Genomic DNA, 57,671 nt, shown 5'->3' on the forward strand with positions numbered 1-57,671 from the left:
TAGCGGGGAGACTCATGAAGCCCTGCTGGGTTTTCAAAGAGGCTGTAAAGCAGCATTTGAAGGTGTAAAGAAAAATGGAACCGTTGGGAACCTTAAGCCGGTGGAACACTTCCAGGGCATTGAACCGACAGGGAAATTGGATCAGCGTACATATGCTGCATTACAGAAAGAAAAAAGTAAAAGGGTAACTGCAAATTACAGTACCCCTCCAAAGAAAGTTGAGAATGGAAATAAGGGGAAGGGAAAAACTGATACTAAAGATTTATCTAAACTTAAACCTGAAGATGTAACAAGGGAAATTGCTGAATGGTTAATAGCAAACCCGGTCAATGTATTTGCAACTCAACATCCATACCTTACACAATTCCTTACAGGAGTGCCTGTATTAGACCTGTTTTATGCAGGAGGATTTGTCATGGATGATGATGGCGTTTACCATGCCAGACAGGAATGGTCACTCCAGAGCTTTGAGTATTCAGGGTACAATGATTTTTATGATACTGTTTTTCATTACGCTACAAGTATGGCGAAAGAAAAATTCCAATTTAGTGACGCTGATGGCAACGATTATATTTTGTGGGCATGGAAAGGGGATTATCTGAACTTAGGCGCAGGAGCAGAAATGGGTATATATAAAAGAATGGTAGTTAACGGCACTAAGACGGAACACTGGCTTGTAGACCAAAGTCTTGCTATGCCGATGACATTAACATTGTACTATAATGGAAAACAAATAATATCTTATGATCCCAAGAAAGTTGATCCCAAAATATTTGATCCACTACGCAAAAACACTGATAAATGGTGGGTGACGGGCTTTAATCCGGATTATCAAGACGTAAAAGCCAGTCAGCTAAAAGCTACTTACACAGTCGACTTTTCTGGCAAACAAGATTTGTATAAGTATTTTATTAAATCAAAAGACTACTTGGACAGTATTGACCAGTGGTCGATATCGAAAGATAATAAATATAAACTAACATTTACATTTAAGTAGGGGGGAATAAATAGCCTATGCGTAAGCTAACAATTATCTCAACACTTATACTTGGTATGTTGTTTTTGAGTTCTTGTTCCTTGGGAGGTTTAAGAACAGAAATGCTTAACAGAGATAGCGATGAGACAAAAGCAAATGCACGATTGGAGCAAGTGATTGAAGCCATTAAAAGTAAAGACAAAGATGCTTTAAAATCTCTGTTTTCAAAAAAGGCTTTGGAGGAAGCTGTTGACTTTGATAGTAGCATGAATGACTTTTTTGATTTTTTCCAAGGTAAAGTTGATTCGTGGGAAAAACCAAGTGGTCCAAAAGTGTCCGAGACAAATGATTATGGACATGTAAAGAAAGAAGTCAGTTCATACTACTATGTAAATACCGATAAGCAAAAATACTTCTTTTTATTACGAGATTATCCAGTTGATACAGATCACCCTGATAATGTTGGCCTTTATTTGCTCTTGGTGGTAAAATCAGAAGATGAAGAAAAAATATGGGATGGTGACCAAAAGATATTATATGATGGTGACCAAAAGATATCACACGTAGGAATCTATATACCAATAAAATAACAAAAAATGGGGGTATCCCCATTTTTTATATTAACCGTCCAGGATTTATATTTTCTCGAAGTAGTCAAAGTGCAATGTAAATGGCAGTTTGCTTATTTGGTGAAGAACCTTATTTCTTAATAACTGGGATCCATATTTCGCTTTTGTAATCAGACGAGCTCAGATCACCGTTTGAGTACCACTCCACTTCTGGCGCTTCTGCGTGTTCATAACCGGAGGTGGGAAACCATTCGGAAAAAATCCGTCCCCATATATCTGCCATTGCTGTAGGCATGGGGCCGGTTATTTCAAATATGGCCCAGGTAAGACTTGGTATTTCAAGCCTGCTCATGGTTTTGGGACAATCTTTTTCCGTTATGGAGGCAATATAGTAATCAGTCGTGCTGTCTTCATACATTCCGCTGTATACACCCACCAGCCCATCCCCGAGCCCGGCGATTTGCCCGATTGTTGCAGCCGGTGTCTCACTCCACATCTTCCCTATGTTTTCACCCAAGCCCTCAACATGAGAAAATCTCCGCTTAATACCTACAACGGCGAAGGCATCTTTTTGCTCAATTCTGTAGTTCATCTCAACAACTCCTTTTAGTGATAAAGAGAATGTTATACGAGGATACGCCTTTAAGGATATGCCTTTTTCTCTTGCTTTTGACGGTATGATTCCATGCATTGCTATAAATGCACGAGAAAACGAATCAGGCGAATTATAGCCATACTTCAAAGCAATATCAATTATCTTTTCATTACCATTCTGCAAGTCAAAGGCCGCAAGGGTTAATCGCCGCCGCCTTATATACTCTGATAGAGGTACGCCGATAAGGAAACCAAACATGCGCTGAAAGTGATATTGAGAGCATAAGGCGATTTGTGCAATCCTTGCATATTCAATTTCGCGGTCAAGATTGCTTTCGATATAATCAATCGCTTGTTTCATGTTTTCCAGTGTATCCATATACTTCTCCTTTCACGTTAAGTATAATATAGGTTAAGAACAAATACCCGACAATATTTGCAAGTATTTGCAGGTTGGGGTGTTGATACGCTCATAATGGATATTATATAAATCAACTAAATTAACCTCTTACACCAAATGATTATTGAGATTATATACATAATAAACTGTAAGGAATTACACGTCAACAACTTTTACATAATCTTGAAGTTGCGATTTTACGGTGTTTTCAGCTCCACTGTCAACTTCCAGGGCCCTGCCAGGCTCAAACGGCATCTTTTTTGACCCTGGTTTTAAAGACGAACATGAATTTGTCAGTCAGTTTTCATCTGAGGATTATTTGTATTTTGACTTAATTCTTTTAATGTAATCAGTCGAGAAGGGAGGATTATAAAGGTCAGATAACTTAATGATAAGAAAGCTATGGAGGGTAAGACCTCAATAGTTGGAGGTAAAAATGAAAGTTCAAAACATTAAAATTAACAATATCCCTGCCATCATTTGGGGCGAAAAATCAGACAAGTCATATATTCATGTTCATGGAAAAATGTCTTGTAAAGAACATGCAGAGAATTTCGCTGAAATAGCAGAGAAAAAAGGCTATCAAACACTTAGCTTTGATTTGCCGGAACATGGTGAAAGAAAAGGGAGTGATTATCGTTGTGACATCTGGAATGGCATGCACGACCTTACTGTGATTGGTAATTACGTTTTTTCAATGTGGAGCGGTGTTTCATTGTTTGCTTGCAGCCTTGGAGCATACTTCAGTTTAAATACTTATACAGACAGAAATTTTATGAACTGTCTTTTTCAATCGCCTGTATTAGACATGGAATACCTTATTCAACAGATGTTTTGTTGGTTTAATGTAACAGAGGAAAAGTTATGCATGGAAAAAGAAATCCCTACTCCCGTTGATCTATTGCGTTGGGACTATTATCAGTATGTTAAAAAACATCCAATTAAAAAATGGAACATTCCAACCTCAATACTGTATGGAGGAAAAGACACTCTGCAATCAGCAGAAGTTATTCAAAAATTTGTGAAAGCACATGACTGCAAGTTGACAATATCTCAAAGCAGTGAACATCCTTTTATGCAAAAACAGGATATAGAGACAGTTTGTACATGGCTTGAAGAAAACGTATGAGCATAACATGAAACTGAGACAAGCAAGAATTTGCCGGACGGGGTTTGAACTGCTGATTATTTATATAATATACTTTTGTTATGGAGGAGCAGACATGGAAAAAAACAAAAACAATCAAGTGAAACTGTCATTAGGGTTATTTGTAGTGTATTTCCTGGTTTTAATCTGGATTATTTTATTTAAGATGCAAATTTCTTTTAATACTTTACCACATTTCAGAGGATTGAATTTGATACCTTTTGCCGGTTCTGTTATTAAAAATAATCAACTGGATTATAATGAGATAATTCTGAATATGATAGTGTTTATACCCTTTGGATTGTATTTGAGCATGATAAAGCTTAACTGGTCATTTTGGAAAAAAACCGTCTCAATCGCAGGTGTCAGCCTGTTACTTGAACTGTTACAATTCCTGTTTGAAATCGGAGGTACTGATATAACGGATTTTATTAGCAATACACTTGGAGGTGTCGCAGGAATAGGATTTTATATTGTGTTTTCTGAAATATTTAAAGAGAAAACAAACAAAGTTCTCAATATATCAGCCTTGATTGGAACAATATGCATTGTAATATTAGGACTGCTAATTTCCAGGGTGGTCACTTATAAATTTTAATTACGTTAAATTATATTCTTTTCAACTACGTATTGTATCAAGGAGCATAAGCATAATTAAATTCAGCGGGTAGTATTTTCTTACGAAGATACCCCGCTTTTTTTATGCCCTTTTTCAGTGCTGAAAAGTTATGTACCGGTCAAACGGAATAAACACGGCGTTTGGAAAACCGGCAGTTTATGTGAGGAGGCAATAGCGACCAGAGTTTTAAATTCCATAAAATACCACATATCAAACAAAAGTGTGGAAGAAAACGTATCATAGGTGATTATGCAAAATAAACCAAGATTATGCAAAATAAATCAAGAACTAAAACATATTGTGACAGGAGAAAAAATATGAACAATGTAATATTAAAAACCAACCAACTATGCAAAAGCTTTAAAAGCGGAACGCAGGAGCAGCGGGTATTAAAAAATCTGGATATTGATATCTATGAACAAGATTTCACCGTCATCATGGGTTCGTCCGGAGCTGGCAAATCCACCCTGCTTTACGCTTTGTCCGGAATGGACAGGGCGACAAGCGGAACCATCAGATTTTTTGACGCAGAAATTGCAAGCCTGAACAGCGACAAGCTGGCAGTATTCCGCAGACAGAACTGCGGTTTTGTATTTCAGCAAATGTTTTTACTGGACAACATGAGCATCCTGGATAATATTTTAGCCAGCGGTCTGCTCATAGGTAAGGACAGGAAGGCGATTGTAGCTTATGCGAAAGAACTGCTCACGAAGGTCGGCTTAACGGAAACCATTTGGAGAAAGTTTCCCACACAGCTTTCGGGCGGTGAAAATCAACGTGCCGCAATCGTCCGGGCATTGATCAACCAGCCGAAGGTGGTTTTTGCCGATGAACCCACCGGTTCTCTGAATTCTGCGGCGGGAAAAGCGGTGTTGGATGTCCTGACAGATGTAAACAACAGCGGTCAAAGCATCATCATGGTAACGCATGACCTGCATTCGGCCAGGAGAGGAAATCGGATTTTGTACATAAAAGACGGTGTCATCGGCGGTGAATGCAGCCTGGGCAAATATGTGAGCGGTGATAGACAGCGCCATCAGAAGCTTCAGGATTTCCTTCTGGAAATGGGGTGGTAACGTGTATAAATTATGGATGCTGGCCAGTGCGAATATACGGAAAACAAAATCAGTTTCCGCGACGCTTGTGGGAATGTTTATTATTGCGGCCTTTCTGCTGAATGCGGGGCTCTTGGTTGTTATCAATTACGGAGGCTTTTTTAACACCCTGAAGGAAGAACTTTTGCCTGCGGATGTTTACTACATGCTGCCGGATGCTCTTTACACAGATGAAGTAAAAGCCTATCTTGACGGAAATGAACATATCCCCGAAATGCAGGAAAATGACATGCTGCTCCTGGACTCAAAAATTATTTCCAAAGGAAAGGAACAGTCCTTTAATATCTTATTTAACAACATGGATGAGCAAAGAGAAATATCCAAATGGAAATTCGTCGGAGAACATTTGCCGGCAGAGGAAATGTCTGTTTATGTCCCGGATATTTTCAAAGCTGTCAGCGGGTATCAACTGAACGATAAAATCCAGCTTAAATTTGCCGATAAAAAAACAGCCGCCGAAAAAACCCTGTCATTTACGGTAAAAGGCTATACGGAAGACATCTTTTTCAGCTCCAGCGACACCGGGTTCATGGGATTTTACCTGACATCGGATACCTATAAAAAGGTAGCGGACATTATAAATAATCCCGAGTATAACATGCATGTGGTGTTTGCGAATCTGGATGCTGTGGATAACGCAAAGACAGTGGAAAGCGGAATCCGTGAAATTCTGCATTTGAATTCCGCTTCGCTGCTGGCGGCAGATGTGTCGTCCCTGTTTGTGGTGATTGATCTGGAACTGGTGGAAATGGCCCGCTGTATGATGGCCACAATGATTTCGGTCATGATGGTTGTTTTTTCAATGATTATTGTGATTGTATGCCTGCTGGTGGTACGTTTCAGAATCGTAAACAGCATTGAAGAAGACATCATGAAAATCGGCTCGTTAAAAGCAATCGGTTATACCAGCCGGCAGATTATTCTTTCGGTTATTTTGCAGTTTTTACTGCTGGCAGGTATGGGTAGCCTTGCCGGAATCGCACTCTCGTACCCCGCTCTCCCCGCAGTGGCCGCTGTATTTGAACAACAATCCGGACTGAAATGGGAACAGGCCTTTGACGGGGCAATCAGTTCATCCGCCCTTTTTACGTTATTGCTGATTGTTGTCCTGGTTGCCTGGATGGCCGCCCGTAACCTGAGCAGGCTGAGTCCCATCAATGCGCTGCGTGGCGAAACCACTGCGCGTAAATATAAGAGAAACCACTTGCCTCTGGAAAAGGCAAAGGGCCGGTTAACCGCTGTATTGGCTTTTAAGTCTGTTTTGCAAAGCATGAAGCAAAACATAATGATTGGGATTATTCTTATTGCGGTCACATTTGCCGGGACTTTCGGCGTGATTATGTTTTATAACACCACCATCGATACCAAAGCTTTCGCAGAAGTTCCGGGTATGGAAATCTGCAATGCAATCGCCGTGCTCAACCCGGAACAAGATCAAACTCAGGCAGTGAAAACCATCGAAAGCATGGAGACGGTCCGGAAAGTGCAATATCTGGATGAAGTGAAAATAAAGGTTGAGGGAAGTGAGGCTTCCGCTTATGTGATGGAGGATTACTCAAAAAAAGAATCCATGCTGGTGTATGAGGGCCGTTATCCCAGATCCCGCAATGAAATTACCCTGGCCGGCATACTGGCGGAAAGGCTGCACAAAACAATTGATGACACCGTCACCGTAAGCTTTGGCAATCAGGAAGATGTCTTTAAGGTAGTTGGCTTGTCAAACGGCTCCTCCATGGGCGGGCTGAATACTTCTATCCTGGCGGAAGACTTTAAACGGCTAAACCCGGACTTTAAGCAGCAAGCCTTATATATTTACCTGGACAAGGGAACCGATGCCGGCGGGTTCATTAAAAAATTAGAAGGCCGGTTTGATAAGAAGCTGTTGCTGGGAGCTGTAAATTTTGATAAAGAAATGGCTGACGGTATGGCTTCCTATCAGAACATAGTTGCCGCCATGGGGCTTGCAATGCTGGTGATTACCCTGCTTGTGGTTGTATTGGTCTTATATTTTGTAATCAGTTCCTCCGTGATTCGCAAAAAGCGGGAATTGGGGATTCAGAAAGCAATCGGTTTTACCACGTTTCAATTGATGAACCAGCTTGCAATCGGGTTTACGGTTCCAATCATCCTTGGAGCGGTTATCGGCAGCCTTTTAGGCGCATTTTATACCAATACACTTATGTCTGTATCCATGAAAGGCATGGGGGTTATGAGAGCCGGATTTATTGTGAACCCCTATTGGGTGGTCGCTTTCGGCGCGGCAACCATAATATTTTCCTACCTGTTGTCTCTTCTGATTACCTGGAGGATTCGCAAGATTTCCGCCTATGCGCTTGTTACGGAATAAGCTCTGTCGGCATGGACCCATGCCAGGGCATCAAAAAACCACAAGGCCGTTTGGGCCTTGCGGTTTTTTTTATGGAGATGACAGGGGCAGCCAGAGAGGTTCCCAGGCAGGAGCCGTCCGGATTCAGCAGGCAAAGACGATAATTGACTAAAAGATTTCCAATATATATAATGTAATTGTAATAATAACAACTTTGTAATGATTACAAATGCACAGCTTTCTATTTTGTGTAACAGGATGTGATTTTAATGAAGCCTTCATTTGAAGATTTAAAGAAAGAATTAAGGATGAAAAATATTCAGTTTTCATATCAGAGATTGAAGGTCCTGGAATATCTTACCCAAAATCAATGTCACCCAACTGCAGATAAGATATTCACAGACTTGCAAAAAGATATACCGACACTATCCAAAACAACGATTTACAATACATTGAAAATACTGGTAGAAGCAGGTTTGGTAAGGGTAATTAATATCGAAGACAATGAAACCAGATATGATATTATAGTTGAAAACCATGGACATTTTAAATGTGAATCCTGCGGAACGATTTATAATTTTAGTATTGATATTGATTTGTTGACTTCAGCAGATCTGAAAAGCTTCAGAATTAATGATAAAAATGTATATTTTAAGGGTATCTGTCCAAGGTGTCTTTCAAATATAAATAAAATTAAATGAAGGGGGCTTAATTATGGAAGAAATGAAATGCCCGGTTACAGGCAAAACAAGAAAAGCCATTTCTGATAGTGGCACTTCGAACAGAGAGTGGTGGCCGAACCAGTTGAACCTCAAAGTTCTTCATCAGAACACAGACAAGAGTAATCCGACTGGCGCTGACTTCAATTACGCGGAAGAATTCAAGAAACTTGACCTGGAAGCCTTGAAGAAGGATTTATATGAGTTGATGACCGATTCTCAGGAATGGTGGCCTGCCGATTATGGCCACTACGGTCCTCTCTTCATACGGATGGCGTGGCACAGTGCAGGTACGTACCGCACCGGCGATGGCCGCGGCGGCGGGGGCTCCGGGTCCCAGCGTTTTGCTCCTCTCAACAGTTGGCCGGACAATGCCAATCTTGACAAGGCTCGCCGCTTGCTTTGGCCGATAAAGAAGAAATACGGCAAGAAGATTTCCTGGGCTGACCTTATGATTCTTGCCGGCAACTGTGCTCTCGAGTCGATGGGATTCAAGACCTTTGGTTTCGGCGGCGGCCGCGAGGACATATGGGAGCCGGAAGAAGACATTTATTGGGGAGCCGAGAAGGAGTGGCTTGGCGACAAGCGCTACTCAGGTGAGCGTGATCTCGAAAATCCTCTGGCCGCCGTACAGATGGGCCTGATTTACGTGAATCCGGAAGGCCCCAACGGACAACCAAGTGCGGTCGCTTCCGGGAGAGACATTCGAGAAACCTTCGGACGTATGGGTATGAACGACGAAGAGACTGTGGCACTTGTTGCAGGCGGACATACCTTCGGCAAATGCCATGGTGCCGGTAATGCATCCCATGTAGGGCCGGAGCCTGAGGGCGCCAGTATCGAGGAGCAGGGACTGGGCTGGAAGAACAGTTTTCGCAGCGGTAAAGGCTCTGATACGATTACCAGCGGAATCGAAGGAGCCTGGACTCCAAACCCCATAAAGTGGGATAACGGCTATTTCGATACCCTGTTTGGATACGACTGGGATCTGGTCAAGAGTCCAGCAGGGGCCTGGCAGTGGGTTCCCACGGATGCAAGTGCAGCAGGTACTGTGCCGGATGCTCAAGATCCTTCCAAAAGGCATGCGCCTATGATGACTACTGCGGATCTTGCACTGAGGATGGACTCCATCTATAAACCGATTGCAAAGCGGTTCCATGAAAATCCGGGGGAGTTCGCAGATGCCTTTGCACGTGCATGGTTCAAGCTGACCCATCGCGACATGGGCCCTCGCTCACGATATCTCGGTCCGGAGGTTCCTGAGGAGGAACTGATCTGGCAGGACCCTGTGCCTGCAATAGATTATGAATTGATAGATGAACAGGATATTGCGGATATCAAAGGCAAAATCCTGGCATCCGGCCTTTCTGTCCCACAACTGGTTTCTACAGCATGGGCTTCGGCGTCTACATTCAGAGGTTCCGACAAGCGCGGCGGGGCGAACGGAGCACGTATCCGTCTTTCACCCCAAAAGGATTGGGACGTCAATCAACCGGCTCGGCTGAATACTGTGCTTCAGGTCCTTGAAAAGCTTCGGACGGAGTTCAATAATATTCAGTCAGGCCAAAAGAGGATTTCACTCGCCGATTTAATTGTCCTGGGTGGATGTGCGGGTATAGAGCAAGCCGCAAGGAATGCCGGACACAATTTAGTGGTGCCTTTTATACCTGGACGCACGGACGCATCCCAGGAACAGACCGATGTGAAGTCCTTCTCGGTGCTGGAACCGGTTGCAGACGGATTCCGAAACTATCTGAAAACCAAACTTTCCATATCAGCAGAAGAACTATTGGTTGATCGTGCACAACTACTGACATTGACCGCTCCTGAAATGACGGTTCTGCTTGGAGGCCTGCGCGTTTTGAATATCAATTTTGGTCAGTCTAAGCATGGCGTATTCACCAATAGGCCGGAAGCGCTCACAAATGACTTCTTCGTGAATTTGCTCGACATGAGCACAACGTGGAAGGCAACTTCCGAAGACAATAACGTATACGAGGGTCGTAACCGCAATACAGGTGAACTCAAGTGGACCGGTACCCGCGTCGATCTCATCTTCGGTTCAAATTCCCAGCTCCGAGCCATCGCGGAAGTCTATGCCTGCGACGACTCCAAGGAAAAGTTCTTGCAGGACTTTGTGTCTGCCTGGAGCAAGGTGATGAACGCAGATCGTTTCGATATTACATAAAATGGACCATAGGGACAAGGAAGAGGAATAAGAAGCAGAGGGGTAATTGGTATTATCCCTCTGCTTCCAACCACTCCTTTTCCTGGTTGAAAGCTGCAGAAAGCATTTATTGCTGTCAGCTTTCCGTTTTAGTAAGGAAGGAGCAGAAATGAATTTTCAGGGATTGATAATAGGAATAGTCGCATTTTTAATTATAGGACTGTTCCATCCAATCGTTATAAAATCTGAATACTATATAGGTAAAAAAGTTTGGCCGGTTTTTTTGATTGTGGGAATAATACTGATAGCATCATCGGTGTTCATTAATAATGCTACAATTTCTTCAATAACAGGTATTACTGGATTTGCTTCACTATGGAGCATACATGAACTTTTTGAACAGGAGGAACGTGTCAAAAAGGGATGGTTTCCAAATAATCAGAATAAAAGTAAGTAAAATGATTTATAATTTGAGAACAAGCGCGTATACCTCAAAGAAATAGGCCTCAGAATATACTTTTTGGCCTGTTTTTACTTTTTTATATGTCATTTAGGCTATAGTACTTATAAAGTATTATAGCTTTTAAATATACTCTTTTTAGAGTATGGGAAGTTATAAGGTTTTATTGAAATTCCAAGCACTTTTAATGTTTACTGTTCCTTGATTACCTGTGGGCAAATGAGAGTCAGGATAAATGGATCAAGATGAAGAAATTTAATGAATCTGCAAAAGCTGAAAAGCTTTTAGGTTGGGTCTATAATCCGGAAACTGTAAAAACTGAAATTGCTACTTTGGCGACTGTTGGTAAAAACATGGGTAATCCGCTGAACGAAGGTATCGTCAAGGTTTGCGCCGATGCCCGGAAGCAGGTTGATGATTTCTTAGCCTCACAGAAATAACTCATAATGAATAAACTCCGGAGCTGCCAGACAAGTTTATTTCAATTTCAGCTTAAAAAATATTTTTTTATAATGATTGGAAAAAACGCAAATATATGTATTTATACATGGTAGATAATGCAATATAAACCAGGATTAAAGACATTAGCTTATTGAAGAATGAAAGCCCCCTTTTGTTATGAAAAATATTGGAGAAAAACTGGCCTATAAGGGCATATAAAGCTGGTGCACCAAAAACAAGCATGGTAAAAAATATAGCCATATAAAAAATTTTAATGCCGGTGATATTCAATTGAGGAAAATAAATTGTTACAGCAGGTATTACAGCAATTATAGCCTTCGGATTGAAAAACTGCATAAGGAAGCCTTCACGTAATCCTATCTTCGTAAAAGCAGCTTTGTTTAAGTCAACCTCAGACATGAATATCTTATAAGCTAAATATAGCATATATATACCGCCAATCAAGCTGATAGGCCATAAGTCATAGGAGGTCAGCAGCAGGTTGCCAAAGTAGCCAATCAATATGTAAAGGGCAAAAATAGCTAAACTGACACCTGCATAAAAGGGTAATCCATCTTTGAACTTTCGGTTTAAACCAATATTAGCAGCGGTAATAGTTACAGGACCAGGTGTATACATAATGGTGATTGAATAAATTATCATTTGCAGCATTGTCTTACCTCCTGACTGGTGATACAATTGATTATAACTTATCTGTGCCGACTAATACAATTCATATATTGTATTAGTTACAAGTTTGCGAATTGTACTAGATACAATTGTTGGAAATATAAGATAAAAGAAGGTAATACAATGAAGCTGGATCAATATGGTAACGAAATAGGCTGGATACCCGAAATAGGTACAAGTGGGGATATACCCTTATATCAAGCTCTTGTGCAAGCGATACAAGATGATATTAATAAAGGGATACTGATGCGAGGCTATAAAATGCCGCCACAACGTGTACTTGCTAACCAACTTGGCATTAATCATGGTACGGTTACAAGAGCGTATAAAATTTGTGAAGAAAAAGGTTTGGTTAAAGGTATTGTCGGCAAAGGGACATTTATAGCTGCAAGCCCGGGTCTACCCATATCATTGTTAACGGATCATAAAGATACTGATTTGATTAGTTTAGGCATGGCAATTCCTCTTTATGAATGCAATCCTTTTATTGAAACACTCATTAAACAAGTCCTGGATTCCATGGATTATGGATTAACCATGACTTATTGTCCGCCGGAAGGACATATTAAACATCGCTATGTTGCAGCTAATTGGCTGATAAAGTATAAAATGAAGGTTGAGGCCGAAAACATTATCATTACCTCGGGAACACAAAATGCATTGTCTATTATTCTTATGACACTTTTTGAAAAAGGAGATAGAATTGTTGTTGATGAATACACATATACGGGCTTGATAAGCTTAGCAGCATATATGAAGGTTATTCTGGTTCCTGTTTTTGGGGATGAAGAGGGTATGGATATTGAAGAATTAAAGTCCACCTGTAAACGGGAACAACCTAAAGGCATATATATAATGTCAGATTATCAGAATCCCACCACAGTAACTTTGAGTGTTGAAAGAAGAAAAGCACTGGCGAAAGTTATTGAAGACAATAATTTACTGCTTATGGAAGACGCTACGTTCAGCTTTAGCCTGGAAAAGAAAATAAAGCCAATAAGCGCATATGTCCCCCAACAGAGTTTGTTTATAATGGGTACGTCAAAAGCCATAAGTCCTGCTTTTCGCATATCGTATATTGCTGCTCCGTCATCTCTGGTTGAAAAGTTGTCACATGGACTTAATAACATTATCTGGATGGCATCGCCATACACTTCAGAAATTGTATCACTTCTTCAATCAACCGGGTTGTATGAACGCATAGAAGAAGTAAAAATACAAATACTTAAAGTACGCAATAAGCGTTTCGATGAGATTATGACAGGATACCATGTATTACCGGCACCAACTTCATGCTATCGATTCATTCAGCTGCCAGGCAGCTATGATGATGTTGAGTTGGAATACCTGGCATTAGAAAAAGGAGTTCAAATTTTATCTGCCAATCGATTTTATGTGGGATCTAAACCTGAAAAACCAACGATTCGTCTGGCTGTCAGTGCGCCAAATACTCTGGAAGAACTGGAAACAGCACTAAATATTATCAAAGAATTACTTGATAATTACAGAAAGCGAAAAAGTTTTTACCCGGTCTTGTAATCTCCGGGAACTGCAAGAAGTTAATTACTTGTGTTATTTGCTGCGTGTGTGGAAATTAATTTTAATACCGGGAGGGAAAGTATTGTCAAACCATAGAATCTATACAATGAGCCTTGCAAGTGTGTATCCTCTTTATATTTCAAAGGCGGAGAAAAAAGGACGGACCAAGTCGGAAGTTGATGAAATCATATGCTGGCTGACCGGATATACCCAGGAGGAGCTGGAGGAACAATTAAAAAGACAAACAGACTTTGAGACCTTCTTTAAGTATGCTCCCCTCCCAAACCCCTCAAGAACTCTGATAAAAGGAGTTATTTGCGGTGTCAGGGTAGAAGATATAAAAGAGCCCACCATGCAGGAAATTCGTTATTTGGATAAGCTGATTGATGAATTGGCTAAAGGAAAAGCTATGGATAAGATACTTCGAGAAAAATAATAGCTTAGAGTTTAAATAAGGATGGTTTCCATGGAATAAATTACTTTCCGTGCCAAACCTGCCATAGCGGGCTGCTGCAGTATTTTTAGGAGTCGATGAATATGAAAAATTTAAAAGTTGCTTTATTACAGCTTTTACCTGAAGCTGCCTTGGACAGGAATCTGAAAAAAGGCTGGGATTTTTGCACAAAGGCCAAAGAAATGGGCGCAGACCTTGCATTGTTTCCTGAAATGTGGAGCGTCGGTTACAATATACCCGAAAGCTTTGAGGAATTGCATGCAAGCGCTGTATCTGCGGACGGTGAATTCGTCAGTTCCTTCGGCAGGCTGGCGAAGACCCTTGATATGGCCATAGGCATAACTTTTCTTGAAAAGTATGAACCGTTGCCCAGAAATACCCTCTGTTTGTTTGACCGCTTCGGAAACAAGGTGCTTACATATGCAAAGGTACATACCTGCGATTTCAGTGATGAGTGCCGGCTGACAGCAGGCGAGGATTTTTATGTTGCCGATTTAAATACTGCCCGGGGAGACATAAAAATTGGCGCAATGATTTGCTATGACCGGGAATTTCCGGAAAGTGCGAGGATTCTCATGTTGAAAGGCGCCGAGCTTATTTTGGTGCCCAACGCCTGCCCTTTGGAAATAAACCGCATTTCGCAGTTGCGGGCCAGAGCCTTTGAAAATATGGTTGGTATTGCTACAGTCAATTATCCCATGGGTCAGCCTGACTGCAACGGCCATTCTGCAGCGTTTGACGGGATTGCGTACAGACCTTCGGAACCTGGCTCCAGAGACACCCTTATTATTGAAGCCGGGGAGAGAGAGGGAGTTTATATAGCCGACTTTCCTATTGATGAAATCAGAGCGTACAGAAGGCTGGAAGTGCACGGAAACGCATACCGCCATCCCCGGAAATACAGCCTGATAGTTTCAGAAACCATTGAAGAACCGTTCATCAGGAAGAATTACAGGAAGTAGTAAAGGGTATTTGCTTTTTTGCAAATCAAAGAATGTATGGAGATTAAATAAAAAAGATAAGGCAATGTAGTCAGAAAAGCCCATAGCTCCCGTAGCTATGGGCTTTTCTGACGAATATCCACGTTCTGCGGAATACTTTAGGTTTGTCCCCTGACAAAGTATTATATTTTTCATAAAAGCTTAATTCACGAGAAAATTTTTAATGGATAATTTTAAAATTAATGACAAATATAGTATAATTAAATAAGTAATTGTAAGTATATTTGCTTTGAACCAATAAAAACAAAACTTTCACACTCTCTTTTTATCGTTAAATAAAACGACAATTCATAAAGTCAATTACGGTTGAAACCTTTGCTTTCCAGACCAATATGTGCTTTTAAGCATTTTATTTCACGGTTTCAACGGTTTGGGTTTTAAAGAGCCTGTACTTCAGGAGGCTTTGGCCTCAAGCCCAAACCAGCGGTTTCCAGCCGATAGCAATTGACTTTTCATACATGCAATAAAAACGAAACCGTTAATAATCAAGCAGAAAAAATAGATTTATGAAGCTGCCGCACATAAACATAAAGCTGTAATAAATCCGGCAGCGTGACCTGTGTTTCAAAAATGAGAAGCAAAAGATTGGGATATTGCCGGTTTCCCAAGTCCTTTGCGTAATCTCAGCTTTGAATATAAAGAAAAATTAACTGGAATGGAGGTGGATGTATGAAAGGTACTTAACTTAACCGTCTTTCTATTTATAACGGAGCGCAGAGATGACCCTATCGTATTCATAGACGATAACGGACAGGCACAGCTATATTGGAAATTCCAACCTTGACAGTATAATGTGACCTTGATGGCAGCTTCAGCTAGATTTAATTGACCTATTCACTGATGAAACAATAGATGCAACTGATTTTGCAGTTATGAAGCAATATTTGCCTGGGAAGATAAGTGATTTTCCCTGCTGATGTGTAATTCAGCTACAGATGGAGAAGGGATACAGGATAAGGAATCAAGCACCTGTTAGCCGGCGCAGATACGGTATCTGCACAGCAACTATATTAAAAAAGGAGAGTTGATTTATGAGAAAGAAAAGTTTTAAAGCCTTATCGGCGGCGCTTGTTGTCTTTATGACAGCGCTTGTGATTTGCTCGGCAACGGTTAATGCCGCTACTCCAACGGGTAAAAGGTTAAAGGATATTCAAAGCAGAGTTCTGATAGGAACCGAATTCCCCAGTGGTTTTACCACAATGTCTGATTCTTCCGCATTTCTCAGCACTGCCACTCCAGAGTTTAATCTGGTAACTGCTGAAAATTGTATGAAATGGGATGCAACAGAGTCCTCCCAAAATAATTTTAACTTTGCTGAAGGAGATAAGCTTGTTAATTGGGCTCAAACCAATAATTATACGGTTCACGGACATACGCTGGTCTGGCACAATCAGACTCCAGGCTGGGTACAGAATCTCAGTGCCAGCGCTATGCAGTCTGCCATGTACAATCATATCGACAAGGTAATGGCCCACTATAAAGGCAAGATTCCAATCTGGGACGTAGTTAACGAAGCCTTTGAGGACGATGGAAACTACAGGAATTCCTTCTGGTACAGAACCCTGGGTAAAAGCTATATTGAAAATGCATTTATCCGGGCTCGTGCTGCCGACCCCAGTGTAAAGCTGATATACAACGACTACAATCTTGAGTATACCGGCAATAAGTCCAACGCTGCCTATAATATGCTCAAAGATTTTAAAAGCCGCAATATACCTGTGGACGGAATCGGCTTTCAGATGCACCTGGATATACAATACTCAATTGACTATAATGACTTTGCCAGGAATTTACAGCGTTTTGCAGATTTAGGACTTGAAATATATATAACCGAGATGGATGTACGTGTATCCAGCAATCCCACAGCGGCGGAACTGCAAACTCAAGCCGGCTACTACAAGAATATCATCGAGAAGTGTATGGCACAGCCGGCAGTGAAGGCCATCCAGGTATGGGGCTTCACCGACAAATATTCCTGGGTGCCCAATACGTTCCCCGGCAGAGGTGCGGCTTTGCTGTTTGACTCCAACTATAATCCTAAACCGTCTTATTATGCAATGCAGGCCGCTTTGGGCTCTTCAACCCCCACAATAGTATATGGTGACGTTGACGGCAGCGGCAGTGTGGATGCTGTAGATTATTCACTCATGAAGCAATACCTGCTGGGGTCAATAACCAAATTCCCGGCTGAAAACGGTATGGCAGCCGCAGATCTTAATGCCAGCGGAACAGTAGATGCTTTGGACTTTGCCATCATGAAGCAATATCTGCTTGGAATTATACCCAAGTTACCTGTCGGTGTGTGATAAAGTTAATAAAAGCTGAAACATAAAATTCCCGCTGATTTTTGTCAAAAAAGGTGGCCGGCAGTGTATTCGCTGCTGGCCACCTTTTGGGTTTACCGACATGATTTTTATAATCTAGGGTAAGACGCAGTTGTTTCTTCCTTGACAAAGTAAAAAAAACAAATTAAAATAACATATGTTATATAACGTATGTTATTTTAAGGAGAAGTTTCACTATGCCGCCCAAAATAAAAATTTTTAAAGAAAACATAATAGAGGCAGCATTTACCTTGACCAGGGAAAGAGGTTGGGAATATATAAATGCCCGCAGTCTGGCTCTTCAACTCGCCTGTTCTACCCAGCCCATATTCCGTGTTTACAAGGATATGGCAGAATTGAAAAGGGATTTATTCTCTTATGCCGAAGGCTTCTATAACGAGTATATCCAAGGCCGGATTAATCCGGACAATATTTTTTTAAGCATTGGTATGGCCTACATAAGCTTTGCCAAAGAGGAACCTAACCTGTTCAGGATGATTTTCATGAATAATCATTTTAAGGTCAATAACTTTATAGAAATGACGGATGGGGATGAGAATGCCATGATTGCTGCAGGAATTGCGGCAGCAAACAACATAGGGATAGAGGATGCCAGGCTGCTCTATGCAGAGACCTGGTTATTCACCCATGGTATCGCTTCTATGCTGGTGACAAATAGCTGCGCTTTTCAGGAAAAAGAGACGGAACAAATGCTCCGCAATGCATTTACCGGGTTCTTAAGACAAATAAGGGAGGCAAGAGGAAATGGATAATAAGAAAAATATCATCCGATTAAGTGCGGTTATTATAATATGTTTGTCCTGTCTGATCCGGGTTCCCGCCATAGCCATGATTATAGCGATTCCATTCTGGATTGTTGAAAAAAGAAAAAGCCGTAAGAAGCAGGAGAATATAGAAATTGCACCTCAAAGTATTCTGGAGGGTTTCAAAAAAGCAGGCTGGCTGATCTTATTGCCTGTGGTGAGCGGAGTGACGGCAGTGCTTCTTTCAAAGCTCATCATGCCTGATTTTTACATACATGTTTTAGAGCGCACCAAACCCATACTGGTTTTTGATAAGCTTCCTGTGTTGATTATACAACTGCTTATTTTAGCATTTGCGGAAGAAGTGGTTTTCCGTGGCTTCCTTCAAGCCCAGATGAGTACCAGGATAAAGCCGGCTTATGCCATTGCCGTCACCTCATTCTTTTTTTCCATCGCCCATTATTCTTCCGGTGCAATTAATATTGTGCTCTACGATTTGTTTTTCATTTTTGTAGACAGCATATTGTACGGTATTATATTTGAGAGGACAAAAAGTGTCTATGCCTGCTGGAGCTCACATTTTCTGGCTAATGCGGTGGGGGTGGGGATTGTCTTATTTTTAGTCTGATAAATAAGATTTTGAGCGGAGGGTTTTTATGCTGATTGATATTCACGCCCATGCAGCAGGAAATTACGGCACAGTAGATTCAATAAAAATTATGTCCCGGAAGTACAATATTGAGAAAATCGTTTTATGTACGAGCCCCAAGAATATGCAAAAGCTTAAGGCGCCGCCGGGCATGCCTTTTAAACAGAAGCCCGACAGCATTTATATGATGAACAGGATGAACCGGCTGGCTTATAACCATTTTTTCAAAGGTAACGGAGATGGCAATCAATTTGTCTGTGAATTGAAGAACCAGCTACCCGGGCTGATTATCCAGTTTCTTTGGGTAAACCCGCTGGATACCGGACACATGAATAGTCTGGAAACCAGTATTCGTACATATCGGCCAAAGGGAATAAAACTACATCAGGCATGGAATCCGTTTAAGATAGACGGCAGAGAATTTAAAAATCTGGTGGACATTGCCTCTTCAAACAAATTGCCGGTTTTCATTCACTTATATTCCAAAAAGGAGGTCCTGAAGCTGCTGCGCTTTATAAGGGAGAACCAAAGCGCCGTATTTATCATCGGGCATTTGACCGGTACGGACCTCTTCTGTGAAAGTGGCGTAAACCTGAAAAACGTCTATTTTGATACTTCAAGCTCCGGAAGAATCCAGGGCAGTGATATTAAGCACGCAATTGACGCTTTCGGCTATGAACATATTGTTTTTGGTACAGATACGCCTTATGCGGGCATTGATGAACAGCTTGACAGGCTTGAACGTCTGAAGCTGTCTGATAATGCAAAAGAGCACATTTATAGTCTGAATGCGAGAAACATTTTAAAGTTGCAGGATTAGTATGTCTGGCGGTTCCCCAGCATATATCTGGAAAAGTCAAGTGCGGCCTGTGCTTCCCTGTCCAGCTTTCCCTCATCTGCACCGTTGCTGATATCACGCCAGACCTTAATATTCGATCCGACAGTTCCGCCCATTCTGACGAAGGGTTCCATAACAACGCTGCCGGTATAAGCTATATCGGCCAGGGCCTCACCAATTTCGTTCCATGGGACTCTTCCCCTGCCGGGAACTTTCCGGTTACATTCGCCGGTGTGCAAATGTCCCAGGTAAGGGCCTGCAGTCCTGATTGCGCCTCCCATGCTATCTTCCTCGATATTCATATGGAAGGTATCAAGCATTACCCTCACATTGCCATGCCCAACCTGTTTTACAAAATCTACTCCCTCTTGTGCAGTGTTAATCAAATAATTTTCAAATCTGTTAAGAACCTCAAGGCAGAAATTCACTCCACAAGCCTCAGCCACTTTGGCTACCTCACGAACACCTTCAACACTGCGTTCCCAATCTCCTTTTTTGTCAATGGCTTTTGTATAATCCACCGGCCAATAGGAATATAAAGCCCCGCCTATCAAAGGCACATCCAGCTTGTAAAGACGCTGGAGCAAATCGGTATAAAAGGCCAGGGCATTTTTGCGAATTTCAGGATCGGCAGAAGACAGGTTTTGCCCTGCACCGGGCCCATGCCCCACTGTAAGAGTAATTCCATTGCCTCTGGCACATGCTCTCAGTTCATTAATCTGATTGTCACTATAAAAAGGTATAGGTGAAGCTGCTATTTCCAGGATATCAAAACCAAGTTTTGCAACCTTTTCGATATAGTATTTATAGTCAGCTTCCCATTCTTGCTCCCAATATGCATAATAGATACCGTATTTCATGTTGCTCCTCCTTAAAGGCAAAGGTTTTATTCGGCAGGCTCAAGTATTACGTTGGCATTGCGGAGGATGCTGCGAACTTCGCTCACATCCACCTGAGCGGGGTGGATATCCTGCCGGACTGCCAGTGCAGCACCCACACCTGCGGCCTCTCCTATGGCCATGCAGGTAGGCATAACCCTTGCGGAGCTCATGACTACTGCATCCAGAGAAGCACATCTGCCGCTGAACATGAGATTGTCAATATCCTTGCTTACTGTACAGCCGTATGGGATACCGTACGGCCTTATGCGCTTGACAATAGTGCCTGCACCGTTGCCCTCATGTATGTCAATGATGTAAGAACCCAGAGCTACCGTATCTTCCGGAACATCTCCAACCATGATTTTTTCCTCTGTCAATTCACAGAGCCCTGCAAAACGGCGCGTTTCACGGATACCCATTGAAGGATATATCCGGGTTATGTAGCAGTTTTCAAATCCGGGAACATACTTTTTGAGAGTTTCCACCAGCTTTGGAATCTGTAAATGCCCCTCAATTTCTGAACGCGTCAAATCCAGTACATCACTGCCGTTTACTCCCAGGTGCCGGGTAGAATTAATGTGTACCTCTCCGGGAATCAGGCTTTTGATGTAGATAAGGGTATCCCGGTCAACCGGCAATTCGCCTTTTGCTTTAAGTTCCAGGAAGAGTTTGCGCAAACCCACCATGACATGGTGTGGGTTTGAACGGAAAAACTCAGCGTTGTACTTGTCAAAGTCACACTCAATGGTACTGCATAACCGCATCTGTTCAGGATCACTTGCGATGAATTCTATTGTTTTGTCGGTATTAACATTGCCCAAGGTAAACATAAGGGTAGGCGGCTGTAATGCACCTGTGCCCTTTTGACCCATGTTGTAGGCAGCACCGGCCATATAACCCATGTCGCCGTCTCCGCTGGCATCTATAAAGACAGCAGCTTCTACAATAATATGATAACCCTTTCCAAATAACGTGACTGTTTTAATCCTGCCATTATCTACGTTGGTATGGATGATTTCGGTATGCAGCAGTATTTCTACGCCTGCGTTGAGACACATTTCAAATGCAACGACTTTAAAAATCTCATGATTGTAAAGAGTCACTGAATTGTGCATAGGGCAGGGATAATGAGCTGTACAGGCATTACGTTTTACCAGTTCATCAACAAGCTCCTGTGCAATACCTGCAGTCACAGGTTTACCATCTTTGTCCAGATATCCAAGCAACGGTAAACCTATGGTTAAATTGCCGCCAAGATATCCATTCTTCTCTACCAGAAGTACCTTCGCACCATTTCTGCTTGCTGCGATTGCTGCAGGGATGCCGCCCGGGCCGCCGCCAATGACAACCACATCATATTTTTTTTGGAGGGTTTTCATAGTTTTTCTCCTTCATTTATATAGTTTTTTGTTTTATTAATCCTTGATAACTGCACCTTGCTCAATCAGAGTATTCCGAAGCTTAACAATATCCACATTCTCGGGACAAACGCCGCTTTTAAGTGCTATTGCGGCGGCTGTGCCTGCCGCCTGCCCCATAGCTATGCATGCAGGCATGACCCGATAGCTTGCTGCGGCCTCCGAGGAACCACATATACTGCGTCCTGCAACAAGCATATTGTCACAGTTCTCAGGAAGCAGGCAGCGGTAGGGTATGGTGTAGTATCTGTCAACACAGGTAAATGTAACACCACCCCCCGTTGAATTGTGTATATCAATGGCATAGCCGAAGGTACATATTGCATCGTCAAAATGCTTGCGAGAGAGTATATCCTCTGCTGTAAGCTCGTATTTTCCTACAATATGTCTTGTTTCACGAACTCCCAGTGCAGTAGCCACCTGAATTAGCTGAACCTCCTCACAGCCGGGAAGGTATTTTTTCATAAATGCAACGATTTCCTGCACCTGACGTCTGCCTTCTATAAGAGCTTTAGTTATATCTGAAGTCTTTGTAGCATCAATATATGCAATACGAGTGGTATTAATCTTCCATCTTCCGGGTATATTCTGTTCATAGTTACCCAGCTCATTGCGGTCAAGCGTCCAGTCACCGTTACGTCTGGCTTCTTCTACATAATGTGCAAAGCAATTGGCAGTGTGGCTGTCCAAATTGGATTTATTGGCTTCAAGCTCACTTAAATATTTATCACGGTCAATATTGCCAACCTCAAAGAAAAGAGTGACAGGCTGCATAACGCCGGTTTCCTTTTTGCCAAGCCATGTGGGAACCCCTGCAAAATAAGCCGCATCAGCATCCCCGGTGCAATCTATGAATAGCTTTGCACGAATTGCCGCAATACCTTCCTTCATATTGACGATTACATAATCCAGCTTTCCATCCTTGGTAATACAATCAGTGACCTGTACATTGAAGAGCATTTGTGCCCCTGATTCCTGAAGCATCTCTTCCATTACCACCGCAAGCACCTCCGACTGATATGGAGTAACATGTCTATGGCTTGCCATATAGTATGAAGAATAAGAAGTCATACCTTCCACCTTGGAAGGATGAATAGCACCACCGCGGGCCTCAGTCCGAATGCAGAGTTCATCAAAAATGCCCTTTACCAACTGTTCCTCGGCATCATTATCGTAGCAAGTCATAAATGGGCCCACCAGACCTGCCGTAGCCATACCACCAAGCATGCTTAAACGCTCAATTAAAAGTGTGGCAGCTCCGTTGCGTGCTGCTGCAACTGCTGCGCCGAAGCCCGCAGTGCCGCCGCCTATCACAAGGACATCTGTTTCTATTACGGTTTTGACGGTTTTTGTGTATTGAATTTCACTCATGCTATCCTCCTGAAAACCTGATTATTTATGTTAACAAATTAAATAACAGTGCATGTTTTAACGTCGTCCTCGTGCGGCATACAGACCACTGTCACAACGAGTCAAATCAACTGATGAAAGGAGAAGTATTTATTTTTAATATAGCATGTAATACTTTCAAGTCAACAGAACAGAAAAAGGAGTGAAGAATAGTGATAGGTTTCAAACAAATAGTACATTGCTTCATATTATATATTTACATAAAATATGGAATATATTCCAGGATATATTATATTATGTGGAATTTGCACCTCCTAAAGCTAAACAAAGTTCTAGATATCGTAATTTACAATATTGTTGGGCAGTAATTTTATGTGGTATACTTGACATATAATTTCAAATCATCGCATGTATGCATTAAGCAAAGCATGGTTTCTATGATAGCTATCCCGTTTCAGGGCATAGAATTTATAAGGAATATGCAAATTAATACAAAAAACTCATTACGATATATAAATGACGGATACTTCGAATATTAGATAATATCAGACGGGGGAGAATTATGTATAAAGCTATTATTGTTGATGATGAAGATTTGGTACGCCAGGGCTTAAAAAAGCACTTTGACTGGAGTGCTCACGATATTGAGATAGTTGCCGATCATTCTGACGGTCAGAAGGCATTTCAGTTTGTGAAGGATAATCACATTGATCTGGTGCTTACTGATGTCCTTATGCCTTACATGGACGGGATAACACTGGCAAAGAATTTACGGGAGCTTTATCCCGATATAAAGATAATATTCATTAGTGGTCATGATGATGTAATCTACCTGAAAAAGGCGCTTAAAGTCGAGGCTGTGGACTATATACTCAAATCCATTGATCTGGACGAGCTTGACGAGACGGTTAGCCGGGTTGTCAATATTATGAATAGCGAGAAGCAGAGTAAAAAGAACCTGGCTGATATGGAAAATCTCTTGAATCAGAGCTTTCCACTTTTGCAGGAGCGTTTTTTTATCACAATGATTCGTGATGATTTCGAAAATCCCGTTATAATGAAGGAACGTATAGCATTTTTGAATATTCCGCTGAATGATGAAATGTACTACTGCGTACTGGTGGTGCAGATACAGCGCGTTTACAGCACTTTTCATGTCTTGTCGGAACGTGAGCGCCAGCTTCTGTCTCTCCGGATACAAAACGAATGTACAGAAGTAGGAAAACAGTATAGTGATACCATTTGCTTTGAAAATAAACAAGGTGAATATGTGATGATTCTATCTCTATCAGAAGATGAATATGAGGAGACTCTCCTGGAAGTTTCTGAAAATCTGAACAAGCGTCTCAAGGGCGGTATGGAGCTGCCGGTATCCATTGGTATCAGTGGCAGGTTTAAGGGGCTTGAAAATATAAAAACCTCCTATGAGAATGCGTCCAATGCCATAAGCAAAAGATACCTGCTGGACGATGCCCTGGCTATTTCCGTTGATAAATATGAAATGGACGAAAGTCTGAAGGAATATAAGGAAAACGCTGAAAAAAGCTTGCAGGAATGCTTGAGCAGCGGAAACACCGAACAGGTATCAAAGGTACTTGAAGAGCTTTTTACTGTAATAAGAGAAAATTTTCAGCATGATGAAGAGCAGAATTTGATGATTTTTTTACTCCTTCTTCCTACGCGAATCGTAACAGATATAAAAATAAATAAAAAAAGTGATTATTCCAACCAGCGCAGGATTTTGGACAGATTCCTGTGCTGCGGGGATTTTGAAGAACAGTGCATCCTGATTCAAAAGCTGTATTTTGAGGTGGCAGCCCTCATGAGCAGCATGAGCAAGACCTATTCCCATACTATCATCAACCAGGTACGGAAAACTATTGAAGAACGCTTTAAGGAACAGATATCAATAAGCACATTGGCAAAGGATGTCTATTTGACACCCACGTATTTGTGCGTGCTGTTTAAACAGGTCACCGGAACTACAATAAATGATTATCTGACCCTGACCCGGCTTGAGAAAGCAAAGAAGCTCCTGTCGGATCCCTACATCAAACTGTACGATGTATGCTATGAGGTGGGCTATTTATCACCCAGCTATTTTTCTCGTCTGTTCAAGAAATATACAGGAATCTCGCCCAGCGAATACAGGAATATTGCCATAGCATCTTCAGAGCAATAGCCTTTGTATAAGAAATGGGTGTATGGAAAGGAAATGTCTATGAAGCGAATTAAGTTACGCGAGAAAATTTCCAGTGGGATTTTATATGGCGGCAATATGCGCTTATCAAAAAGAGCAATAGCTCTTTTTGCTTTTAGTGTGGTTATACCGCTTACGCTCATCGTATATTTTTATTCCGTCCATTCGGCAAATATCATTGAAAATGAGCTCTCAAACAATATGCAATTAGCCATCAGTCAAATAAAAAACAATCTGGATTACCGTTTTGAGCAAATTTCCGAGAATGCCCTTTCTATTCTCAGTACGGCTTATCCTTACGTCAGAAGCGGAAGCACCGATGTTCAAACACAAATGGAAGAATATGATGAACTGAAATCTCTGGTCTCAGCTTATGAAGGAAAACATATGATCAGTAAAATACGTTTGTATGTGCCTGCCGGCAAAATTTATGCAAATCAGCAGGAAACCTTTTATTCCCTCCCGGAGCTTGCGGAGCAAACCAATGAAACTTACAAACGAGGCGTCCTTTGGCTGAAAACCTATGGGGCACGTATTTATGAGGGCAGGGGTTTAACAAATATCATTTCCTGCCGGATGACAATTTCCAGCAAGACCAATTATGATGAAATCGCAAGTGTACTGCAACTGGATATTGAAGAGACAAAGCTCAGCAGGATATTTTCGGCTGGTATCAGCATTGATGAGGAAATTTACCTGGTAGACCCGGACGGCGTTATAATATCTCATCCGGATTCGACCTTGATTGGTAAAAGGGGACTTTCTGATGCTGAACTCAGCACCGTATTGATGAATAAAACGGGACATATGAGCGGAAGTATGAGTCAGAATGCCGATCTTGTGGCATATTCCAAATTGAGTGCGACAGATTGGTACCTTGTCATGAGATTACCCGCATCTGCTGTCTATGGTTCGGATGTTTTTTCTTTTGATGTGATGCGTGCTCTGTTGATTATAGCTGTTGTGGTAGTTTTTGTAATTTCATTGATATTGATATATTCCAGTATTATTGAAAATACCGTAAAACGAATCAATACAGCTATCATGGTGCTGAATAACGACGGCATAGACCAGGTTGACAATATGGCTTCACGGGAGGTTAAAAATAATAGATCACTTGCATTGCTGGAAAACAATGCAAACCACCTGGTTGTTACTATAAAAAGACTGATGGAAGAATCTTATGAAGCCAAATTGAAGGCCCGGGATTATCAGTTAAAAGCTTTACAGGCACAGATAAATCCTCATTTCCTATACAATACTTTAGATTCCATCAAGTGGATGATACTGGAGGATCACAAGAAAGACGGCATATGGATGATCAACGCATTTTCCAAATACTTCCGCCTGAGTTTGAGCAAGGGAAGGGATGTTGTTACTCTTCATGATGAATTGGAGCTGATTGAGGCCTATATTGGGATTATGCAAAAGAGATTCAGTAATATTTCCACCATAGATTTTGATATAGATGATAATCTTATGGAGTGCCTTATTCCAAAATTATCTCTGCAGCCATTAGTTGAAAATGCCCTCAACCATGGGATCCTGCACAAGGAAGACCGGGACGGCCGGCTTGTTATTGCCGCAAAAGAGGAAAATGGCAAATTAGTAATCATCATAAAGGATAATGGTCACGGAATGAGCCGGGAGCAGATAGAAAGGATATTAAGCCAGGAAAACAGCAATACAAAGGGCTATGGGCTTGGAAATGTAGATGAAAGACTCAAGCTGTTCGGAGGGGAGGATTGTGGTCTGGTGATAAGCTCGGAGCTGAATATAGGCACCACTGTCACTCTCTCATTACCCATAAAATATATGCAGCAGGAGTAAACATATTTGAAGCTCGTTCGGGAGTGAGTAGCGTTTTCTGACTGTTACCACATTTTAAATTAGCACTACAGATTAATTTAAAAGTCAATTACTATGGGTTTCAACCGTAATTGGCTTTATGAAGGAAGCACACAGAGACTGTTGGAAAGCCTGTATTTCAGGCCTATTCTGACAGTCTCTAGTTATGTCATTAATCGACCTTTTTAGTGCTATTTCTATAAATTTCAACGCAAATCCGGCAGATTTTTATGCAAATATAACAGTTTTGGATAAGAAATCAGAAGATTGAGTCATTCAACATGGAAGGTTTGTATGCTAATATAAAAACATAGATTGAATACAAACTTATCTTGAAAGCTTTCAAAAGTCTATGTTCTGCACATTTTTTAATGTTCTGTTATGTAAAGCTTCTACTGACTTAATTTTCGTAGGAATAGCGTGAAAGATACATGCGGTAAGTCAAAGTGGATTTCACGCAGCAAAAGCCACTACGCGTCTTTCATTACTATTTGTTACGCGCTATGCGCGTAGATGGGAGATAATATGAAAATGTTTGCTTTAAAATCAAAAGCAGAAAACGAAATACAAATGCATTCTCAATTGGGAGCATATATGAGAGAGCATTACCTCATGTATATAATGCTGATTCCCGGACTGTTCTTTCTGATAGTCTATAAGTTTTTACCGCTGTATGGCATTACAATTGCGTTTAAGGATTACAGTATTTTTGCAGGCAATAATCCGCTGGATGCAATAGCAAAAAGCGAATGGGTGGGCTTGCAGCATTTTGAGCGCTTATTTGCAAGCTCGTCGTTTATCAAAGTCCTTTTAAATACTTTGATTATTAATGCATATAAGATTTTGTTCCTATTCCCGATTCCCATAATATGTGCGATTTTATTGAACGAAATCCGCAATAAGGTTTACCGTAAGCTGGCACAGACTGCAATATATGTTCCGTATTTCTTTTCCTGGGTCGTCACGTTTGGTATTTTCTATTCCTTGATGGGTACTTATGGAATCGTAAACACAGGCTTATCTGCCCTGGGTTTTGAAAGAATCAGCTTTTTTTCTGACACTAACGTATTCCGTGGACTGCTGGTCTTCACGGAGGGCTGGAAAGAAGTCGGCTGGAATACTGTCATTTATTTGGCGGCTATCACAGGCATTGACATTTCCCTTTATGAAGCTGCCCGGGTAGATGGTGCTTCCAAACTGCGTCAAATCTGGCATATAACCTTGACAGGAATGTCTTCAACCATCGTCCTGATGCTGATTTTAAAGGTAGGATATATCCTGGATACAGGCTTTGAACAGATTCTTGTATTCTACAATGCGACAGTTTACGATGTGGCGGATGTAATACAGACCTATGTTTACCGTATGGGGTTGGGTCAGTCGGATTTTGCACTGGGTACCGCACTTGGCTTATTTAATTCAGTTGTGGCATTTATCTTGATTGTAGGTGCAAATACTGTTTGCAAGAAGCTGCTTCACAGGAGTATCTGGTAATTGAAATGAAAGTAAATCTTGTAAGAGGTGAAAACTATGTTTATGAAGAAAAATGAAACGGGCATTCCGCTGGAAGCAAGCGAGAAGGTTATGATAGTAATTTCCTACATCATTATGAGTATACTTGCACTGTGTGCGATACTCCCCATTCTGCATGTGCTGTCCAAGTCCTTCAGCAGTGCGTCTGCGGTTACATCGGGTTCTGTGCTGTTCTGGCCGGTGGATATACAGTTTGAAACAATGAAATATGTTCTCAGGGAGACTACATTTTTACATGCACTGAAAAATACTTTAATTGTTACCTTTTTCGGTACAATCATCAGTATGGTGGTAACAATCACAACTGCGTATCCATTATCCAAGCCCTCCTTTAAAGGGCGCAAGGTCTTTATTATGCTATACATTATCAGCATGGTGTTCTTCGGGGGAATAGTTCCCGCATACATGGTGGTTCGTACGCTTGGGATCATGGATACCTTTGCTGCTCTGATACTTCCGTTTTTTATAGTCCACTTTAATATGTTCATCGTTAAAAATTATTTTGAGGGCTTGCCGGAAAGTATTGAGGAATCGGCAAAAATTGACGGTGCCAGTGATATAAGAATACTGGTATCCATTGTATGTCCCATGTCAACACCCGTATTGGCCACGGTGGCTATGCTGTACGCTGTAAACTACTGGAACAATTACTTCCATGCTGTTATGTATACCAATAGCACTGCAATGCAGACCTTGCAGCTATTTACCTATAATACTATCAGCAATACACAGACAATTGTCGAGCGACTTGTGGCAGGCAATTACGCAAATGTTTCCATTGATGGAATTATCGCAGCAGTAGTTGTTCTTTCCCTGATTCCTATTGTTGCATTATACCCGTTAGTTCAGAGGTACATGGTTCAGGGTATTACAATCGGCTCGGTCAAGGGTTGATAAATTTATTTCATTCCACATTGTAATTTATCGGGAAACCGGTAAAAATAAAAAAAAAGAGGATGGGAAAATATGAAGAAGATTTTTGTATTGTTTCTTGCAATTCTGATGATTGTTTCCAGTTTGGCAGGTTGTGGACAGAGCGGTACTTCGAATCCAAGCGACACTTCAACTGCATCTGGAAGCACCAAAGCTCTTGATGGTCAAAAGCCGGAGCTTAAGTATCTCGGCTATAATGTCAGCTTTGATCCCAACACTGACCCCTTGGCAGCAGTCTATCAGGAGAAAACCGGTTACAAAGTAAATTACAACGTACTTCCCGCTGAAAATGCAGATGAAAAGCTCCTTATGGAAGTTGCATCCGGTGCAGATTACGATGTTGTCCAGGTTGGTGTTTCCCAGTTCCAGACACTGCTCTCCCAAGGTGCATTGATGCCTTTGACCGATTTACTTAACCAGTATGGCCAGGACGTCCTCAAAGGTGTGACTCCGGATTCCTGGAAGGCTTGTTCCGGTTCGGACGGCAAAATCTATGGCATTCCTTACAAATATCCATACCCAACTGAAGTAGTAACCTTCATGGTAGCAAGAATGGACTTGATGAAGGCAGCCGGCATTAATGAGATACCAACTACAATAGACGAATTCTACAATACCCTTGTTACTCTTAAAAAGTTCTACGGAGATAAATATATCATATTCACCGGCCCTTTCCGTGCTGCTTCGGAAGCTTCGGTCAACTGGGATATACCACAGAACATAACTTCTGCCTTTGGCATATATAATGACTGGATGGTTGATGAAAACGGTAAAGTCTACTACATGACCGAGCATGAGAATTTCCCTAAAATGATTGAATTTATGCAGAAGCTTTCAAATGAGGGACTTATAGATCGTGATTGGGCAGTTAACAACACAACCACGGTAAATGAGAAGCTATCCGCAGGCAAAGCAATCATTGCAGCATCAAACCGTGTTGGTGTTGCCGTTACCACACCGATTATGACAGGTAAGGATGGTCTGGGCCTCAAGAATGAAGATATTGGCTACATTGGTGCACTGGCAGGCTCTGACGGCTCTTGCAAGTATATGAAGACTGAGGCCATTAATCAGGTGACCTGTATACTGAAGAGCTCCAAGAATGCTGAGCATGCCGTTAACTGGATTAACATAAAGCAGCAGAATCAGCTTTACCTCAATATCGGTGTTGAGGGTACACACTTTACTTATGATACTGATGGTTCCATCAAACCGATTAACCCCATATTTGCAGAAGAACGCGGCAATTCGTACTGGTATCTTAACAGTACTGACGAAGCAGAATTTGCAAAACAGTGGCCTTCACGTGTAAGAAAGAGTGATGCTATGTGGGCTGCCTTCGATGCAGTCACCAACAAAACCAACAAAGAAAACCCGGGAATTTTTGTAGACAATACTTTCGCATTTATGCCTTCGTTGGAGAATTACTCCAAGTACAATCAGTCTTTGTTCAAGTCAACCAGCGACTTCATACTCCAGCTTATTGGCGGCACCAAGAAAATTGACAGCCTCAAGACCTTCCAGTCAGACTGGGCAAATGGCGGAGGCGAGAAGATAAGGACAGAAATGAAAACCTGGTATGACGAGTTCTACGGTAAATAAAATTATTGAAGCATTTTTTGTAGCAGTCCCATTGGGGCTGCTACAAAACTAATAACGAAATATATCATAAGGAGAAGGACATGAGCAAAGTAAATTATAAAAAAGAACTTCCTGTTTATCGTGACATAGATATTCTTGTTGTCGGTGCAGGCCCTGCCGGTATCGGTGCGGCTGTATGTGCTGCAAGAAATAGCGCAAAAACTATGGTAATCGATGATTCCGGCTGCGTTGGCGGACAGGCCACCAACGGTCTTGTAGGTCCTTTTATGACTGTATATGATGCAAAGAGTGAAAAGCAGATAATAAAAGGTATCTTTCAGGAAATAGTAGACCGCATGGTTGAAATGGGTGGTGCCATTCAGCCCAGTGAAGTAAGATCCGAAACCTCCCGTGCAGGCTTCTATAAAATTGGTCATGACCATGTAGGCCCCTTTGATCATGAGGCTTTAAAAATGGTTGCTTCAGACATGATTCTGGAGGCTGGTGCAGAGCTCCTCCTGCATACCCGGTTTATAGATGTCTTAAAGGAAGAGGACAGGATTGTGGGAGTGGTGATTGCCAACAAGTCGGGAATGTCGGTTATACGAGCAAAAATCATAATAGATTGTTCAGGTGATGCGGATGTGGCAGCCAGGTCCGGTGTCAGATATGAGCTGGGTAACATCAATGATGGCAACATGCAGCCGGCGACTATGTTTTTCAGGGTTTGCAATGTTGATTCGGAACGGCTGAAGGCGCATATCAAGGAGCATGAGGCTGAAATCCGACCTTTCTATGGTCCGTTCAGTTGGTTGATCAGGGATAAACAGGAGGAGTGGGGAAATGTACCTCGTGCAGAGGTGTGCCTTTTTGAGAGTCCTGAGCCCGGTGAATATCGTTTAAATGTAACCCGTATCCTGGATATTGACGGAACCAATGCGGAGGATTTGACCAAGGCCGAATTAATCGGCATGAAGCAGGTTCATAAAGTGTTCGATTTCATGAAGAAATACGCTGTTGGCTTTGAGAATGCAAAGTTTATGGGTACGGCTGCCAGGGTAGGAATCCGTGAAACCCGTCATATTGAAGGGTTATACAAGCTGACTTCAGACGATGTCATAAATTGCCGCGTGCCTGAAAACTCTATTGCTGTTCTGGCAACAAATATGGATACCCACAATAAGAACGACCCGGGCGGAACATATTATACCCTGGAAAAAGGTCCTTACTTTGGCGTACCATACACCTGCCTTGTACCAAAGGCTGTGAGCAATCTACTTGTAGCGGGACGTTCTATCTCAGCAGATGCCATAGCAGGTTCAGCCACCCGTATGATACCTTGCTGTATTGTATTCGGTCAGGCGGCCGGAACAGCCGCCGCATTAGCTGTCAAGGAAGGTAAGCTCCCTGCTGCCGTGGATGTAAAAAAGCTCCGCGTAACCTTGAAAGAGCAAGGCGCATTTTTAGGAGATTAATTAGCATAGCGTATACAGCATCAGTGCAGCTTCACAAAATTAAATCTGCATTGATGCCTGCAAACATAGGAGGATACAGGCATGAGTTTTGAAGCGGTAGCATATCAGAAAGCTTTACAGGTAGAGGCACAATACGATGTGGTTGTCATAGGCTCCGGGCCTGCCGGTATTTGTGCGGCTGTTTCGGCAGCACGGATGGGAGCTGAAACTGCAATAATTGAGCGCTACGGCACCCTTGGCGGCAACTTGACGAATGGTGCAGTTGCACCAATCCTGGGAAGCGTTTCAAGAGGAACCTTGCGGGATGAGCTTATTGTACGGCTGGGCGTTCCGGACAGTGACGAAACGGGTGTCACTCAGCAAACACACGACTTTGAAAAAGCAAAGCGCGTGCTTATGGATTTTGCACATGAAGCAGGTGTTAAGATATACCTGCAAACCCCTGTCGTCGATACAATAACAGAGGGGAAAAGCCTTACAGGTATTGTCATCTCTCAAAAGACAGGTATGAAGGTAATCCGGGCAAAAGCCTTTATTGATGCTTCTGGTGACGGCGATGCCGCATATTTTGCAGGTGCCGAATTTGAAATGGGGCGTGAAGGGGATTCCCTGTTGCAGCCTGTTACTTTGATGTTCCGTTTACAGGGTGTTGAAGAGGATGCACTGACTTGTATAGGTGAACTTGACCACGTTACTTACAAGGGTGAAAGATTTCTTGACTACACCACCAGACTTTGCAGGGAAGGCCATCTGCCCCCTAATGCGGCATCGGTACGTTCCTTTCGCACTGCTGTTCCCGGTGAACGCGTCATCAACACAACGCAGTCAAACGGTATTTCTGCACTGTCAAGTGATGATTTGGAAAAAGCGGAGATAGACTTGCGTACACAAATTGATGAAGTAACTGATTTTTTGCGGAAGTATGTTGATGGTTATCAGAATTGTATTGTAAAAAGTACGGCAAATACCCTTGGAGTTCGTGAAACCCGCCGTTTTATAGGACAATATATGCTTGAAGACTCAGATCTTCGCACAGGACGCAGGTTTGAAGATGTTGTTGTTCACAAGGCAAGCTTTATAGTGGATATTCACAACCCCGCAGGCAGTGCACAGGCAGAGGGAGTGCCGGAGGAGGTAATACCTTATGATATCCCCTTGGGCAGCCTGATTCCCAAAAGCCTGGATGGTCTGGTGCTCGCCGGCAGATGTATTTCAGGTACGCACCGTGCACATGCGTCGTACAGAGTCATGTCAATCTGTATGGCCATTGGTGAGGCGGCCGGTATAACTGCTGCACTTGCGGCACAGAAGGAAACAGTACCCCGTGAGGTGGATTTCCATGAAGTACAGAAGGTTTTAATTGAACGGGGAGTGGAGCTTTTTGATTGATTTAAATACCCCCTCTGATGGGCGGGGGAACCTGGCAGGTGCATGCACGGTAAAGGCCATGCAGGTTAAATAGGAGGCAACTATGTATATTAATGAAAGAGACAATAAAGTGCCGGTCATAGCCGGCTACGATGTAATCGTATGTGGAGGCGGACCTTCGGGTATTATTGCAGCGGTTGCTGCAGCCAGGAACGGTGCAAGGACACTGTTGATTGAACGCTATGGCTTTGTAGGAGGGATGGCCTCAAGTGCCCTGGTAACTCCTATCAGTATATTCAGGAAAAAGAAAAAGCTTATTATTGATGGAATCCCTTTCGAGCTTATGAAGCGGGCCAATGCTTTGAATGGGGCTGACATTTCACTTGACAGCGGAAATGTTCCCGTTGACGATGAGGTATTCAAACTGGCAGCTCAGCAATTACTCCTTGAAAGCGGTGTTACGCTGCTGTATCATACTTATTTTTCAGATTGCGTTATGAGTGATGGAAAGGTCAGCCATGTAATCGTACAGAACAAAGCAGGGAGGGTCGCATATGAATGCAAGGCTGCCATTGACTGTACAGGTGATGCTGATCTGGTCCGGGCAGCGGGCTTTAAAACTACCAAGGAAACCAAGCTGCAGCCAGCGTCTCTGTGGTTTCAGCTTGGCGGTGTGGATACTGATGCCCTCAAGGATTTATTCGCTGATGCCGTAGATGAAAAAATGCCAATCAGTGCTGAAATACGAGGAAGATTAAGCGAGCTTAACCAAAAAGGCGAGATGCCGATATTTGGCGGACCCTGGATAAGCAGGCATTTTCGAGATGGCATAGTTACCATAAATTTGTTGCGTGAAAGCGCTGATGCAAGCTCTCCGGAGCAATTTACAAAGGCTGAATGCACTTTGCGTGAAAATCTGTTCAAGGTAATAAACATTATGCGGGAGAATTTTCCAGCCTTCAGGAATTGCTGGCTTTTAAAATCGGGAACACAGGCCGGAGTACGCGAAACATACCGTATCATCGGAATGTATGAGATGAAAGCAGACGATATACTCCGTCCAAAGCCATTCAAGGACACTATTGCCAAGGGAACTCACGTAATAGATATTCACAAGCCCGACAGCATCGAACAGGACTGCATCAGTTTAAAGCAAGAATACAATATACCTTACGGCATACTTGTCCCTGTAAACAGTGAGAACCTGATTACTGCCGGACGCTGTGTATGTTCAGATAACTCTGCCTTCGGTTCGCTTCGAGTTATGGCTACCTGTATGGCAATGGGACAGGCGGCAGGCACGGCCGCAGCCATTTATTTGCAGAATAATTGTTCTATGTGCGCAATGGACACTGACCTTCTGGTCAAAAGGTTAATCCAGCAGGGCGCCATTGTTTAAATCAACCCGTTATGCCGGTTAATTTAACAGATAAGTATGCGGGACACGAGAGGACGGCTTTAAAGAAATGTGCAGTAGGATTTAACAATTTAGTAAACGTCTTTAAACTTGAAGCGAAGGGGGATGCACTATGAAAAATGTACCAAAAACAATGAAAGCTTTAGTAGCCTACGGGAAAGGGGATTACCGTTTTGAAGCGAATTATCCTGCACCGGAATGCGGACCTGAGGATATCATCATAAAAACAGAAGGCTGCGGTGTATGCGCGGGAGATTTGAAGTGCCAGCATGGAGCATCCATGTTTTGGGGTGATGATAACCAACCGGCATGGGTAGAACCACCATTTATTCCGGGACATGAATTTTTAGGACATATCGTTGAAGTAGGCGGAAATGTAAAGGATTTTCATATAGGAGAAAGAATCATAGCAGATCAGATTGTTCCATGCGGAGAGTGTAAATTCTGCAAGACGGGCAGATATTGGATGTGCCAGCCCCATGCGATTTTTGGCTTCCAAAAAGGTAACAACGGCGGTATGGCTGAATATGTAAGATTCCCTAAAACGGCTGTGATTTCCAGAGTTCCGGAAGAAATGCCTCTGGAAGCTGCGCTGTTGATTGAACCTTATGGCTGCTCCAAACATGCGGTAGACAGAGCACAAATCCGTAATGACGATGCGGTGGTTATTTCCGGTGCAGGAACCCTTGGGCTCGGTATGATCACATATGCAAGAATGCAGAATCCTAAAAAACTGATAGTACTCGATATGGTTGATGCACGATTGGAAAAAGCAAAAGAATTTGGTGCGGATATAGTTTGGAATCCCTCAAAGGTTAATGTGGCGGATGAGATTATGAAGCTGACCGAGGGTTATGGCTGTGATATCTATATCGAAGCCACAGGACATCCGTCCAGTGTTGTCCAAGGGCTCAGCATGATAAGGAAATTAGGACGTTTTGTGGAATTCAGCGTATTTGGGGAACCAACCACCGTAGACTGGTCAATTATTGGTGACAGAAAGGAGCTGGATATACTTGGCTCCCACTTAAGCCCATACTGCTACCCATTTGTAATTGAAAATATACAGAATGGCAATTTGAAAACCAATGGTCTGGTTTCAAAAACTTTTAAGATTGAAGAATGGGAAAGGGCCTTTGAATACGCTTCTGGAAAACATGGTGATTTAAAAGTCGCTATTACCTTTGAATAAAAAATAATCCAGCTATTTCAAGTAGCACTGCAATCCTTTAAAATCCAGTTTTGCTGCTTTTTCAAAACAACTTTAAAACAGATAAAGGGAGAATTGGTATGAACTATCTATTAGGTACAGACATCGGGACGTCCGGAACCAAAACAATTATGACGGATACTGCCGGCAATCTCATATCCCAGGATTTACAGGAATATGATGTTCTGACACCCAAGCCCTTATGGGCAGAGCAATGGCCTGACGTATGGATAGAGGCTGCAAAAAAATCCATCATAAACGCAGTTAAAAAGTCAGGAGTGAACAAGGATGATGTTAAAGGCATCTGTATCAGTGGTTTATATGGGGGCTCGGGAATACCGCTGGATGAGAGCATGAAGCCCGTTAGACCGTGTTTGATCTGGATGGACCGAAGGGCATCAGAAGAAACAAAATGGGTTCTGGATAATATCGGAGAAAAAAAGCTGAAGCGCATTACCCATAATGGAGCAGACCCTTATTATGGCTTTACCAAAATTTTATGGATCAAAAACAATGAGCCTGAAAGCTGGGCAAAGATTAAGTTATTCCTGCCTCCAAAGGATTATGCAATATATAAGCTGACAGGCAAGGTGGCTATTGATTATTCTTCAGCCGGGAATATTGGTGGTATTTTTGATATGAATACTCATACCTGGTCAAAGGAGTTAATGGAAGAGGTGGGAATACCATATTCCATGATGCCTCAAAACATTGTTGAATCAACAGATATTGTGGGAGGCCTGACTAAGCCGGCCGCAGAGGAATTGGGGCTTAATGAAGGCTTGCCGGTGTGTGCGGGAGGTATTGACTGCGGAGCAGCCAATATAGGTTTAGGTGTTTTTGAACCGGGAGTATATGCCGCTGCCATAGGAACCTCCATGTGTGCTGCGTTAATTTCAGACAGGCCCGTTAAAAGTGTGGGGCTGATAGTTTGGCCTTATTTATATAATGCTAAAAAGCTGTCTTATTATTTTAGCGGCGCAGCAACAGCCGGAGCAATTATTAAATGGTTCCGCAATACATTTGCTGAGTTGGAACTTGCGGCAGAGCTATCAGGTGGCCACAATGCATATAAAATACTGGATGAGAAAGCAGAAAATCTGCCGGCGGGAAGCGAAGGACTGGTGGTATTGCCATATTTTATGGGGGAAAGGAGTCCTGTATGGGATTCTGATGCAAAAGGAACAATTGTAGGCCTTTCCCTCACTCATACAAAAGCACATATTTATAGAGCCTTTTTGGAGGCTGTTGCATATTCCCTGAGACATGCCATGGAATGTACCGGAGAAAAGCTGGGGGAATATATTCTGCTGGCAGGTGGAGTAGCAAAATCAGGATTATGGAAACAAATATTTGCAGATGTAACCGGTTATCCTGTGGTATGTCCTATTCATGATGTAGAGGCCAATATGGGAGATGTCATGCTGGCAGGAATAGGAACCGGACTGCTGACCCATGAGGATGTTAAGAGGTGGCAGGTATTAGACAAAGAAATCATGCCAAACCCTGAGAATAAAAAGAAGTATGATCAGTACTATACCCTGTATCGCTCTATTTATGAGAATTTAAAGCAGGACATGAAATCCCTTTCAGGCATGGTATGATAAAGAAAGTGGAAAATAAGAAGCGATGGCGGTAAAGGGGGGTATCATGCCAGTAATAAAATATTCAAAGAACTTAACGGCCATAAAACATTATGATGTAATTGTGGCCGGCGGCGGGCCAGCCGGTATATGTGCGGCAGTTGCCGCTGCTCGTGAGGGTGTATCGGTTGCATTGGTTGAAAGAAATGGTGTATTGGGCGGAAATATGACGGCGGGACATGCGGGACCCATTCTGGGCGAGGTTGCTCCCGGTGGTATGCGTGATGAACTGATGGGGCTTCTGGGAGTCCCCCATAACCATATGCCTGGCGTGGTTGGACTGGCTCATGATGCCGAAAGAGCAAGGCATGCGCTGACAAACTTCGTAAATGACGCAGGTGTTGAAGTTTATCTTCAATCGCCTGTATCGGATGTAATTATGGAGGACAACAGAGTACGGGGAGTTGTTATCACCGGCAAACGGGGCATGTATGCACTTGCTGCGGAAGTGACGGTTGATGCCACGGGAGATGGGGATGTGGCATTTTTCTCCGGGGCACAATCGGTTTGCTTGCATCGTACGGTAACTCCAAGAGAAAGACGTGTTAATACTACACAGGAAAGCAGGATGGCAGAAACGCTTGGAGTATGTGAAACACGCAGATTTATTGGAGAATATGTGCTTAAAGATGAGGATTTGGCTGCAGGTAAAAAGTTTGATGATGCAATTGTGCATAATGCCAATTTTATCGCAGACATTCACAATCCTGAGGGCGAAGGCCAGGCAGAAGGAGTGCCGGAAGAGGTAAAACCTTACGACATACCTTATAGATGCTTTATACCTCTTAAAACAGAAAATTTAATACTGGCAGGAAGATGCATATCCGGAACGCACAGAGCCCATGCCTCCTACAGGGTTATGACAATATGCATGGCAATGGGGCAGGGAACCGGTATAGCAGCAGCGTTGGCAGCAAAAAGCAATATTGCTCCAAGAGACTTATCCCCGGCATTGGTTCGTGACAGGCTTATTGATCTTGGGGTTAAGCTGGAGGCTTGAGAATAAAAAGGAGAAAGGTGATTTTATTATGAAAGCGTTTTTTATTGAAAAACCCCGAGAGGGTATAGTAAGAGATACAGAAATACCTGTTCCGGCTGAGGATGAGATACTTCTTGAGGTAAAGGCCGCGGGTGTTTGCGGTACAGACGTGCACATATACAAGGGTGAATATTTCGGAAGCTATCCCAGAATTCCAGGTCATGAATTTTCCGGTGTCGTAGCGGGTATTGGGGAAAAGGTCACAAAGTTCAAGGTTGGACAGCAGGTTGCTGCAGACCCGAACATATTCTGTGAAGCATGTGATTCTTGTAAGGAAAATCGTCAGAATTTTTGCCTGGACATGGATGTTGTCGGTGTCAAAAGACATGGCGCCTTTGCCCAGTATTTAACTGTACCGGAGCGCTGTGTATTTGATGTTTCGGGGCTGACCTTCACTGAGGCCTCCATGGTGGAACCTTTATCCTGTGTGGTTTATGGACAGGAAAAGGCAGGTATACCCTTAGGAGCTTCTGTGCTTATATTCGGTGCAGGACCCATAGGCCTTATGCATGTACAACTGGCAGGAATAAATGGAGCTGCAAGCGTTACTGTCGTGGACCTTTTTGAGGATAAGCTCGCCCTGGCAAAAAAACTCGGGGCAGACCATACCTACACACCGGCAGAATTTGAAAAGCTTGGACTGGTTAATTCCTTTGAGGTTGTTATTGATTGTACCGGTGTACCGAGAGTCATAGAGGGTGAAATAAAATATGTAAAGGACTCGGGTACGATACTCTTCTTTGGTGTATGCCCTGACAACAGTTCAATAACAATAAATCCATATGAAGTGTTTAAGCGTGAACTGAAGCTTTGTGGAAGCTTTGCACTTAAAAAAACCTTTGGAAAAGCAGTTGCACTTGCAAAAAGCGGTAAGATCAATTTGATAGACCTTGTTGATAAGAAGCTGTTATTGGAGGAGGCACCTGAACTTTTTGAGGACATAGTATCCGGCAACTCAGGCCTTAAAACGGTCTTCTACCCCAATGGAATTGAAGGGTATTAGTTTAACTAAAAAATATTAATTATTGAAGGGTCGGGTGAAGCATGATTGACGTTGTAGCTCTTGGCGAGCTTCTTATAGATTTTACACAGATTCGTTCCAACGATGCTTTGGTCAAGCGCTTTGAACAGAATCCCGGAGGGGCTCCGGCCAATGTGTTAGCCGTGTTGTCTAAATTTGGAATAAAGTGTGCTTTTATTGGCAAGGTGGGAAACGATGTGTTTGGAGAATTTTTAAGGAAACAGCTTTCAGACCTTTCAATTGATTGCCGAAATCTTGTTTCAGATCCAAAGCATAATACCACCCTGGCATTTGTTACCCTGGATGACAAGGGGGACAGAAGCTTTAGTTTCTATAGAAATCATGGTGCTGATACGTGTCTTTTTGAAAAGGAAATTGATTTGGAACTTATCAAGGCTTGCAGGATATTTCATTTCGGAACATTATCAATGACCCATGAGCCTTCACTTTCCGCAACAATAAAAGCTGTTGAATATGCTAAGGCATGTGGGAAAATAATATCCTTTGACCCAAATTACAGGGCACCTCTATGGGGGGATGCGGACAGTGCAATAACAGCAATGAAATCCGGGCTAAGGTATGCTGACATTGCCAAGCTTTCTCTGGAGGAAGCACAAATGGTTACAGGCAAAACACGGCCTGAGGATTGTTTGAAGGAACTCCTTAAGTATGAGCTGAGCTTTGCAGCCATAACAATGGGGCCTCAAGGCTGTGCATACGCTACGGATAAGTATATGGGTGCTTTTCCGGAGTATCCGGCTGCTGTTGTGGACACAACAGGTGCAGGAGATAATTTTTGGGGAACCCTTATATTCGGATTTTTAAGCAATGGTGCAAATTTTGACAGGATTTCAGAAGAAAGGCTTTCTGAAATTGTGCTGACGGCAAATATTGCTGCTGCAATGAGTACTGAGAAAAAAGGTGCAATACCTTCAATCCCTGATTTTGCTAAAGTCAGGGCGGCTTTTGAAGAAATCAACGGCAAGTAGGCAATGACCCTGCTCAGGCTGCTGCAAGATGAATTTATTGATTTAAGCTTTTGCAGAATTAAAATATAAAATAAAGACTGTAATTTGATGTCAGATACTATGAGGACAGCCGTAACTTTTAAATAAAGTTGGCTGTCCTTATAAATTTGAAGTTTAGACATTTATTGGAAACTGAAAAAATGTCTATAAGATATATTGAATTGATGATAAGATATTATTATATATGCCAAAGGTGTGATGAAATTGGTGTTAATCAGAAGTCACATCATTTTTTATTATGACTAAAGATACAGTTTACAGAAAATAAAAAACTAAAGAGCCGAGGAAGGTAAATATGGACAAATTATACAGTATCGGTAAGGTTACTGATTTAAAAGATCTCATGGAACAAAGCTGCAGCTTATACAGGAACAAAGCAGCATTTTTAATTAAAGGAAAAAATGATGATTATGATTCAATAAGCTACGGACAATTTGGTGAAGATATTGAAGCCTTTGGTACTGCATTGCTGAAACTCGGTCTTAACGGTTGTTCAATTGCTGTTTTGGGAGAAAACCGGTATGAGTGGTGTCTCTCATATCTATCAGTGGTTAATGGTGTAGGAACAGTTGTACCTTTAGATAAAGAACTGCCTCAAGAAGAGATTAAAAATCTTCTCCAAAGATCAGAAGCTGCTGCCATAATTTTTTCAAGTAAGCATCGGGATCAGGTGAAAATGCTAAAGAGCGGTATTCCTGCTGTAAAGTATTATATAGATATGGATTCGGAAATTAATGAGGATGGTATTCTTTCATTTCAGCAAATATTACAAACGGGAAAACAACTTGTGAAAGCCGGTGACAACAGCTTTGCTTCTGCGGAAGTTGATCCGGACGCCGGAAGGATATTGATTTTTACTTCAGGAACTACAGATATAGCAAAAGGGGTTATGCTTTCTCATGGGAATATATGCTCGAATATAATGGCGGTATGCTCTACAGTTTACGTTGACAGCCAGGACAGTTCATTATCCATATTGCCGTTGCATCACACATATGAATGTACACTGGGCTTTCTGGCTTTTATATACAGCGGAGCGGCCATTTCCTTTAATGACAGCTTAAGGAACCTAACAAAAAACTTAAAGAATGTTAAACCTACCATAATGATTACTGTACCCTTGCTGCTTGAAAATATATATAAAAAGGTACAGAGCAAACTTAAAAAGAGAAGAGCGGGTAAACTTAAGTTTTATCTTGCTGTATATCTTACCAATTTTTTAGCGCAATTGTTTGGCATAGACCTGCGCAGGAAAGTATTCAAGGAAATACATGAAGGGTTCGGAGGAGAGATGAGGCTCATTATTGTTGGTGCAGCCTCTGTGGATCCAAAAGTATCAAAATTCTTCAGAAAAATTGGAATTCATGTCCTGCAGGGCTATGGATTAACAGAATGTTCTCCATTAGTAACCGGTAATAGAGATAACAGCTTTATGGATAAATCCTGCGGAAGACCGATACCTGGGGTTGAAATCAAAATTTTGAACCCTGATAAAAAAGGAGTGGGAGAAATCCTGGTTAAAGGCAAAAATGTAATGCTGGGCTACTTCAAAAATGAAAAAGCAACACAAAAAAGCTTGAACAATGGTTGGTTTTATACAGGGGACCTGGGATACACGGATAGAAAAGGCTTTTTGTATATAACAGGCAGGCTTAAAAATGTCATTGTTACTAAAAACGGAAAAAAGATTTTCCCTGAAGAGGTTGAAAGCTATATTAATTCCAACCCTTTGGTTCAGGATTCCTTTGTCTGGGGTAAATATGAAGAAAGCTCCGGGGATACAGTTGTTTGTGCTCAAATTCTTCCTAACATAGAAGCTATTGTTCAAAAATTTAATGAAATAAGCATATCAAAAGATGAATTAACGAAGATTTTAAAGGACATTGTAATAACAGCAAATAGGAAAATGCCGTTATATAAGCATATAAAGGAATTCTCCGTAAGGGAAAGTGAGTTTATAAGAACAACTACTCATAAGATAAAGAGATATGTAGAAGAAGCACAAGGAAATCTTACTCAATAAAAGCTTATGGATGGCTGCAATCAATCAAATTTTTTCGGGCATATATAAAGCTGGAGAAATCAAAGAATGCATTATTGAGATATATCGCTTGGGGGATATTAAGTATATTACAGAAGACTAAGGTTGCTCGGCAGTATAGGAGATTGGCAGCACCACTCCCTGGCAAGAATGTATAAAGTTTCTTTTCCACGGGAAGGAGAGACCATACAATGAAGGAGAAAGTTCTGGTAATAGAGGATGAAAAAAATATAGCGGACGCAATTACATACGCCCTGAGAAGGGAAGGCTATATTGCCGAGGCTGTTTATCGCGGGGATGGCGCCATGCAAAAGCTGGCGGAATTTCTTCCCGATGCCGTTATTTTGGATGTCATGCTTCCTGGTCTGGACGGCTATGAAATTCTTAAGAAGCTTCAGGATAAAGGGCGGATAGGAGTTATCATGGTGACGGCAAAGGAGGATATTGTCAATAAGATACTGGGACTTGAGCTGGGGGCGGATGACTATATAACCAAGCCTTTTGATATGCGGGAATTGCTTGCCCGTTTGAAATCCCTGCTCCGCAGGCTGCAGAAGGAGGAAGGAAATAAGGAGTCCGCAGAGGTTATTCTGGGAGGAATTGCACTTCATACAGGCAAAAGGACAGCTTTTGCCGGAGACAGGCCTCTGGAGCTGACACCAAAGGAATATGACCTGCTGGCTCTGTTATTGTCGCATCCTGAACGGGTGTATACAAGGGAGCAGCTTCTGGATCTCATATGGGGGATGAACTATATCGGAGGTACGCGCACTGTGGATATCCATGTACAGCGGGTGAGGAAGAAGCTTGGCGGGGAATTTGACGATGTGATACAGACTGTTTACGGCATTGGCTATAAAGCACTGGGAGGCGGAAGTGAAAATTAGCATAAAAATAAAATTCAGCCTTTTCCTGGCTGTCTTGCTGCTTCTGTTCGTTTTCTTTTTAAGCCTGCTGGTATTACAGGGAATAAAAAGCAACCAGCAAAAGCAGTACGAACAGTATTTAGCCCGGCAGGCAAAGACTGCAAATACGTATTTTATTCAGAGTATCCTGTCAGAAGAAAACAAGATGCCCCAGACCTTTCTGGAGGAAAAGGGCCGGAGGTTTGCGGAGCAATTGGAATTAGTCAGCGGACTGCCTCTGGTTTTATACGACAGGCAGGGAGAGCTGGTCAGTAAAAAGGTGACTGATACTGAGTCGGACAACATAAAGGAAACCTTGGCCTACGCGCTGAACAATAAAACAGCATATCTGACGGAGGGAGATTCTCTGTACTACCTGTCCCCCCTGCTGATAGGAAATGAACAGGTGGGCGTCGTACAATTTTATTATTCCCTGTTGGAGCATCAGGCCTTTTATAACCATATCCGGCAGTTGTTGATCTATATAGGGGCGGGTTTGTTTATTCTGAGCTTCTTTCTGGGCAATTTATACTTTAATTCCTTTGCCGCCGGAATAATAAAACTGGATAGGATGGTGGACAGGATACGTGAAGGTCATTATGAAACTACCGTCTTAAAACGGAGGGATGAAATCGGTAAATTAAGTCAGGGAATTCATGCAATGAGCGGGCAGATAATGAGAACCATACAGGGGATGGAAGCCGAACAGGATAAACTGGAGCTTGCCGTGGACAAATTATCCCGGCTTGATAAACAGCAGAAACAGTTCATTGGCAACGTAACCCACGAATTTAAAACGCCATTGACCTCAATAAAAGCATATATAGACTTGCTGGAAATGTATCCGGACGATGAAAAGCTTCTGCAAACCTCTATTGTCAGTATTAAAAGCGAAACAGAGCGCTTATATGAAATGGTGGACAAGGTCTTGCAGCTAGCTGCCCTGGAAAAGTATGATTTTGAACTGAAGTTTGAAAAACTGGCGGTCAGGCAGGTATTGGAATCTGTGCTGAACAGCTTGAAGGGCAGGATGGACAAGTTTGGCATAAGCCTTGCCGCCGAACTGGAGGAAGCCCATATGGAAGGTGACAGGGACAGTTTGACAATAGTACTGATAAACCTGCTGGATAACGCCATTAAATACAATAAACCCAAGGGAACAATTTTTGTTAAATCCTATATATCATCGCATAAGGCGCATATTGAAATATCCGACACGGGTATTGGTATTCCAAAGGAAGTGATTCATAAGGTGTTTGAGCCCTTTTACACGGTGGATAAAAACAGGGCCAGAGAGAACGGCGGAGCCGGATTAGGGTTGTCAATCGCCAGAAAGCATGCAGAACTGATGGGTGGCACCGTCAGCTTGCTGAGTACCGGAGCGGAAGGCACCAGCTTCAGAATCACCTTTCCGGCCATACCGAATTAAATGTTTACATTTTAGATACAATTGTTTACCGTATAGCTATAATTGTATATCGTGCGGAAACAAACTCTTGATAAGATTTATGTCAAGGAGGTGGTGCTAAATGAAGAAGACACAAATAACAAAAGTAATATGTGCGCTGACTTTATTAATAACTATTACCGGCTGCAGTGCGGCAGGTGAAAAAGACAAGGAAACCATTAAGAAACCCGGAGGCTCCATAACTATTATTGACAACAAGGGTAATGAGGCAGGAAAGCCTGATGTCTCCATAGTCAGTATTGATAACTATGAGAAGCTGGAAATCTCCGATTGGCTGGATTCGGAAACAGTGATTGTTTCAAAGGAAAATGAGTCCTTGGGAAAAATGAGCCTGAAGGAATTGGCGGATACTTACCCAAGAAGCCTGTATCTGTATAATCTTAATACCAGGGAATACAAGCTGTTAAAAGCAGAGCAAAAACTTAATCTGGGCGGGGCAAAACTGTCACCTGACGGGAAAAACCTGTTATACTACGGTAACAGCCTGGGAGATCCATCTTACTATGTACTCAATCTTGAGAACCTGAAAAGCTTTGGTATTTCAGGTGAGCCTATTGGAAATGCCGGAAGTGCAAAGTGGGCGGATAAGGCTGCCGTGGTGGGAGCGGGCTATATGCAGGGTGCCTATATTGCCGGTATTGACGGAAGGATTACAGCTATAAAGGAACTGGAGGAAAAAAATATATTTATAGTTGAGAAGCTGAAAAACACCGTATATTACAATACCACCGAGGACGGCACCCTCATGGCTTTAAACCTGTCAACAAAGGAAACGGTAAAGCTTGGTCTGACAAATGTGCTGGGAGTATATCCCGCTCCTGATGAAAATCAGCTGCTGGTTTTGCAGCAAAACGGCTCGCAGCAGCTTCTCATACTCTGCGACAGTGCTGGGAGCAGTGTTAAAACCATAGCCGGGGGTGTGGAGCTTGGCGGAGTAGCATGGTCTCCTGACCAGCGGATGCTTGCCTATAGCATGAAGGAGGACGGAAACAGCACTTCGGTTGCCGATTTGTACGTCTATGACGTTTTAACCGGAAAGTCTACCAGAATAGCGGTGGATATTGAGAATGCAGCTACCTGCTGGAGTCCTTCAGGAAAAGACCTTGCCTATGCCCGGTGGGATGGAAAACAGTACAACAGCAGTATTGTTCATTTGGAGTATTCCTTGCAAAAATAGCTCAGCAATAAGGAGTAAACCAGGGTTTGATATCCGATTCAGCAAACACCTTTGACTTCCATGCATAAGACTATAAAAGTTGTGCATGGAAGTCTTTTATATTTAAAAAAGTTGAGTACTGCGTACGTTGAGAAGTGTTAAGCAGCATAAATCTAGTTGAAACATTATTTTATGAAGATATGGAGGAAAATGGGAATTTTTATCGAATAATATATCATATTTAAAGAAAAGTCAATAATGTTTTCCCATTATTAATATTAATCTGCCTATATTAAATTTTCCATTATGTTTACACTGGGTGGGGCATCGGACTTTAGGTAGGACTAATAATGCGTATTTCAAACAAGGTGTAATTATGGCAATAATTGGAGTTGGCTAACGAGCAGAGAGGTAGATATTTATGATAACCAATATAGATAAAGAAAAAGATTTCTTCATAAGTTACACTGGCAAAGATGAAAAATGAGCTGTGTGGATAGCAGAAACCCTGGAAAATAATGACTATTCAACCATTATCCAGGCATGGGATTTTAAAGTTGGTGGAAGCTTTGTAAATGATATGAATGAAGCAATAAAGATATGCAAAAAAGTGATATTGGTGTTGTCAGAAAAATACTTGAAATCTGATTATTGTATAGCAGAGTGGCAGAACTTTTTTGTCGATGACCCAATTGGCAAAAATACTCTGATTATTCCAATTCGGATAGATGATGTTAAACCGGAAGGCTTATTAAAGGCTAGAACATATATTGATTTATGTGGTATTACAGAGGCTGCCGAGGCTGCAAAAATACTGCTTGAAAAAGTTGTTAATGGCTCCGCTAAAAGAAAATCCAGGGGCTTTCCCGGTGCTGTGATTAGCTTTCCCGGTGGGCTTCCGTTTAATAATTTGCCCAATCGTAACATATATTTTACCGGGCGTGAAAAGCTGTTAAAATCAATAGAATCTGCTTTTAAGCAAAAAAAAGGCGCTTTTCTTACTCAAGCCATATCAGGCCTGGGCGGAATTGGGAAAACACAGATAGCCATTGAGTACGCATACAGATATGCAGGACAATATAATTGCATATGGTTTATCAATGCTGAGAGCAAGGAAACACTGTTTAGTGATCTGTTGAAATTCGCAGAGAATAGATGCGGTGCTGATTTGGAAGAAGCTACTCCGGATAGTGTCATAGAAGCAGTATGGACCTGGACAGATGGTAATAGTGGTTGGCTGTTCATATTTGACAATGCCGAAGATTATTCTATGATAGTAAAATATTTACCGAAAAATAATGCCGGGCAGGGGAATGTATTAATCACATCAAGAAATGAATTCTGGGATAAAACTGGAAGTAGAGCTTTTAAAGTAGATATATACAGCGAAGAAGAAGCCGTACAGTTTCTTCATAATCGCACCGGGATAGAAAATGACGATGAAAAGGCTAAAGCCATGAATAAGATATTAGGTGGATTGCCTCTTGCGCTGGAGCATGCAGCTGCATACATAGCTGAAAACGAAATTACTTTTGCCAAATACATTGAGATGTTCAATAAATACAAAATCAGGCTCTTAGAGCAAGGCTTGACAAAAGATGAGGCAAGTATAACCAGTACATGGCAGGCGTCCATAGATAAAATCGGCATTGAAGCTGCTCGTCAGCTGCTGTACATTTGCTCATACTATGCACCCGAAAAAATCCATCTGGACACATTAATTTTGGGTGACGAATATCTTATGCAGCCACTTAAGAATGTTGTTGCTGATGAACTGGAACTAAATGGCATTATTCATGAATTGAGGCTCTACTCTTTGATTAGCATATCGGATAGGAATCTGAATATACTCAGGCTTTTACAAGAATCAGTCAGGCATAATGCAAAGCATTGCACAGAATATATTGAATGTTGCTTTAATCATATCAATAAGTTGATGAAAGGCAATAATTATGGGGATAAAGAAGGTCGTGATGCCGCAAGGCTGCTGCTGCCTCATGCATTGTCTGTTTTTAATAACGTTGAAGGCTTGGATTTGCAACTAGATGATATTCATACCCTCTGTTATAATATAGCATACAGTTTTAGTGAGTTTGCTATGTATACAGAATCTGTACAGTTTTACAATAAGGCTTTGTCAATCCGTGAAAAGGTGTTGGGAGCAGAGCATCCATATACAGCCACCGCTTACAACAACATAGCAAGGGTGTATTATAGCCAGGGAGATTACCCCAAGGCATTGGAGTTGTACAAAAAGGCTTTGGCAATCCGTGAAAAGGTGCTGGGAGCAGAGCATCCAGATACAGCCACCACCTACAACAACATAGCAGTGGTGTATTATAGCCAGGGAGATTACCCCAAGGCATCGGAGTGGTACAATAAGGCTTTGGCAATCCGTGAAGAGGTGCTGGGAGCAGAGCATCTAGATACAGCCGCCACCTACAACAACATAGCAGGGGTGTATTACAGGCATGGAGATTACCCCAAGGCATTGGAGTGGTACAAAAAGGCTTTATCAATCCGTGAAAAGGTGCTGGGAGCAGAGCATCTAGATACAGCCGCCATCTACAACAACATAGCAGTGGTGTATGATAGCCAGGGAGATTACCCCAAGGCATTGGAGTGGTACAATAAGGCTTTGGCAATCAGTGAAAAAGTGCTGGGAGCAGAGCATCCAGCTACAGCCGACATCTACAACAACATAGCAGTGGTGTATTACAGGCAGGGAGATTACCCCAAGGCATTGGAGTGGTACAAAAAGGCTTTGGCAATCCGTGAAAAGGTGCTGGGAGCAGAGCATCCAGATACAGCCGCCACCTACAACAACATAGCAGTGGTGTATTACAGCCAGGGAGATTACCCCAAGGCATTGGAGTGGGACAAAAAGGCTTTGGCAATCCGTGAAAAGGTGCTGGGAGCAGAGCATCCCGATACAGCCACAACCTACAACAACATAGCAGGGGTGTATTCACGCCAGGGGGATTACCCCAAGGCATTGGAGTGGTACAATAAGGCTTTGACTATATATGAGTGGAAACTTGGTTCTGAGCATCCAAATACCCAAATGGTTAAAAAAAATATACAGACGTTGGGACAGTAAACTGGTCTATATTTTTAGTGCTTCGCGATCACTATGGGAAAAAGATAAACCATATGGTCAGATATAGCAGTAGATGCTAAGCATTCATAAAAAATATTTTTTGAATATTTCCATTATGTTTATAATGAAAATTTAAGAGTCATACACTTTAAAAATAATAACTGAAAGGGTAAAGCTTATGAATTTATACCAGATCAAAAGGAGAATAAATATTGCCATTGATACTTTACGGGTAAATGACAATTATCTTTTAATTAATGATGTTAATGAAAGAAGTATAGCCCACAAGCTTGCCGTATATATGGAACAGACTTTCGGGAGAGATTATGACATTGATTGTGAATATAACCGGAATAGTGGCGATATAAAAAAGATTAAAATGCTTGTAGCCAAATGGGTTGAACTATATAATCCTTCAGTGATAATTGAAGATGATATGCTTAGTGGGATATTGGTTGAAAAAACGGTTTTTCCAGATATCATTGTCCATAAAAGAGGAAACCCTGATGAGAATTTACTTGTCATAGAGGTTAAGAAGTCAACCAGTTCGGTTAATGTGGATTTTGATATCGAAAAGCTTAAATGCTATACAGAACCTGGTAATAAATTGAATTATAAATATGGAGCGTTCATTAAGTTTCATACTTCCACGGAACAATATCAATCCCCAGACATCAGATATTTTAAAAGAGGAAAAGAAATTTCAGCAAAATAAAGCATATTCCCATTATTTATCAAACAGTGCGTAAAAGTTTTTTTGACGTGAAAGCATGCTTTCACGTCTTTTCTTTTACAGTGATATTTTCATAGGATACGCAATAATAAGGTATACAGAAGTATATGACAATTTGGAGTATTGCTGGATTTCAATTATATTACAAATATGGATTTTTAATGTATAATAAATATGCAGGCAGTAACTTAACCTGTTGTGATAGTTAATAAGGTTTTTAAGAGATAAGTTTTGCAAGTCCCGGGAGGACGACTTTAAAGAAATTGTGCGGTTTTCTGCCTGTTTACCACATTTTAACCGGCACAACAGGTTAATTTACAGATAAAATAATTAAAAGCAAGGAGATTTTAATATGAACTCAAAAAAGTACATAATGTTATTGTTGTCTTGTATTCTGACGGTTTTCTTTTTGAATTTTAACATCTCGTCTGCCAATGCTTCAACAGCAATAAAGGACGTAGTTTGCACACAAATAACGGCCTATGCCTTGAAGGCAGACGGGACAGTGTGGTCCTGGGGAGTAAATTCTTATGGACAACTGGGAAATGGAACAATAAATAACAGCTTTGTTCCGGTACAGGTAAAAGGACTAAGCGGCGTAAAAGCAATAAACTGCACGCAGATAACTGCCTATGCCTTGAAGGAAGACGGAACGGTGTGGTCCTGGGGAGTAAATTCCTATGGACAATTGGGAAATGGAACAATAAATAACAGCTCTGTTCCGGTACAGGTAAAAGGACTAAGCGGAGTAAAGGCCATAAGCTGTACTCAGATAACGGTATATGCCGTAAAAGAAGACGGGACAGTGTGGTCCTGGGGAGTAAACTCCTATGGACAACTGGGAGACGGAACCATAAAGAACAGCTTTGTACCTGTGCAGGTAAAAGGGCTGAGCAAGGTAAAGACCGTTGTCAGCTCGGAGACCTCGGTCTATGCCTTAAAGGAAGACGGAACAGTATGGTCCTGGGGTGCAAATGATTATGGACAACTGGGAGACGGAACAATAAATAACAGCTTTGTTCCGGTACAGGTAAAAGGCCTGAGCGGAGTAAAAGCAATAAACTGTACGCAGATAACAGCCTATGCCCTGAAGGCAGACGGGACGGTGTGGTCCTGGGGAGTGAATTCCTATGGACAACTGGGAAACGGAACAATAAATAACAGCTTTGTTCCGGTACAGGTAAAAGGACTGAGCGGAGTAAAAGCAATAAACTGTACGCAGATAACTGCCTATGCCTTGAAGGAAGACGGAACGGTGTGGTCCTGGGGAGTAAATTCCTATGGACAACTGGGGAATGGGACAATAAATAACAGCTTTGTCCCGGTACAGGTAAAAGGACTAAGCGGAGTAAAGGCTGTAAGCTGTACTCAGATAACGGTATATGCCATAAAGGCAGACGGGACGGTGTGGTCCTGGGGAGTAAACTCCTATGGACAGTTGGGCGACGGAACCATAAAAAACAGTTTTGTACCTGTGCAGGTAAAAGGGCTGAGTATGGTAAAGACCGCAGTTTGCTCGGAGACCTCGGCATACGCCTTGAAGGAAGACGGAACAGTATGGTCCTGGGGAGTAAATTCTTATGGACAACTGGGAGACGGAACAATAAATAACAGCTTTGTTCCAGTACAGGTGAAGTTATAATTTAACCTGCAGTGCTGATTAAAATTGTGGTAACAGTCAGAAAATGCTGCATACTCCCGGACGGGCTTCAAATAAAAAATTCTAGCCCTTCAGCAGCCTTGTAAATGAGTTTAACTTCCGTTTACAATTATAATGTACAATGGTATTAAAAAAGAATTGGTGGTGTGCCCTTTGAATCAGATTTTAGTGGTTGATGATGATGAATATATAAGGGAACTTGTGTGTACACTGCTTCGGAACGAGGGCTACGGCATCATGGAAGCAGCAGACGGGCGTGAAGCACTTAAAAGGCTGGGAAAAGACAAAGTAGATTTATGTGTTCTGGACATTATGATGCCCAATATGGATGGCTTTGAATTCTGCAAAACGGCCCGGAAATATTATAAGGATTTGCCTGTTTTAATGTTAACTGCAAAGAGCGATTTGAGCCAAAAGGTAAAGGGCTTTGACCTGGGCTGCGATGATTATCTGACAAAACCCTTTGAGGGCGCGGAGCTGATTGTCCGTGTGAGAGCCTTATTAAAGCGGTATCATATGGACAGGGAAGAGGAAGTAACCATAGGCAGGGTAACGCTGAATAAAACCAGCTACATTGTATCTGTTGACGGAGCCAAATATGATATACCCATGAAAGAATTTGAGCTTTTATACAGACTGGGAAACAGCGCAGGAAAAACCCTGACTCGTGATTATCTGATTGAAGAAATCTGGGGCTATGATTTCGACGGCAACGAGCGCACGCTGGATGTCCATGTAAACCGGCTCCGAGAGCGTTTTCCGGCCGATGAATGCGGCTTCAGAATTACAACCATCCGCGGCTTGGGGTACCGGCTGGAGGTGGTGGCATGAACAAACCGAATAGATGGCACATGAGTTTCAACATTATGATTTTTGCACTCTTATACCTGGGCTGCATTACATTGGGATATGTGCTGTCTTCACTTTTGTTTCAATTGACTGGAACCCCGGGGAAGCTGCTTTCCTACCTGATAGCCGTTATCATTGGACTTCTGCTTTCCATCAGCGTTGCAAGGCTTTTTACAATAGTTTTCAGCCGGACTAAATACGGACAGGAACACAACCTGAGACGGCATCAGTTTTTAGATATGACTTTGGAAGCCCTGAACAAAATTTCACGGGGTGATTTCAACATATCCATAGCAATTAATGAGAATGACCCGTTCTCCCAGGTGGCGGAAAGCGTCAATAAAATGGCGCGGGAATTGTCAGGCATGGAAGTGCAGCGTCAGGACTTCATATCAAACGTATCCCATGAAATTCAGTCTCCGCTGACTTCAATAAGCGGCTTTGCGGCTCTGCTGAAATCAGATTTGCTGAGCAGTGAGCAGCGGCTTCATTACATTGAAATAATTGAAACTGAAAGCAAACGCTTATCCAAGCTCTCGGACAATCTGCTGAAGCTGTCTTCTCTGGAATCTGAAAATGTTCCGCTGGTACTTCGGGATTTCCGTCTGGATAAACAGCTTGAGCACGCCATTTTAATACTTGAACCCCAGTGGATAAAGAAAAATATAGATTTGAATGCGGATTTGGAAAAAATCAGCATAAGCGCAGACGAGGACCTGCTGAGCCAGGTGTGGATCAATCTGATTCACAACGCGGTAAAATTCACCCCTGAAAACGGCAGCGTAAAGATCAGGCTTTTTCAGAACGACAGTCAAATTGTGTGCCATATAACCGACAATGGGGCAGGTATTTCTCAAGAGGACCAGATACATATCTTTGAGAGGTTTTTTAAGGTGGACAAGGCCCGGGACCGCTCCCTTGGAGGCAATGGCCTCGGCCTGTCCCTCAGCAGAAAGATTGTTGAAATCCACGGCGGTCAAATCAATTTCGAGAGCGAACTAAATAAGGGGACGAAGTTTATTGTCACCCTGCCAAAATAAAGCCTTCAGTTTACATTGCGTTTAACTTCAATTTAACCTCCGTTTAATTTACAGCCATAAAATAGGTCTGTAAACAAAAATGAAGGTTATTTTTTTGGAGGTTTTATGATGAATATGATTGAAGTAAGAGAGCTTGTAAAGCAGTATGATAAAGCGAAGGAACCGGCAGTCAAGGGCATTGATTTTTGTGTAAAGGAAGGGGACTTTTTCGCCTTTCTGGGCCCAAACGGCGCAGGCAAGACCACTACCATCTCAATTTTGACCACCACTCTTTCAAAAACCGGAGGCCAGGTTAAAATTGCCGGGTTTGATGTGGAAACAGAAGCAAAGCATGTACGGGAGAAGGTGGGTATTATTTTTCAGCGGCCCAGCCTTGATCCCCAGCTTTCCGCGGAAGAAAACATCCGGTTTCACGCGTGCCTGTACGGTATGTACAGCTACCATCCATCCTTCAGGCTGATGCCTGCCGAATACAGGAAGCGTGTAATGGAGCTGGCCGAAATCGTTGGCATTCAGGATTCGCTGTTCAAACCCATTAAGAAACTTTCAGGCGGCATGCAGCGCAAGCTGGAGATTATCCGCAGCCTTATCCATACACCGTCGGTGCTCTTTTTGGATGAACCCACACAAGGGCTTGATGCTGTCAGCCGCCGCAGTCTGTGGGAATATATCGATACTGTAAGGAAACAATACGGCACTACAGTATTTTTGACCACCCATTATATTGACGAAGCGGAAAAAGTTGACAAGGTCTGCATTATCAATCACGGTAAAATTGCCATTTCAGGCTCCCCTGACGAAATGAAGGGCAACCTGCTGAAACAACAGTTGGTTTTAGATTCGGAGGACAGGAAGGGGCTTGTGACGGAGCTTTCTGACATGGGACTTTTCCATAAGACTGAGAAGCACATCATTGTGCCTTATCAGGAGATAACGGCTCAGGAAGTAATTGCAAAGCTGAAAACACGTCTTAGTGTACTCAGCATTGAGGAACCGTCACTTGAAGATGCTTATATAGAATATCTGAAATTGGGAGGTGAAGCGGCATGAGCGAACTTGTTGCAGCCGGCAGGAGAAAATCGGGGCCGGCTCGTGAAATTAACGCAGTTATGACTATTATGGCAAGGGATATCACGCTTTTTTTCAAGTCACCCATGACAATCATTATGAGCCTGGCCATGCCGGTCGTTATGCTGGGAATGCTGGGCGGGAGCCTGTCGCAAAACATGTCGGGAGGGCTGGGCTTCAATTACAATCAGTTTATGCTGGTGGGGATGATTGTGAACATGCTGTTCATGACCACAACCATGGGCATCTCCTCTCTTGTGGAAGACCGCACCACTGATTTTACACAAGAAATGATGATTTCGCCGGTTTCCCGTTACAGCATTATCATTGGCAAGATACTGGGTTCCTCCTTCGGGGCGATTATTGGCATGTTCGGAACCATAATTGTAGGGCTGTGCATGGGAATTACGCTGAATATCAGACAACTGCTGCTCTTGATATTGCTGTCGCCTCTCATGTGCCTGTCGGCAGGGTCACTGGCTATAATTATTATTGGAGTTATCAAAAACAGTAAGACAGCAAACACTGCTGTGAGTTTAATCACCATGCCGCAAATGTTTCTCAGCGGCGCTATCATTCCAATTGGAAATTCCCACGGCATATTGTACATTATCAGCAGAATGATGCCTATGACCTATTGCCTTGACCTTGCACGTTCGGTGGTATATGCCGGTACCGATCAGTATGAAAGCGTTGTACTTAATAATCCGGCTCTGAATCTGGCTGTCATACTTGTGCTAACTGTCGTTTGCCTCACTGTAGGAACCTTCTTTTTTGCCAGAAGCGAAAAAAACAGATAACTGCAAAATCAGCTCTTGCAATTCACCAATAATGTTATGATTACAGCAGGATATTTCACAAGGAACTGTTCGTAAAGGAGGCCGCACGGGTTTTGCCGGTGCGGCCTCCTTTACTGTATTTAAAATGTAAAATACGGGTTCCGTGCTTCTTAGAATTTCCTACTCAAGGATATGTCTTGAAATGAGACGACGGGGATTGAAATATCTTTTACGGCATTCCTCAGCAATGTTTGCAGCAAATTGGCCTTCTGCAATTAATTTCTTGATTACTGCCCCTTGGAACTGGTAATAAAGGCTGCCAGCCTAGGGGGCTGGGCGTATGCCCGTGGAGGTTGGACAGCAGCGTCAATTATAGGATTCAGCCTGCCTATTCTTGCATTTCTTTATTATCTTACCGGTAAAGGCAAGTGATTGACAAGGAGGAACATTTCTTATAAATTATGGGTGTATTGTTTATCTTCACGATTTAATTAATTAAGTAAATTTGAATCAAAGGATTTTAATAAAAGGGGTGGGGAATATGGAGAAGAAAATTGCAATTATTACGGGAGCCAGCGGCGGAATAGGCAAGGAATTTACCAGGCTGATGCTGCGGGAGGATGTCAGTGAGGTATGGGCAATAGCCAGAAATCAGGAGAAGCTTACAAAACTGAAAGCTGAATTTGGAGATAAAATAATCGCTATCTCAAAAGATTTATCAAAATCAGATGAATTACTTTCAATAGGAGAGCTGTTAAAAAAGCAAAAACCAGTCATAGCATATTTAATTAACAATGCAGGTCTTGCAAGGATGGGGGCTTATAAGGATTTTACCGCTGAAGAGATAATGGATACAACAAATATCAATTGCATTGCTCCGGCCGTTTTGTGCACACTATGTATCCCGTATATGACAAGGGGGAGCAGAATACTTAATATTTCATCTGCAGCTTCCTTCCAGCCGTTGCCCTACCTGAATCTATACTCAGCGACCAAAGTTTTTGAAAGATATTACTCCAGAGCATTAAACCTGGAATTGAAAGGAACAGGAATTACGTCCACGGCTGTCTGTCCGAGCTGGGTGGATACAGAACTGCTGATCAAGGAAGTCAATGGCAAAAGCATTGACTTTCCA

General features: G+C 42.3%; 46 protein-coding genes and 1 pseudogene (1 of these 47 running past the window's edge). 42 read left to right on the forward strand and 5 right to left on the reverse strand.

The window, feature by feature from the left end:
- Positions 1–997, forward strand: a pseudogene (locus CLHUN_RS04725) (DUF4474 domain-containing protein); the annotation flags it as partial.
- A 17-nt stretch (positions 998–1,014) separates the two neighbouring features.
- A complete protein-coding gene (locus CLHUN_RS04730) occupies positions 1,015–1,566 on the forward strand; it encodes a DUF5104 domain-containing protein (RefSeq protein ID WP_080063422.1) in 552 nt (183 codons plus the stop codon).
- Between the two features lie 109 nt (positions 1,567–1,675).
- Here the strand turns inward: CLHUN_RS04730 and CLHUN_RS04735 are convergent, their stop codons facing one another.
- Positions 1,676–2,518 (reverse strand): AraC family transcriptional regulator, encoded by an 843-nt coding sequence (locus CLHUN_RS04735; protein WP_080063423.1) that lies wholly within the window; start codon positions 2,516–2,518, stop codon positions 1,676–1,678.
- A gap of 457 nt (positions 2,519–2,975) precedes the next feature.
- Between CLHUN_RS04735 and CLHUN_RS04740 the strand changes: the two genes are divergently transcribed.
- From CLHUN_RS04740 to CLHUN_RS04775, 8 genes are all read left to right on the forward strand, one after another.
- Positions 2,976–3,668 (forward strand): alpha/beta hydrolase, encoded by a 693-nt coding sequence (locus CLHUN_RS04740; RefSeq protein ID WP_080063424.1) that lies wholly within the window; start codon positions 2,976–2,978, stop codon positions 3,666–3,668.
- Between the two features lie 94 nt (positions 3,669–3,762).
- Positions 3,763–4,284 (forward strand): VanZ family protein, encoded by a 522-nt coding sequence (locus tag CLHUN_RS04745; RefSeq protein WP_080063425.1) that lies wholly within the window; start codon positions 3,763–3,765, stop codon positions 4,282–4,284.
- A 338-nt stretch (positions 4,285–4,622) separates the two neighbouring features.
- Positions 4,623–5,381, forward strand: coding sequence for an ABC transporter ATP-binding protein (locus tag CLHUN_RS04750; protein WP_080063426.1), 759 nt, complete (start codon positions 4,623–4,625; stop codon positions 5,379–5,381).
- A gap of 1 nt (position 5,382) precedes the next feature.
- Positions 5,383–7,767: an ABC transporter permease gene (locus CLHUN_RS04755; RefSeq protein ID WP_080063427.1), complete on the forward strand. Its 2,385-nt coding sequence runs from the start codon at positions 5,383–5,385 to the stop codon at positions 7,765–7,767.
- Between the two features lie 248 nt (positions 7,768–8,015).
- On the forward strand, positions 8,016–8,447 hold the full coding sequence (locus tag CLHUN_RS04760) for a Fur family transcriptional regulator (RefSeq protein WP_080063428.1): 432 nt from the start codon (positions 8,016–8,018) through the stop codon (positions 8,445–8,447).
- A 13-nt stretch (positions 8,448–8,460) separates the two neighbouring features.
- A complete protein-coding gene (katG, locus tag CLHUN_RS04765) occupies positions 8,461–10,653 on the forward strand; it encodes a catalase/peroxidase HPI (RefSeq protein WP_080063429.1) in 2,193 nt (730 codons plus the stop codon).
- A 148-nt stretch (positions 10,654–10,801) separates the two neighbouring features.
- Entirely contained in the window at positions 10,802–11,089 is a 288-nt protein-coding gene (locus tag CLHUN_RS04770) for a DUF4491 family protein (RefSeq protein ID WP_080063588.1), read from the forward strand.
- A 248-nt stretch (positions 11,090–11,337) separates the two neighbouring features.
- Complete coding sequence (locus tag CLHUN_RS04775) at positions 11,338–11,532, forward strand: DUF3502 domain-containing protein (RefSeq protein WP_080063430.1); 195 nt, start codon at positions 11,338–11,340, stop codon at positions 11,530–11,532.
- 67 nt (positions 11,533–11,599) lie between these two features.
- On the opposite strand, the gene CLHUN_RS04780 is transcribed toward CLHUN_RS04775, so the two are convergent.
- Entirely contained in the window at positions 11,600–12,205 is a 606-nt protein-coding gene (locus CLHUN_RS04780; RefSeq protein WP_080063431.1) for a LysE family translocator, read from the reverse strand.
- Between the two features lie 141 nt (positions 12,206–12,346).
- Here CLHUN_RS04780 and CLHUN_RS04785 point away from each other — a divergent pair, with 141 nt between their 5' ends.
- The 7 genes from CLHUN_RS04785 (at position 12,347) to CLHUN_RS04815 (ending at position 19,774) form a co-directional block, all read left to right on the forward strand.
- Positions 12,347–13,762: an aminotransferase-like domain-containing protein gene (locus CLHUN_RS04785; RefSeq protein ID WP_080063432.1), complete on the forward strand. Its 1,416-nt coding sequence runs from the start codon at positions 12,347–12,349 to the stop codon at positions 13,760–13,762.
- Positions 13,763–13,844: 82 nt separating this feature from the next.
- Positions 13,845–14,198: a DUF2200 domain-containing protein gene (locus CLHUN_RS04790; RefSeq protein ID WP_080063433.1), complete on the forward strand. Its 354-nt coding sequence runs from the start codon at positions 13,845–13,847 to the stop codon at positions 14,196–14,198.
- 101 nt (positions 14,199–14,299) lie between these two features.
- Positions 14,300–15,178 carry a carbon-nitrogen hydrolase family protein gene (locus tag CLHUN_RS04795; protein ID WP_080063434.1) on the forward strand — a complete coding sequence of 293 codons (879 nt, stop codon included), beginning with the start codon at positions 14,300–14,302 and terminating at the stop codon, positions 15,176–15,178.
- 1,070 nt (positions 15,179–16,248) lie between these two features.
- Positions 16,249–17,523 carry an endo-1,4-beta-xylanase gene (locus CLHUN_RS04800; RefSeq protein WP_080063435.1) on the forward strand — a complete coding sequence of 425 codons (1,275 nt, stop codon included), beginning with the start codon at positions 16,249–16,251 and terminating at the stop codon, positions 17,521–17,523.
- A 215-nt stretch (positions 17,524–17,738) separates the two neighbouring features.
- A complete protein-coding gene (locus CLHUN_RS04805; protein WP_080063436.1) occupies positions 17,739–18,314 on the forward strand; it encodes a WHG domain-containing protein in 576 nt (191 codons plus the stop codon).
- Positions 18,307–18,933 carry a CPBP family intramembrane glutamic endopeptidase gene (locus tag CLHUN_RS04810; RefSeq protein WP_080063437.1) on the forward strand — a complete coding sequence of 209 codons (627 nt, stop codon included), beginning with the start codon at positions 18,307–18,309 and terminating at the stop codon, positions 18,931–18,933. The genes CLHUN_RS04805 and CLHUN_RS04810 overlap by 8 nt, the downstream gene beginning before the upstream one ends.
- A gap of 28 nt (positions 18,934–18,961) precedes the next feature.
- Positions 18,962–19,774 carry an amidohydrolase family protein gene (locus CLHUN_RS04815; protein WP_080063438.1) on the forward strand — a complete coding sequence of 271 codons (813 nt, stop codon included), beginning with the start codon at positions 18,962–18,964 and terminating at the stop codon, positions 19,772–19,774.
- Here the strand turns inward: CLHUN_RS04815 and CLHUN_RS04820 are convergent.
- From CLHUN_RS04820 to CLHUN_RS04830, 3 genes are read right to left on the reverse strand one after another with little or no spacing between them, the layout of a single operon-like run.
- The gene (locus CLHUN_RS04820) at positions 19,771–20,652 is read right to left on the reverse strand and encodes a D-psicose 3-epimerase (RefSeq protein ID WP_080063439.1); all 882 of its coding nucleotides are present in this window, start codon (positions 20,650–20,652) and stop codon (positions 19,771–19,773) included. The genes CLHUN_RS04815 and CLHUN_RS04820 overlap by 4 nt on opposite strands.
- 26 nt (positions 20,653–20,678) lie before the next feature.
- Positions 20,679–22,052: an FAD-dependent oxidoreductase gene (locus tag CLHUN_RS04825; RefSeq protein WP_080063440.1), complete on the reverse strand. Its 1,374-nt coding sequence runs from the start codon at positions 22,050–22,052 to the stop codon at positions 20,679–20,681.
- A 36-nt stretch (positions 22,053–22,088) separates the two neighbouring features.
- Complete coding sequence (locus CLHUN_RS04830) at positions 22,089–23,462, reverse strand: FAD-dependent oxidoreductase (RefSeq protein ID WP_080063441.1); 1,374 nt, start codon at positions 23,460–23,462, stop codon at positions 22,089–22,091.
- 541 nt (positions 23,463–24,003) lie between these two features.
- Here CLHUN_RS04830 and CLHUN_RS04835 point away from each other — a divergent pair.
- From CLHUN_RS04835 to CLHUN_RS04960, 25 genes are all read left to right on the forward strand, one after another.
- On the forward strand, positions 24,004–25,623 hold the full coding sequence (locus CLHUN_RS04835; RefSeq protein WP_080063442.1) for a response regulator: 1,620 nt from the start codon (positions 24,004–24,006) through the stop codon (positions 25,621–25,623).
- Positions 25,624–25,662: 39 nt separating this feature from the next.
- Positions 25,663–27,471, forward strand: a complete 1,809-nt coding sequence (locus tag CLHUN_RS04840; RefSeq protein WP_080063443.1) for a cache domain-containing sensor histidine kinase — start codon at positions 25,663–25,665, stop codon at positions 27,469–27,471.
- 543 nt (positions 27,472–28,014) lie between these two features.
- On the forward strand, positions 28,015–28,983 hold the full coding sequence (locus tag CLHUN_RS04845; protein ID WP_080063444.1) for an ABC transporter permease: 969 nt from the start codon (positions 28,015–28,017) through the stop codon (positions 28,981–28,983).
- 36 nt (positions 28,984–29,019) lie between these two features.
- Positions 29,020–29,916, forward strand: a complete 897-nt coding sequence (locus CLHUN_RS04850) for a carbohydrate ABC transporter permease (RefSeq protein ID WP_080063445.1) — start codon at positions 29,020–29,022, stop codon at positions 29,914–29,916.
- A 72-nt stretch (positions 29,917–29,988) separates the two neighbouring features.
- The gene (locus CLHUN_RS04855; RefSeq protein ID WP_080063446.1) at positions 29,989–31,557 is read left to right on the forward strand and encodes an extracellular solute-binding protein; all 1,569 of its coding nucleotides are present in this window, start codon (positions 29,989–29,991) and stop codon (positions 31,555–31,557) included.
- An 80-nt stretch (positions 31,558–31,637) separates the two neighbouring features.
- Positions 31,638–33,011 carry an FAD-dependent oxidoreductase gene (locus CLHUN_RS04860; RefSeq protein WP_080063447.1) on the forward strand — a complete coding sequence of 458 codons (1,374 nt, stop codon included), beginning with the start codon at positions 31,638–31,640 and terminating at the stop codon, positions 33,009–33,011.
- Between the two features lie 81 nt (positions 33,012–33,092).
- Positions 33,093–34,400 carry an FAD-dependent oxidoreductase gene (locus CLHUN_RS04865; protein ID WP_080063448.1) on the forward strand — a complete coding sequence of 436 codons (1,308 nt, stop codon included), beginning with the start codon at positions 33,093–33,095 and terminating at the stop codon, positions 34,398–34,400.
- An 82-nt stretch (positions 34,401–34,482) separates the two neighbouring features.
- A complete protein-coding gene (locus tag CLHUN_RS04870) occupies positions 34,483–35,778 on the forward strand; it encodes an FAD-dependent oxidoreductase (RefSeq protein WP_080063449.1) in 1,296 nt (431 codons plus the stop codon).
- A gap of 130 nt (positions 35,779–35,908) precedes the next feature.
- The gene (locus CLHUN_RS04875) at positions 35,909–36,988 is read left to right on the forward strand and encodes an alcohol dehydrogenase catalytic domain-containing protein (protein WP_080063450.1); all 1,080 of its coding nucleotides are present in this window, start codon (positions 35,909–35,911) and stop codon (positions 36,986–36,988) included.
- 98 nt (positions 36,989–37,086) lie between these two features.
- Complete coding sequence (locus CLHUN_RS04880; RefSeq protein WP_080063451.1) at positions 37,087–38,610, forward strand: FGGY-family carbohydrate kinase; 1,524 nt, start codon at positions 37,087–37,089, stop codon at positions 38,608–38,610.
- A 46-nt stretch (positions 38,611–38,656) separates the two neighbouring features.
- Complete coding sequence (locus CLHUN_RS04885; protein ID WP_080063452.1) at positions 38,657–39,649, forward strand: FAD-dependent oxidoreductase; 993 nt, start codon at positions 38,657–38,659, stop codon at positions 39,647–39,649.
- A 28-nt stretch (positions 39,650–39,677) separates the two neighbouring features.
- On the forward strand, positions 39,678–40,691 hold the full coding sequence (locus tag CLHUN_RS04890) for a zinc-dependent alcohol dehydrogenase family protein (RefSeq protein ID WP_080063453.1): 1,014 nt from the start codon (positions 39,678–39,680) through the stop codon (positions 40,689–40,691).
- A gap of 41 nt (positions 40,692–40,732) precedes the next feature.
- Positions 40,733–41,698, forward strand: a complete 966-nt coding sequence (locus CLHUN_RS04895) for a carbohydrate kinase family protein (RefSeq protein ID WP_080063454.1) — start codon at positions 40,733–40,735, stop codon at positions 41,696–41,698.
- Positions 41,699–42,032: 334 nt separating this feature from the next.
- A complete protein-coding gene (locus CLHUN_RS04900; RefSeq protein WP_080063455.1) occupies positions 42,033–43,760 on the forward strand; it encodes an AMP-dependent synthetase/ligase in 1,728 nt (575 codons plus the stop codon).
- Positions 43,761–43,969: 209 nt separating this feature from the next.
- Positions 43,970–44,665: a response regulator transcription factor gene (locus CLHUN_RS04905; RefSeq protein ID WP_080063456.1), complete on the forward strand. Its 696-nt coding sequence runs from the start codon at positions 43,970–43,972 to the stop codon at positions 44,663–44,665.
- Positions 44,655–46,112 carry a sensor histidine kinase gene (locus CLHUN_RS04910; protein ID WP_080063457.1) on the forward strand — a complete coding sequence of 486 codons (1,458 nt, stop codon included), beginning with the start codon at positions 44,655–44,657 and terminating at the stop codon, positions 46,110–46,112. The genes CLHUN_RS04905 and CLHUN_RS04910 overlap by 11 nt, the downstream gene beginning before the upstream one ends.
- A 100-nt stretch (positions 46,113–46,212) precedes the next feature.
- On the forward strand, positions 46,213–47,328 hold the full coding sequence (locus CLHUN_RS04915) for a TolB family protein (RefSeq protein WP_080063458.1): 1,116 nt from the start codon (positions 46,213–46,215) through the stop codon (positions 47,326–47,328).
- Positions 47,329–47,797: 469 nt separating this feature from the next.
- On the forward strand, positions 47,798–50,407 hold the full coding sequence (locus CLHUN_RS04920; protein WP_080063459.1) for a tetratricopeptide repeat protein: 2,610 nt from the start codon (positions 47,798–47,800) through the stop codon (positions 50,405–50,407).
- Positions 50,408–50,585: 178 nt separating this feature from the next.
- Positions 50,586–51,122 (forward strand): hypothetical protein, encoded by a 537-nt coding sequence (locus CLHUN_RS04925; RefSeq protein ID WP_080063460.1) that lies wholly within the window; start codon positions 50,586–50,588, stop codon positions 51,120–51,122.
- 370 nt (positions 51,123–51,492) lie between these two features.
- Entirely contained in the window at positions 51,493–52,782 is a 1,290-nt protein-coding gene (locus CLHUN_RS04930; protein WP_080063461.1) for an RCC1-like domain-containing protein, read from the forward strand.
- A gap of 171 nt (positions 52,783–52,953) precedes the next feature.
- Positions 52,954–53,631, forward strand: coding sequence for a response regulator transcription factor (locus tag CLHUN_RS04935; RefSeq protein ID WP_080063462.1), 678 nt, complete (start codon positions 52,954–52,956; stop codon positions 53,629–53,631).
- Positions 53,628–54,689: a sensor histidine kinase gene (locus tag CLHUN_RS04940; protein ID WP_080063463.1), complete on the forward strand. Its 1,062-nt coding sequence runs from the start codon at positions 53,628–53,630 to the stop codon at positions 54,687–54,689. The genes CLHUN_RS04935 and CLHUN_RS04940 overlap by 4 nt, the downstream gene beginning before the upstream one ends.
- A 108-nt stretch (positions 54,690–54,797) precedes the next feature.
- On the forward strand, positions 54,798–55,739 hold the full coding sequence (locus tag CLHUN_RS04945) for an ABC transporter ATP-binding protein (RefSeq protein ID WP_080063464.1): 942 nt from the start codon (positions 54,798–54,800) through the stop codon (positions 55,737–55,739).
- On the forward strand, positions 55,736–56,557 hold the full coding sequence (locus tag CLHUN_RS04950) for an ABC transporter permease (protein ID WP_080063465.1): 822 nt from the start codon (positions 55,736–55,738) through the stop codon (positions 56,555–56,557). Before CLHUN_RS04945 ends, CLHUN_RS04950 begins: the two co-directional genes overlap by 4 nt.
- Positions 56,558–57,077: 520 nt before the next feature.
- Positions 57,078–57,671, forward strand: partial view of an SDR family NAD(P)-dependent oxidoreductase gene (locus CLHUN_RS04960; protein WP_080063466.1) — the 5' portion only. It continues 171 nt past the right edge of the window; the window shows 594 of its 765 coding nt (coding positions 1–594); its start codon is at positions 57,078–57,080; its stop codon lies off the right edge, out of view.

The organism is Ruminiclostridium hungatei (genome assembly GCF_002051585.1).
GTDB classification, from domain to species: domain Bacteria; phylum Bacillota; class Clostridia; order Acetivibrionales; family DSM-1351; genus Ruminiclostridium; species Ruminiclostridium hungatei.

What these genes read in the sequence shown, in the direction of transcription:
- CLHUN_RS04880 (WP_080063451.1), top strand. Translation starts at nt 37,087, where the DNA reads ATGAACTATCTATTAGGTACAGACATCGGGACGTCCGGAACCAAAACA.
- CLHUN_RS04830 (WP_080063441.1), bottom strand. Translation starts at nt 23,462, where the DNA reads ATGAGTGAAATTCAATACACAAAAACCGTCAAAACCGTAATAGAAACA.
- CLHUN_RS04905 (WP_080063456.1), top strand. Translation starts at nt 43,970, where the DNA reads ATGAAGGAGAAAGTTCTGGTAATAGAGGATGAAAAAAATATAGCGGAC.
- CLHUN_RS04820 (WP_080063439.1), bottom strand. Translation starts at nt 20,652, where the DNA reads ATGAAATACGGTATCTATTATGCATATTGGGAGCAAGAATGGGAAGCT.
- CLHUN_RS04855 (WP_080063446.1), top strand. Translation starts at nt 29,989, where the DNA reads ATGAAGAAGATTTTTGTATTGTTTCTTGCAATTCTGATGATTGTTTCC.
- CLHUN_RS04945 (WP_080063464.1), top strand. Translation starts at nt 54,798, where the DNA reads ATGAATATGATTGAAGTAAGAGAGCTTGTAAAGCAGTATGATAAAGCG.
- CLHUN_RS04940 (WP_080063463.1), top strand. Translation starts at nt 53,628, where the DNA reads ATGAACAAACCGAATAGATGGCACATGAGTTTCAACATTATGATTTTT.
- CLHUN_RS04750 (WP_080063426.1), top strand. Translation starts at nt 4,623, where the DNA reads ATGAACAATGTAATATTAAAAACCAACCAACTATGCAAAAGCTTTAAA.
- CLHUN_RS04770 (WP_080063588.1), top strand. Translation starts at nt 10,802, where the DNA reads ATGAATTTTCAGGGATTGATAATAGGAATAGTCGCATTTTTAATTATA.
- CLHUN_RS04780 (WP_080063431.1), bottom strand. Translation starts at nt 12,205, where the DNA reads ATGCTGCAAATGATAATTTATTCAATCACCATTATGTATACACCTGGT.
- CLHUN_RS04950 (WP_080063465.1), top strand. Translation starts at nt 55,736, where the DNA reads ATGAGCGAACTTGTTGCAGCCGGCAGGAGAAAATCGGGGCCGGCTCGT.
- CLHUN_RS04835 (WP_080063442.1), top strand. Translation starts at nt 24,004, where the DNA reads ATGTATAAAGCTATTATTGTTGATGATGAAGATTTGGTACGCCAGGGC.
- CLHUN_RS04915 (WP_080063458.1), top strand. Translation starts at nt 46,213, where the DNA reads ATGAAGAAGACACAAATAACAAAAGTAATATGTGCGCTGACTTTATTA.
- CLHUN_RS04925 (WP_080063460.1), top strand. Translation starts at nt 50,586, where the DNA reads ATGAATTTATACCAGATCAAAAGGAGAATAAATATTGCCATTGATACT.
- CLHUN_RS04865 (WP_080063448.1), top strand. Translation starts at nt 33,093, where the DNA reads ATGAGTTTTGAAGCGGTAGCATATCAGAAAGCTTTACAGGTAGAGGCA.
- CLHUN_RS04740 (WP_080063424.1), top strand. Translation starts at nt 2,976, where the DNA reads ATGAAAGTTCAAAACATTAAAATTAACAATATCCCTGCCATCATTTGG.
- CLHUN_RS04730 (WP_080063422.1), top strand. Translation starts at nt 1,015, where the DNA reads ATGCGTAAGCTAACAATTATCTCAACACTTATACTTGGTATGTTGTTT.
- CLHUN_RS04735 (WP_080063423.1), bottom strand. Translation starts at nt 2,518, where the DNA reads ATGGATACACTGGAAAACATGAAACAAGCGATTGATTATATCGAAAGC.
- CLHUN_RS04890 (WP_080063453.1), top strand. Translation starts at nt 39,678, where the DNA reads ATGAAAGCGTTTTTTATTGAAAAACCCCGAGAGGGTATAGTAAGAGAT.
- CLHUN_RS04870 (WP_080063449.1), top strand. Translation starts at nt 34,483, where the DNA reads ATGTATATTAATGAAAGAGACAATAAAGTGCCGGTCATAGCCGGCTAC.
- katG (WP_080063429.1), top strand. Translation starts at nt 8,461, where the DNA reads ATGGAAGAAATGAAATGCCCGGTTACAGGCAAAACAAGAAAAGCCATT.
- CLHUN_RS04805 (WP_080063436.1), top strand. Translation starts at nt 17,739, where the DNA reads ATGCCGCCCAAAATAAAAATTTTTAAAGAAAACATAATAGAGGCAGCA.
- CLHUN_RS04795 (WP_080063434.1), top strand. Translation starts at nt 14,300, where the DNA reads ATGAAAAATTTAAAAGTTGCTTTATTACAGCTTTTACCTGAAGCTGCC.
- CLHUN_RS04745 (WP_080063425.1), top strand. Translation starts at nt 3,763, where the DNA reads ATGGAAAAAAACAAAAACAATCAAGTGAAACTGTCATTAGGGTTATTT.
- CLHUN_RS04860 (WP_080063447.1), top strand. Translation starts at nt 31,638, where the DNA reads ATGAGCAAAGTAAATTATAAAAAAGAACTTCCTGTTTATCGTGACATA.
- CLHUN_RS04785 (WP_080063432.1), top strand. Translation starts at nt 12,347, where the DNA reads ATGAAGCTGGATCAATATGGTAACGAAATAGGCTGGATACCCGAAATA.
- CLHUN_RS04760 (WP_080063428.1), top strand. Translation starts at nt 8,016, where the DNA reads ATGAAGCCTTCATTTGAAGATTTAAAGAAAGAATTAAGGATGAAAAAT.
- CLHUN_RS04850 (WP_080063445.1), top strand. Translation starts at nt 29,020, where the DNA reads ATGTTTATGAAGAAAAATGAAACGGGCATTCCGCTGGAAGCAAGCGAG.
- CLHUN_RS04825 (WP_080063440.1), bottom strand. Translation starts at nt 22,052, where the DNA reads ATGAAAACCCTCCAAAAAAAATATGATGTGGTTGTCATTGGCGGCGGC.
- CLHUN_RS04840 (WP_080063443.1), top strand. Translation starts at nt 25,663, where the DNA reads ATGAAGCGAATTAAGTTACGCGAGAAAATTTCCAGTGGGATTTTATAT.
- CLHUN_RS04810 (WP_080063437.1), top strand. Translation starts at nt 18,307, where the DNA reads ATGGATAATAAGAAAAATATCATCCGATTAAGTGCGGTTATTATAATA.
- CLHUN_RS04900 (WP_080063455.1), top strand. Translation starts at nt 42,033, where the DNA reads ATGGACAAATTATACAGTATCGGTAAGGTTACTGATTTAAAAGATCTC.
- CLHUN_RS04800 (WP_080063435.1), top strand. Translation starts at nt 16,249, where the DNA reads ATGAGAAAGAAAAGTTTTAAAGCCTTATCGGCGGCGCTTGTTGTCTTT.
- CLHUN_RS04775 (WP_080063430.1), top strand. Translation starts at nt 11,338, where the DNA reads ATGAAGAAATTTAATGAATCTGCAAAAGCTGAAAAGCTTTTAGGTTGG.
- CLHUN_RS04930 (WP_080063461.1), top strand. Translation starts at nt 51,493, where the DNA reads ATGAACTCAAAAAAGTACATAATGTTATTGTTGTCTTGTATTCTGACG.
- CLHUN_RS04885 (WP_080063452.1), top strand. Translation starts at nt 38,657, where the DNA reads ATGCCAGTAATAAAATATTCAAAGAACTTAACGGCCATAAAACATTAT.
- CLHUN_RS04895 (WP_080063454.1), top strand. Translation starts at nt 40,733, where the DNA reads ATGATTGACGTTGTAGCTCTTGGCGAGCTTCTTATAGATTTTACACAG.
- CLHUN_RS04815 (WP_080063438.1), top strand. Translation starts at nt 18,962, where the DNA reads ATGCTGATTGATATTCACGCCCATGCAGCAGGAAATTACGGCACAGTA.
- CLHUN_RS04845 (WP_080063444.1), top strand. Translation starts at nt 28,015, where the DNA reads ATGAAAATGTTTGCTTTAAAATCAAAAGCAGAAAACGAAATACAAATG.
- CLHUN_RS04875 (WP_080063450.1), top strand. Translation starts at nt 35,909, where the DNA reads ATGAAAAATGTACCAAAAACAATGAAAGCTTTAGTAGCCTACGGGAAA.